This window comes from Pseudomonas sp. CFBP 8771, assembly GCF_014841695.1.
GTDB classification, from domain to species: domain Bacteria; phylum Pseudomonadota; class Gammaproteobacteria; order Pseudomonadales; family Pseudomonadaceae; genus Aquipseudomonas; species Aquipseudomonas baltica.
Map to the genome: position 1 here is coordinate 338,632 of NZ_JACYUJ010000006.1, position 57,671 is coordinate 396,302.

General features: G+C 64.0%; 49 protein-coding genes (2 of these 49 only partly in view). 22 read left to right on the forward strand and 27 right to left on the reverse strand.

Annotated elements, in window-relative coordinates; all coding sequences use genetic code 11:
- On the forward strand, window positions 1-1,206 hold the 3' portion of the coding sequence (gene argA / locus IFT80_RS16090; protein ID WP_192137864.1) for an amino-acid N-acetyltransferase. 93 nt of this gene lie to the left of the window's left edge; 1,206 of the gene's 1,299 nt are visible here — the last part of the coding sequence; its start codon lies off the left edge, out of view; it ends in the stop codon at window positions 1,204-1,206.
- 237 nt (window positions 1,207-1,443) lie between these two features.
- Here the strand turns inward: argA and gshA are convergent, their stop codons facing one another.
- From gshA to IFT80_RS16105, 3 genes are all read right to left on the reverse strand, one after another.
- Complete coding sequence (gshA, locus tag IFT80_RS16095) at window positions 1,444-3,027, reverse strand: glutamate--cysteine ligase (RefSeq protein ID WP_192137865.1); 1,584 nt, start codon at window positions 3,025-3,027, stop codon at window positions 1,444-1,446.
- A 177-nt stretch (window positions 3,028-3,204) separates the two neighbouring features.
- A complete protein-coding gene (locus IFT80_RS16100; protein ID WP_192137866.1) occupies window positions 3,205-3,588 on the reverse strand; it encodes a PaaI family thioesterase in 384 nt (127 codons plus the stop codon).
- Entirely contained in the window at window positions 3,588-5,909 is a 2,322-nt protein-coding gene (locus IFT80_RS16105; protein WP_192055033.1) for a Tex family protein, read from the reverse strand. Before IFT80_RS16105 ends, IFT80_RS16100 begins: the two co-directional genes overlap by 1 nt.
- A gap of 217 nt (window positions 5,910-6,126) precedes the next feature.
- Between IFT80_RS16105 and ompR the strand changes: the two genes are divergently transcribed.
- Window positions 6,127-6,867: an osmolarity response regulator transcription factor OmpR gene (gene ompR / locus IFT80_RS16110; protein ID WP_122479845.1), complete on the forward strand. Its 741-nt coding sequence runs from the start codon at window positions 6,127-6,129 to the stop codon at window positions 6,865-6,867.
- 114 nt (window positions 6,868-6,981) lie between these two features.
- Entirely contained in the window at window positions 6,982-8,295 is a 1,314-nt protein-coding gene (locus tag IFT80_RS16115; protein WP_122480125.1) for an ATP-binding protein, read from the forward strand.
- 57 nt (window positions 8,296-8,352) lie between these two features.
- Here IFT80_RS16115 and rimK read toward each other — a convergent pair whose 3' ends face one another.
- Both rimK and rimB read right to left on the reverse strand, forming a co-directional pair.
- Window positions 8,353-9,258 carry a 30S ribosomal protein S6--L-glutamate ligase gene (rimK, locus tag IFT80_RS16120; RefSeq protein WP_122479844.1) on the reverse strand — a complete coding sequence of 302 codons (906 nt, stop codon included), beginning with the start codon at window positions 9,256-9,258 and terminating at the stop codon, window positions 8,353-8,355.
- Window positions 9,255-9,737 (reverse strand): retropepsin-like aspartic endopeptidase RimB, encoded by a 483-nt coding sequence (gene rimB / locus IFT80_RS16125; RefSeq protein WP_043192313.1) that lies wholly within the window; start codon window positions 9,735-9,737, stop codon window positions 9,255-9,257. The genes rimK and rimB overlap by 4 nt, the downstream gene beginning before the upstream one ends.
- Before the next feature lie 187 nt (window positions 9,738-9,924).
- Between rimB and IFT80_RS16130 the strand changes: the two genes are divergently transcribed.
- Entirely contained in the window at window positions 9,925-10,329 is a 405-nt protein-coding gene (locus IFT80_RS16130; RefSeq protein WP_192055032.1) for a S4 domain-containing protein, read from the forward strand.
- Window positions 10,330-10,407: 78 nt separating this feature from the next.
- Here IFT80_RS16130 and IFT80_RS16135 read toward each other — a convergent pair whose 3' ends face one another.
- Window positions 10,408-11,205 carry a phosphatase PAP2 family protein gene (locus IFT80_RS16135; RefSeq protein ID WP_185794731.1) on the reverse strand — a complete coding sequence of 266 codons (798 nt, stop codon included), beginning with the start codon at window positions 11,203-11,205 and terminating at the stop codon, window positions 10,408-10,410.
- A gap of 106 nt (window positions 11,206-11,311) precedes the next feature.
- On the opposite strand from IFT80_RS16135, the gene hslO reads away from it, so the two are divergent.
- Entirely contained in the window at window positions 11,312-12,214 is a 903-nt protein-coding gene (gene hslO, locus IFT80_RS16140; protein WP_122479841.1) for an Hsp33 family molecular chaperone HslO, read from the forward strand.
- A gap of 179 nt (window positions 12,215-12,393) precedes the next feature.
- Window positions 12,394-13,935 carry a phosphoenolpyruvate carboxykinase gene (locus tag IFT80_RS16145; protein WP_192137867.1) on the forward strand — a complete coding sequence of 514 codons (1,542 nt, stop codon included), beginning with the start codon at window positions 12,394-12,396 and terminating at the stop codon, window positions 13,933-13,935.
- A gap of 122 nt (window positions 13,936-14,057) precedes the next feature.
- Here IFT80_RS16145 and IFT80_RS16150 read toward each other — a convergent pair whose 3' ends face one another.
- The 5 genes from IFT80_RS16150 to yrfG form a co-directional block, all read right to left on the reverse strand.
- On the reverse strand, window positions 14,058-14,549 hold the full coding sequence (locus IFT80_RS16150) for a glycine zipper 2TM domain-containing protein (protein ID WP_192137868.1): 492 nt from the start codon (window positions 14,547-14,549) through the stop codon (window positions 14,058-14,060).
- A 305-nt stretch (window positions 14,550-14,854) separates the two neighbouring features.
- Window positions 14,855-17,191 (reverse strand): FdhF/YdeP family oxidoreductase, encoded by a 2,337-nt coding sequence (locus IFT80_RS16155; protein WP_192137869.1) that lies wholly within the window; start codon window positions 17,189-17,191, stop codon window positions 14,855-14,857.
- Window positions 17,188-18,039, reverse strand: coding sequence for a formate dehydrogenase accessory sulfurtransferase FdhD (fdhD, locus tag IFT80_RS16160; protein WP_122479837.1), 852 nt, complete (start codon window positions 18,037-18,039; stop codon window positions 17,188-17,190). Before fdhD ends, IFT80_RS16155 begins: the two co-directional genes overlap by 4 nt.
- Window positions 18,040-18,133: 94 nt before the next feature.
- Window positions 18,134-19,009, reverse strand: coding sequence for a LysR family transcriptional regulator (locus tag IFT80_RS16165; protein WP_122479836.1), 876 nt, complete (start codon window positions 19,007-19,009; stop codon window positions 18,134-18,136).
- A 72-nt stretch (window positions 19,010-19,081) separates the two neighbouring features.
- The gene (yrfG, locus tag IFT80_RS16170; protein ID WP_122479835.1) at window positions 19,082-19,744 is read right to left on the reverse strand and encodes a GMP/IMP nucleotidase; all 663 of its coding nucleotides are present in this window, start codon (window positions 19,742-19,744) and stop codon (window positions 19,082-19,084) included.
- Window positions 19,745-19,835: 91 nt separating this feature from the next.
- Here yrfG and nudE point away from each other — a divergent pair, with 91 nt between their 5' ends.
- Entirely contained in the window at window positions 19,836-20,402 is a 567-nt protein-coding gene (gene nudE, locus IFT80_RS16175) for an ADP compounds hydrolase NudE (protein ID WP_192137870.1), read from the forward strand.
- Complete coding sequence (cysQ, locus tag IFT80_RS16180; RefSeq protein ID WP_192137871.1) at window positions 20,399-21,238, forward strand: 3'(2'),5'-bisphosphate nucleotidase CysQ; 840 nt, start codon at window positions 20,399-20,401, stop codon at window positions 21,236-21,238. The genes nudE and cysQ overlap by 4 nt, the downstream gene beginning before the upstream one ends.
- A 23-nt stretch (window positions 21,239-21,261) precedes the next feature.
- On the opposite strand, the gene IFT80_RS16185 is transcribed toward cysQ, so the two are convergent.
- The 5 genes from IFT80_RS16185 to rfbB form a co-directional block, all read right to left on the reverse strand.
- Window positions 21,262-22,644, reverse strand: coding sequence for a sigma-54-dependent transcriptional regulator (locus IFT80_RS16185; protein WP_185794737.1), 1,383 nt, complete (start codon window positions 22,642-22,644; stop codon window positions 21,262-21,264).
- A complete protein-coding gene (locus tag IFT80_RS16190) occupies window positions 22,641-24,455 on the reverse strand; it encodes a sensor histidine kinase (protein ID WP_122479831.1) in 1,815 nt (604 codons plus the stop codon). Before IFT80_RS16190 ends, IFT80_RS16185 begins: the two co-directional genes overlap by 4 nt.
- A 92-nt stretch (window positions 24,456-24,547) precedes the next feature.
- Complete coding sequence (gene rfbC / locus IFT80_RS16195) at window positions 24,548-25,093, reverse strand: dTDP-4-dehydrorhamnose 3,5-epimerase (protein ID WP_122479830.1); 546 nt, start codon at window positions 25,091-25,093, stop codon at window positions 24,548-24,550.
- A complete protein-coding gene (gene rfbA, locus IFT80_RS16200; protein ID WP_122479829.1) occupies window positions 25,090-25,965 on the reverse strand; it encodes a glucose-1-phosphate thymidylyltransferase RfbA in 876 nt (291 codons plus the stop codon). Before rfbA ends, rfbC begins: the two co-directional genes overlap by 4 nt.
- The gene (gene rfbB / locus IFT80_RS16205; protein WP_192055018.1) at window positions 25,962-27,044 is read right to left on the reverse strand and encodes a dTDP-glucose 4,6-dehydratase; all 1,083 of its coding nucleotides are present in this window, start codon (window positions 27,042-27,044) and stop codon (window positions 25,962-25,964) included. Before rfbB ends, rfbA begins: the two co-directional genes overlap by 4 nt.
- A 267-nt stretch (window positions 27,045-27,311) precedes the next feature.
- On the opposite strand from rfbB, the gene IFT80_RS16210 reads away from it, so the two are divergent.
- From IFT80_RS16210 to IFT80_RS16220, 3 genes are all read left to right on the forward strand, one after another.
- Window positions 27,312-30,221: an aminotransferase gene (locus IFT80_RS16210; protein ID WP_192137872.1), complete on the forward strand. Its 2,910-nt coding sequence runs from the start codon at window positions 27,312-27,314 to the stop codon at window positions 30,219-30,221.
- A gap of 88 nt (window positions 30,222-30,309) precedes the next feature.
- The gene (gene aguA / locus IFT80_RS16215; RefSeq protein WP_192137873.1) at window positions 30,310-31,416 is read left to right on the forward strand and encodes an agmatine deiminase; all 1,107 of its coding nucleotides are present in this window, start codon (window positions 30,310-30,312) and stop codon (window positions 31,414-31,416) included.
- 270 nt (window positions 31,417-31,686) lie between these two features.
- Entirely contained in the window at window positions 31,687-32,976 is a 1,290-nt protein-coding gene (locus IFT80_RS16220; RefSeq protein WP_192137874.1) for an OprD family porin, read from the forward strand.
- A 73-nt stretch (window positions 32,977-33,049) separates the two neighbouring features.
- On the opposite strand, the gene IFT80_RS16225 is transcribed toward IFT80_RS16220, so the two are convergent.
- The gene (locus IFT80_RS16225) at window positions 33,050-34,309 is read right to left on the reverse strand and encodes a cation:proton antiporter (protein ID WP_122479824.1); all 1,260 of its coding nucleotides are present in this window, start codon (window positions 34,307-34,309) and stop codon (window positions 33,050-33,052) included.
- 102 nt (window positions 34,310-34,411) lie between these two features.
- Entirely contained in the window at window positions 34,412-35,581 is a 1,170-nt protein-coding gene (locus IFT80_RS16230; RefSeq protein WP_192137875.1) for an MFS transporter, read from the reverse strand.
- Window positions 35,582-35,851: 270 nt separating this feature from the next.
- Here IFT80_RS16230 and IFT80_RS16235 point away from each other — a divergent pair, with 270 nt between their 5' ends.
- Window positions 35,852-36,238 (forward strand): MAPEG family protein, encoded by a 387-nt coding sequence (locus IFT80_RS16235; protein ID WP_192137876.1) that lies wholly within the window; start codon window positions 35,852-35,854, stop codon window positions 36,236-36,238.
- A gap of 55 nt (window positions 36,239-36,293) precedes the next feature.
- On the opposite strand, the gene IFT80_RS16240 is transcribed toward IFT80_RS16235, so the two are convergent.
- From IFT80_RS16240 to IFT80_RS16250, 3 genes are all read right to left on the reverse strand, one after another.
- A complete protein-coding gene (locus IFT80_RS16240) occupies window positions 36,294-36,701 on the reverse strand; it encodes a DUF1090 domain-containing protein (RefSeq protein ID WP_122479821.1) in 408 nt (135 codons plus the stop codon).
- Between the two features lie 256 nt (window positions 36,702-36,957).
- Window positions 36,958-38,151, reverse strand: a complete 1,194-nt coding sequence (gene metK, locus IFT80_RS16245) for a methionine adenosyltransferase (RefSeq protein ID WP_122479820.1) — start codon at window positions 38,149-38,151, stop codon at window positions 36,958-36,960.
- Between the two features lie 12 nt (window positions 38,152-38,163).
- Window positions 38,164-39,165 (reverse strand): metalloregulator ArsR/SmtB family transcription factor, encoded by a 1,002-nt coding sequence (locus tag IFT80_RS16250; protein WP_185794744.1) that lies wholly within the window; start codon window positions 39,163-39,165, stop codon window positions 38,164-38,166.
- Between the two features lie 192 nt (window positions 39,166-39,357).
- Here IFT80_RS16250 and tkt point away from each other — a divergent pair, with 192 nt between their 5' ends.
- The 10 genes from tkt (at window position 39,358) to IFT80_RS16300 (ending at window position 49,142) form a co-directional block, all read left to right on the forward strand.
- Window positions 39,358-41,355 (forward strand): transketolase, encoded by a 1,998-nt coding sequence (tkt, locus tag IFT80_RS16255; RefSeq protein WP_192137877.1) that lies wholly within the window; start codon window positions 39,358-39,360, stop codon window positions 41,353-41,355.
- A gap of 247 nt (window positions 41,356-41,602) precedes the next feature.
- Window positions 41,603-42,658, forward strand: a complete 1,056-nt coding sequence (epd, locus tag IFT80_RS16260; protein WP_122479817.1) for an erythrose-4-phosphate dehydrogenase — start codon at window positions 41,603-41,605, stop codon at window positions 42,656-42,658.
- 14 nt (window positions 42,659-42,672) lie between these two features.
- Window positions 42,673-43,836: a phosphoglycerate kinase gene (locus IFT80_RS16265; protein ID WP_192055008.1), complete on the forward strand. Its 1,164-nt coding sequence runs from the start codon at window positions 42,673-42,675 to the stop codon at window positions 43,834-43,836.
- A 27-nt stretch (window positions 43,837-43,863) separates the two neighbouring features.
- Window positions 43,864-44,085, forward strand: coding sequence for a hypothetical protein (locus tag IFT80_RS16270; protein ID WP_122479815.1), 222 nt, complete (start codon window positions 43,864-43,866; stop codon window positions 44,083-44,085).
- 103 nt (window positions 44,086-44,188) lie between these two features.
- Window positions 44,189-44,401, forward strand: a complete 213-nt coding sequence (locus IFT80_RS16275) for a hypothetical protein (protein WP_122479814.1) — start codon at window positions 44,189-44,191, stop codon at window positions 44,399-44,401.
- A gap of 22 nt (window positions 44,402-44,423) precedes the next feature.
- Window positions 44,424-44,750 (forward strand): MliC family protein, encoded by a 327-nt coding sequence (locus IFT80_RS16280; RefSeq protein WP_122479813.1) that lies wholly within the window; start codon window positions 44,424-44,426, stop codon window positions 44,748-44,750.
- A gap of 106 nt (window positions 44,751-44,856) precedes the next feature.
- A complete protein-coding gene (gene fba / locus IFT80_RS16285; protein ID WP_043192347.1) occupies window positions 44,857-45,921 on the forward strand; it encodes a class II fructose-bisphosphate aldolase in 1,065 nt (354 codons plus the stop codon).
- A 226-nt stretch (window positions 45,922-46,147) separates the two neighbouring features.
- A complete protein-coding gene (locus IFT80_RS16290) occupies window positions 46,148-48,277 on the forward strand; it encodes a putative bifunctional diguanylate cyclase/phosphodiesterase (protein ID WP_192137878.1) in 2,130 nt (709 codons plus the stop codon).
- 56 nt (window positions 48,278-48,333) lie between these two features.
- Window positions 48,334-48,834 carry a M48 metallopeptidase family protein gene (locus IFT80_RS16295; RefSeq protein WP_185794749.1) on the forward strand — a complete coding sequence of 167 codons (501 nt, stop codon included), beginning with the start codon at window positions 48,334-48,336 and terminating at the stop codon, window positions 48,832-48,834.
- 11 nt (window positions 48,835-48,845) lie between these two features.
- Window positions 48,846-49,142 (forward strand): winged helix-turn-helix domain-containing protein, encoded by a 297-nt coding sequence (locus tag IFT80_RS16300; protein WP_049861413.1) that lies wholly within the window; start codon window positions 48,846-48,848, stop codon window positions 49,140-49,142.
- On the opposite strand, the gene IFT80_RS16305 is transcribed toward IFT80_RS16300, so the two are convergent.
- From IFT80_RS16305 to IFT80_RS16330, 6 genes are all read right to left on the reverse strand, one after another.
- The gene (locus IFT80_RS16305; RefSeq protein WP_192055005.1) at window positions 49,133-49,600 is read right to left on the reverse strand and encodes a GNAT family N-acetyltransferase; all 468 of its coding nucleotides are present in this window, start codon (window positions 49,598-49,600) and stop codon (window positions 49,133-49,135) included. The genes IFT80_RS16300 and IFT80_RS16305 overlap by 10 nt on opposite strands.
- Before the next feature lie 31 nt (window positions 49,601-49,631).
- Entirely contained in the window at window positions 49,632-51,824 is a 2,193-nt protein-coding gene (gene yccS / locus IFT80_RS16310) for a YccS family putative transporter (RefSeq protein WP_185794750.1), read from the reverse strand.
- A gap of 198 nt (window positions 51,825-52,022) precedes the next feature.
- On the reverse strand, window positions 52,023-53,201 hold the full coding sequence (locus tag IFT80_RS16315; RefSeq protein ID WP_192055003.1) for an aminoacetone oxidase family FAD-binding enzyme: 1,179 nt from the start codon (window positions 53,199-53,201) through the stop codon (window positions 52,023-52,025).
- A 145-nt stretch (window positions 53,202-53,346) separates the two neighbouring features.
- On the reverse strand, window positions 53,347-54,684 hold the full coding sequence (gene dbpA, locus IFT80_RS16320) for an ATP-dependent RNA helicase DbpA (protein WP_244652461.1): 1,338 nt from the start codon (window positions 54,682-54,684) through the stop codon (window positions 53,347-53,349).
- 115 nt (window positions 54,685-54,799) lie between these two features.
- Window positions 54,800-56,227 (reverse strand): multidrug transporter subunit MdtD, encoded by a 1,428-nt coding sequence (gene mdtD / locus IFT80_RS16325; RefSeq protein ID WP_192055000.1) that lies wholly within the window; start codon window positions 56,225-56,227, stop codon window positions 54,800-54,802.
- 355 nt (window positions 56,228-56,582) lie between these two features.
- Window positions 56,583-57,671, reverse strand: the 3' portion of a protein-coding gene (locus IFT80_RS16330; RefSeq protein WP_192137879.1) for a TldD/PmbA family protein. It continues 240 nt past the right edge of the window; only the last 1,089 of its 1,329 coding nucleotides appear in the window; the start codon falls outside the window, past its right edge; its stop codon occupies window positions 56,583-56,585.

Here is a 57,671-nt window from a genome sequence, read left to right on the forward strand (position 1 = left end):
GTTGCCCACCCCAACTTCGGCAATATCGTCCACGACCTGGTGCTGCTGCACAGCATGGGCGTGCGCCTGGTGCTGGTCCACGGGTCGCGCCCGCAGATCGAGAGCCGCCTGGCCGCGCGCGGTCTGAGCCCGCATTACCATCGCAACCTGCGGGTCACCGATGCGGCCACGCTCGAATGCGTGATCGATGCCGTGGGTCACCTGCGGATCGCCATCGAGGCACGCCTGTCCATGGACATGGCGTCCTCACCGATGCAGGGCTCGCGGTTGCGCGTGGCGGGCGGCAACCTGGTCACGGCGCGGCCGATCGGCGTGGTCGAGGGTGTCGATTACCACCATACCGGCGAAGTGCGCCGGGTCGATCGCAAGGGCATCAATCGCCTGCTCGACGAACGCTCGATCGTGCTGCTGTCGCCACTGGGCTATTCGCCCACCGGCGAGATCTTCAACATTGCCTGCGAAGACGTGGCCACGCGGGCAGCCATCGACCTGGAAGCCGACAAGTTGCTGCTGTTCGGCGCCGAGCCGGGCTTGCTCGACGAAACCGGTCATCTGGTGCGCGAGCTGCGTCCGCAGCAGGTACCGGCGCACTTGCTGCGTCTGGGCAACGACTACCAGGGCGAGTTGCTCGATGCCGCCGCTCAGGCGTGCAAGGGTGGCGTCAGCCGCGCGCATATCGTCAGCTACGCCGAAGACGGTGCACTGCTGACCGAGCTGTTCACTCGCAATGGCGGCGGCACCCTGGTGGCGCAAGAGCAGTTCGAACAGGTGCGCGAAGCCAACATCGAAGACGTCGGTGGGTTGCTGGACTTGATCAGCCCGCTGGAAGAGCAGGGCATTCTGGTGCGCCGCTCGCGGGAAGTATTGGAGCGTGAGATCACCCAGTTCAGCGTGGTCGAGCGCGAAGGCATGATCATCGCCTGCGCGGCGTTGTACCCGATCGCCGATTCGCAGACCGGCGAGCTGGCCTGCCTGGCGGTGAATCCGGAATACCGCCACGGCGGGCGTGGCGACGAGCTGCTCGAGCGCATCGAGGAACGGGCGCGCGCGCTCGGACTCAGCACCCTGTTCGTGCTGACCACCCGTACGGCGCACTGGTTTCGCGAGCGTGGCTTCGTGCCCAGCGGTGTCGAACGCCTGCCCTCGGCACGTGCCTCGCTGTACAACTACCAGCGTAATTCGAAGATCTTCGAAAAAGCGCTGTAGCGGGGCATCCGCTGGATCGGCAGTGCCCTTTTCGCGGCCAATGACCGCTCCTACGTAAGGTCGAGGCCATCCGTAGGAGCGGTTTGTGGCCGCGAAGGGCGCGCTGCGGTTTGTCTGATGCTACGCGGCGCCCCTTTCGCGGCCGATGACCGCTCCTACGTGAGGTCGAGGCCATCCGTAGGAGCGGTCCGTGGCCGCGAAGCAGGCGCCGCGGTCTTTCGAGGATCGACCGCTTGGTCAGTTGCTGATGGCGAGGATGCTTGCCTGATAGGAGCCGACGAACAGATCGAAATCGCCAACTTCTTCGGCTTCCAGCGTCGCCTGGGCTACCAGCGAATCGCGGGCTTGCTGTTCGAAGCGCGCCTGGTCCTGGGGGCTCAATGGCTGCTCGCGGAAGTAGTCGGCGTGAGCCTGGCTCTGGCTGAAGGAAAACTCGGCAAAACTCTGCTTCTGCTCGGCCATCTTCGCCAGTACCTGCGCCGACGGCGTCAGCGACGCATCGCCAACCTTGGCACGCTGCGCCGCCATCGCCTGCACATGCTCATCGGTACCAGTGCTGCGATCGAGCAGGGCGGCGACGGGGTCGATACGCTCCAGCAGATCATTGGCCCAGTCCTTGAGCTCGACCGCTTCCCCATTGCGCTGCAGCTGCAGGCCAGGGCGGCGACCCTCCTTGACCACATTGAGGAAATTGTCGGTGCACGCCGAGCACTCGGCACTGTCGATCTGCGGGCTGCTTTCCAGCGCGCAGAACAACAGGAACGCATCGAGAAAACGCGACTCGGGCAGGTCAACGCCGGTGGGCAGGAACGGGTTGATGTCCAGGCAACGCACTTCGATGTACTGCACGCCGCGCGCCATCAAGGCCTGGATCGGCCGTTCGCCGCTGTAGGTCACTCGTTTCGGACGAATGTTGGAGTAGTACTCGTTTTCGATCTGCAGAATGTTGGTGTTCAACTGCACCCATTCGCCATCCTTGTGCGTACCGACCTGGACGTAAGGTGCGTAGGGCGTGGCAACCGCCTTGCGCAGGCTGTCGGTGTAGCTGGCCAGATCGTTGTAGCACGGCGTCAGGCCCGCCTGGGCATTGCTCTGGTAGCCCAGGTCGCTCATGCGCAGGCTGGTGGCATAGGGCAGGTACAGGGTCTGCGCATCCAGTTGCTCGAGTTGATGGGCACGTCCGCGCAGGAAGCCTGCATCCAGCGCCGGCGAGGCGCCGAACAGGTACATCAGCAACCAGCTGTAGCGGCGGAAATTGCGGATCAGTGCGATGTAGGCCGCCGACTGATAATCGCGATCGGTGCCGACATAACCCTCGGCCTGCTTGAGCACCGGCCACAGCTGCTCGGGCAGGGAGAAATTATAGTGAATGCCGGCGATGCACTGCATGGTGCGGCCATAGCGCAGGGACAGACCCTGGCGATAGACATACTTGAGGCGCCCGATGTTCGAGGTGCCGTAGTAGGCCAGCGGGATGTCTTCCTCGGCTGGCAGCGGGCAGGGCATGGAGGGGCTCCACAGATACTCGCTGCCCAGCTTGCTGTACACGAAGCGGTGGATCTGCTCGAGGCTGTGCAGGGTCTGTGCAGGATCCTGGAGCGCGGGCGTGATGAATTCCAGCAGCGATTCGGAATAGTCCGTAGTGACCTGTTCGTTGGTCAGCGCCGCGCCCAACGCCTCGGGGTGTGGCGTCTGTGCCAGGCGACCCTCGTGGTTGACGCGCAGGCACTCGCGCTCTATGCCATGCAGGCACTGCGCGAGCAGGGAAAGGGTGGCAGGCTCGCCGAGCAAAGTCAGGCGGCGGTTGAGAAATTCGCTCAAGTTGGATTCCTTCACGCGTCAGTCGCCCCGATATGGGGGTGGAGCGGACGGTCTGCAAGGGTGAAGACAAAAAGGAACCGGCGTTGTCGCCTGGTTTCGATCGGGCAGGGTGCAGGCCGTGCGGCGTTCGGCACCGCCTGCGCCGTGCCGAAATTACCGCATAACGGCCCCTTCGGGCTAGAGAACCATGAAGGTACCTTGTGCTTTTGCCATCAGTTTTTCGCCCTGGAGCACTTCGGCCTCGACCACCATCGTGCGCCGACCGGCGTGCAATACCTGGGCCTTGCAGATCACCTCACCTTCTGACACCGCGCGAAGGTAATTGATCTTGCATTCGAGCGTGACACTTCGATTATCGAAACCGTGCGCGGTGGAACATGCCAGGCCCATGGCAATGTCGACCAGGCTGAAGATGGCGCCACCGTGCATCACCTGCCCACGATTGCGCAAGTGCGCGGCCAGCGGCAGTGCCACCTCGGCCACGCCGGCGTCCAGGCGCCGCACCTCGCAGCCAAGGTTGCGAAAGTAGGCGCTCTGGGTCAACTCGTCGTCGACCTGCATCAGCGCTTCTTCAGCTGTTTGGCATTGGCGAACAACGACGCCATGGCACCACTGGCCGGTGCGGCGGCAGGTTCCTTGACGCGCGCCGGAGCGGCCTGCTGGCGCCCGGCGGCACCAGGGCGGCTGCCACGTGCGCCGTCGATCTTCTCGCCGGGCGTGTCGCCCATACGCATCGACAACCCTACGCGTTTGCGCGGAATGTCCACTTCCATCACCTTGACCTTGACCACGTCGCCAGCCTTCACCGCTTCACGCGGGTCCTTGATGAATTTTTCCGACAGTGCCGAGATATGCACCAGGCCGTCCTGGTGGACGCCGATATCGACGAACGCGCCGAAGTTGGTCACGTTGGTGACCACGCCTTCGAGCACCATGCCCAGTTGCAGGTCCTTGAGGTCTTCGACACCGTCCTGGAATTCTGCAGTCTTGAATCCGGGACGAGGGTCGCGGCCCGGTTTGTCCAACTCCTGCAGGATGTCGGTGACGGTGGGCAGGCCAAAGGTTTCGTCAGTGAATTTTTTCGGATCGAGGCGCTTGAGGAAGCCGCTGTCACCGATCAGCGAGCGAATGTCGCGATCGGTGCCCGCGGCAATGCGCTGCACCAGCAGGTATGCTTCGGGGTGCACGGCCGAGGCGTCCAGCGGGTTGTCGCCGTTCATGACGCGCAGAAAGCCCGCCGCCTGTTCGAAGGTTTTTTCGCCCAGGCGCGAGACTTTCTTCAGCGCCGCACGGGTTCTGAATGCACCATGCTCGTCGCGGTGGGCAACGATGTTCTGCGCCAGTGTGGCGTTGAGCCCGGAGATGCGCGCCAGCAGCGCCACGGAAGCGGTGTTGACGTCCACGCCCACGGCGTTCACGCAGTCCTCGACCACGGCATCCAGGCCCCGCGCCAGCTTGAGCTGCGAGACATCGTGCTGGTACTGGCCCACGCCGATGGATTTCGGATCGATCTTGACCAGTTCGGCCAGCGGATCCTGCAGGCGGCGGGCGATGGAGACCGCACCGCGGATAGACACGTCCAGATCGGGAAACTCGCGAGCAGCCAGCTCCGAGGCCGAATACACCGACGCACCGGCTTCGGACACCATGACCTTGGTCATTTTCAGGCCTGGGTATTTCTTGATCAGCTCGGCCGCCAGCTTGTCGGTCTCGCGACTGGCAGTGCCATTGCCGATGGCAATCAGGTCCACGGCATGCTTGGCACACAGCGCGGCCAGCGTGGCGAGGGTCTGGTCCCACTTGTTGTGCGGAACGTGCGGATACACCGTGGCGTGATCGAGCAGCTTGCCGGTGGCATCCACCACCGCCACCTTGCAGCCGGTGCGCAGGCCCGGGTCCAGGCCCAGGGTGGCGCGTGGGCCGGCCGGGGCGGCCAGCAGCAGGTCATGCAGGTTGTGTGCGAAGACGTTGATGGCCTCGCTTTCGGCGTTCTCGCGCAGCTCGCTCAGCAGGTCGGTTTCCAGGTGCGTGTAGAGCTTGACCTTCCAGGTCCAGCGCACCACTTCGCCGAGCCACTTGTCGGCGGCCCGCTGCTGGTTTTTCACGCCGAAACGCTCGGCGATCATCATCTCGCACGGGTGCAGGGTACCCGGCAGTTCCTCGCCGACCTTCAGCGAAGAACCGAGGATGCCCTCGTTGCGTCCGCGGAAGATCGCCAGGGCGCGGTGCGAAGGCATGCTCTTGAGCGGTTCGTCATGCTCGAAGTAGTCGCGGAACTTGGCGCCTTCCTCTTCCTTGCCGGCCAGCACCCGGGCGCTGAGCACGGCTTCCTGCTTGAGGAAACCGCGCAGCTTGGCCAGCAGCGTGGCGTCTTCGGCGAAACGTTCCATCAGGATGTACTTGGCGCCTTCAAGCGCGGCCTTGGTATCGAGGACGCCCTTGTCGCTGTCGACGAACCGTGCCGCCTCCGCTTCCGGGGGCAGCGCAGGGTCGCCGAACAGGCGGTCGGCCAGCTCGCCGAGGCCGGCTTCCAGGGCGATCTGGCCCTTGGTGCGGCGCTTCTGCTTGTACGGCAGGTAAAGGTCTTCCAGGCGGGTCTTGGTGTCGGCCTGGTTGATCTCGCGGGCCAGCTCGGGGGTCAGCTTGCCCTGCTCCTCGATGCTGGCGAGGATGCTTGCCCGGCGCTCGTCGAGTTCGCGCAGATAGCGCAGGCGCTCTTCGAGGTGACGCAGCTGGGTGTCGTCCAGGCTGCCGGTCACTTCCTTGCGGTAACGAGCGATGAAAGGCACGGTCGAACCTTCATCCAGCAGTGCGACGGCCGCTTCGACCTGTTGAGGGCGGACGCCGAGTTCCTCGGCGATGCGGCTGTTTATGCTGATCATGATAACCACCTGAAAAATGTTGGGTACAAGGTGCAATCCCCGCCGAGCCCGGCTGACGAGCCGTGCAGTATACCCAGCCACATCGTCGCGGCGCGAACCCGACGCCCAGGCGATCGAGGATTGTGACTAGCGGGCCAGGAAAAATCTGCTAACAATGCACACGGCACGAGCGTTGGCAGCTACGCCATAATGCGCGCCGAGATCAGAGGAGCAACCCATGAGCAGTACCGCACAAGCAGCCGAAGGTGAAAAGATCCTCATCGTTGACGACGATCCGGGACTGAGCAGCCTGCTGGAGCGATTCTTCACCAGCAAAGGCTACCGTGCGCGCGCCGTGCCCAATGTAGAGCAAATGGATCGCCTGCTCGCCCGTGAAGTGTTCCATCTGGTTGTCCTGGACTTGATGCTGCCCGGTGAAGACGGCCTGTCTGCCTGCCGCCGCCTGCGTGCCAGCAACAACCAGGTCCCGATCATCATGTTGACCGCCAAGGGTGACGAACTCAGCCGGATCAAGGGTCTGGAACTGGGCGCGGACGACTACCTGGCCAAGCCCTTCAACCCGGATGAACTGATGGCGCGCGTCAAGGCCGTGCTGCGTCGCCAGTCGGCGCCGGTTCCCGGCGCTCCGGGCAGCGAGGACGAATCGGTTTCCTTCGGCGACTACGAGCTTTCCCTGGCCACCCGCGAACTCAAGCGCGGCGACGAAGTGCACATGCTGACCACCGGTGAGTTCGCCGTGCTCAAGGCCCTGGTGATGAACGCGCGCCAGCCACTGACCCGCGACAAGCTGATGAACCTGGCTCGCGGACGTGAATGGGATGCCCTGGAGCGGTCCATCGACGTGCAGATCTCGCGGCTGCGCCGCATGATCGAGCCCGATCCCTCCAAGCCTCGCTACATTCAAACGGTCTGGGGTGTGGGTTACGTGTTCGTACCCGATGGCAACGCTGCCCGATAGACTGCCGGGGTTTTTGTAGGAGCGATATCCTGAATCACTCGTTGATTCGGGATGTTCGTCATCCACAATGTCTGCGAGCCTGCTCGCTCCTGCAACGTATGTGATCGCCACGCAATGAAAACCCCTGTCTGGTTTCCCCAAAGTTTTTTCGCCCGAACCCTCTGGCTGGTGTTGGTCGTCGTCCTGTTCTCGAAGGCCTTGACCCTGGTCTACCTGTTGATGAACGAAGACGTGCTGGTCGACCGCCAGTACAGTCACGGCGTGGCGCTGACGCTGCGTGCCTACTGGGCGGCGGACGAGAACAACCGTGACCAGATCGCCGATGCGGCGGGCCTGATCCGGGTGGTCGGCGGCGGCGTGCCGGAAGGCGAGCAGCACTGGCCGTACAGTGAAATCTACCAACGCCAGATGCAGGCCGAGCTGGGCGAAGACACCGAAGTGCGCCTGCGCGTCCACGCCCCGCCCGCGCTGTGGGTGCGTGCGCCGAGCCTGGGCGCGGGCTGGTTGAAAGTGCCTCTGTACCCGCACCCGTTGCGTGGGCAGAAGATCTGGAGCGTGCTGGGCTGGTTCCTTGCGATCGGCTTGCTGTCGACCGCTTCGGCCTGGATATTCGTGCGTCAGCTCAACCAGCCGCTCAAGCGTCTGGTGTTCGCCGCCCGGCAATTGGGGCAGGGCCGCAGCGTGCGCCTGCCGGTGAGCGACACGCCCAGCGAAATGACCGAGGTGTACCGAGCGTTCAACCAGATGGCCGAGGACGTCGAACAGGCCGGCCGCGAGCGCGAGCTGATGCTGGCCGGGGTGTCCCACGATCTGCGCACGCCATTGACCCGCTTGCGGCTGTCACTGGAACTGATGACCTCGGACAACGAGTTCACCCCCGACATGGTCCGCGACATCGAGGACATGGACGCGATCCTCGATCAGTTCCTGGCCTTCATTCGCGACGGCCGTGACGAAAGCGTCGAGGTCGTCGATCTGGGCCATCTGGTGCAGGAAGTGGTCGCGCCCTATAACCAGGCAGAAGAACAGGTACTGCTTCGCCTGGAACCGATCCCGCCGTTCCCACTGCGCCGGGTGTCGATGAAGCGCCTGCTGAACAACCTGATCGGCAACGCCCTCTACCATGCCGGCAGCGGCGTGGAGGTGGCGGTCCATGTTTCGGGCGACGACAACGCGCCCTATGTGGTGCTCAGTGTGGTGGACCGGGGGGCAGGCATCGATCCGGGTGAACTGGCCGGCATCTTCGACCCGTTCATTCGCGGGGACCGCGCCCGCAGTGGCAAGGGCACCGGGTTGGGCCTGGCGATCGTCAAGCGCATCGCTGCCATGCATGGCGGCAACGTGGAGCTGCGCAATCGTTCGACGGGTGGGCTGGAGGCGCGTGTCAGGCTGCCGCTGGGCCTGATGCTGCCCAGGGACGCCGTGTAGACCTGCCGCCACGAGGATGCCGTTCGCCAACGCTGGCCGAACGGCATGTTGCGGTGTTTAGCCCTTGCCCTTGGTGCGGGTCATGTTCGGGCCGCTGTTCTTTTCGATGTGTTCGATGATCATCCCGGCCACGTCTTTGCCGGTGGTCACCTCGATCCCTTCCAGGCCGGGTGATGAATTCACCTCCATCACCAGCGGGCCGTGGTTGGAGCGCAGGATATCCACGCCGGCGACGCTGAGCCCCATCACCTTGGCGGCGCGGATCGCGGTCATGCGCTCTTCGGGTGTGATCTTGATCAGGCTGGCACAGCCGCCGCGGTGCAGGTTGGAGCGAAACTCACCGGGCCTGGCCTGGCGCTTCATCGCCGCGATCACCTTGTCACCCACCACGAAACAGCGGATGTCGGCACCGCCGGCCTCCTTGATGTACTCCTGAACCATGATGTTCTGCTTGAGGCCCATGAACGCTTCGATCACCGATTCGGCCGCGTTGGTGGTTTCACACAGGACCACACCGATGCCTTGGGTACCCTCGAGCACCTTGATCACCAGGGGGGCGCCGTTGACCATGCTGATCAGGTCGGGAATGTCGTCCGGCGAGTGGGCGAAGCCGGTGACCGGCAGGCCGATACCGCGTCGCGACAGCAGCTGCAGGGAGCGCAGCTTGTCCCGCGAGCGGGCGATGGCCACCGATTCGTTCAGCGGAAAGACGTCCATCATTTCGAACTGGCGCAGCACCGCGCAGCCATAGAACGTCACCGACGCGCCGATGCGCGGAATGACCGCATCGAAGCCCTGCAGCGGTTTGCCGCGGTAGTGGATCTGCGGTTTGTGACTGGCGATGTTCATATACGCGCGCAGCGTGTCGATCACCACCATTTCATGGCCACGGGCAGTACCGGCTTCGACCAGACGACGAGTGGAATACAGACGCGGATTGCGCGACAGCACAGCGATCTTCATGCAACACCTGTGGCAGAGGTAGTAGAGGCCGGGAACACCGGCTTGTCTTGAACGTAGGTGACGCCCGGATTCACGACCAGTTGGCCATGGACCAGCGCCTTGGAGCCGAGCAACAGGCGGTAACGCATGGACTTGCGGCAGGCCAGGGTGAATTCCACTGTCCAGACCCGGTCGCCCAGGGCCAGGGTGGTCTTGATCACGTAGCGCGTCTGCGCATGGCCATTGGAGCTCTTGATGGTTTTCATCGCCACCAGCGGCGCTTCGCAACGCCGGTGGCGCAGCTGCACCACGGTGCCCAGATGAGCGGTGAAACGCACCCATTTTTCGCCGGCACGGGTGAACGGCTCGATGTCCGTGGCGTGCAGGCTGGAGGTGCTGGCGCCGGTATCGATCTTGGCGCGCAGGCCGGCGACACCCAGATCGGGCAGCGCCACCCACTCGCGCAGACCGATAACGGTCAGATGGTCAAATGTCTTCAAATCGGCAAACCGCAAGAGGTAGGGATGGACCCGTATACGCAAGCTTCAGACCGGCGCGGACCGGATCAATTCAACCCAGCCCGACGCCGCTTGGCAAGCATGCGTGCACTGTAATCGCAAAGACCGCCGCTTGCATCCGACAGGCACGGTAGTACAGTTTGATGACGGCATTTCGCGAGGTGAGCCTGTGGCACAGAAGCACAAGCAGGAAGAAGAGGAAAAGGTCCGTCTGGACAAATGGCTGTGGGCGGCGCGCTTCTACAAGACGCGCGCGCTGGCCAAGGAAGCCATCGAGAGCGGCAAGGTGCATTACCGCGGCGAGCGCTGCAAGCCTGGCAAGGAGCCACACGTGGGCGACGAGTTGCAGATACGCACCGGTTTCGATGAGCGCAGCGTGATCATCGAGGCGCTGTCAATCGTGCGGCGTGGGGCGCCGGAAGCGCAGACGCTCTACCGCGAGACCGAACAGAGCCAGGCCAGGCGCGAGGCCGCGGCGGCCATGCGCAAGGCAGGTGTCCTGGGTGTTACCACCGATGGCAAGCCTTCGAAGAAGCAGCGCCGGCAGCTGTTCAGTTTTCGCTCAGTGGATTGATGCAGCGCAGTGCTGGCCTGTGGGAGCGGGGCGGGCGGCGAGCTCTCTGCCCGCGAAGAGGCCAGCACAGACACCGCATCACCTTGCGGCGATACTCAACCGGCCCAGCACCGGCAGCTTCGCCAGCAGCCTGAACAGTGGCTCGGTGGCACGTACGAGCCACTGTGAAGTGTGGGCCGCGAAAGGTGTGTAATACCCCCACCCCAGCGCCCAGACGGCCATCAACACGCCACCAATGTAGTCGTCCTGCCCCCAGTGGGCGCCAGCCACCAGGCGCGGCAGCATGAACACCACGGCCAGGGCCCAGATGCACAGCCACTGCCCGAGCCTGCGGGTACAGACACTCATGAACAGCGCCCAGATCAACAGCACCGAAGCGTGATCGCCGGGAAAACTCTGGCTGGATCGGTCCTTGAGCTCCCAGTGACGTTCCAGGTTCGGGTACCAGTCGCTGAGCAATACCGGGTCGGCCAATACCATGCTCGGGCTGTCATGGTCCCAGCCCATTGCGTGTATCCACTTGGAAAACAGCGCGCGCACCACCACTAAGAGCAACAGCACGGCCATGAAGCCGAAGAAAGCCTGGCGAACCTGATGGGCCTTGAACACCCAATTGCCGCGGATCAGCAGCGCCAGCATGATCACGCCGACCACGATATCGAAAGGGCGCAGACTGCCCAGGGTCCAGGCGTAACGCCAGGCGGCGTTGCTGGCCAAGGGCGCGTTGAGCAGGCGAAACAGCCATTCGTCGAATGCTGTACACAAATGATGGCCAATAGGCCATAACCAGAAGCACAACAGCACGATCGGGATTGTATTGCACAGCAGCAAGCCGCTAACGTTCCACCTGGCTTGGAACAGCGGGGCTTTGTTCATAAGATACCTCTACATCTACAGGGCAGTGAGCGATCAAGCGAACGCTCTGAAGCGGGCTTTATAAAAGCCGCTACACATTTTGTCACCATTCTCAGATACTGGAATTATGCACGATCTTCCTGAAGCCGATTTCACCCAACGCTTTATTTTCGATGACGCCGATGTACGCGGTGAGGCGGTAGCATTGGAGCGCAGCTATGCCGAGGTTCTGGCCAAGCACGACTATCCGTTGCCGGTGCAGTTGCTGCTGGGCGAGTTCATGGCTGCCGCGGCCCTGCTGGTAGGTACGCTCAAGTTCGACGGTTTGCTGATCCTGCAGGCCCGTTCCGAAGGCCCCGTGCCACTGTTGATGATCGAGTGCTCCAGCGAACGCGAGATCCGCGGCCTGGCGCGTTTCCACGCCGAGCAGATCAACGACACCGATGGCCTGCCCGAATTAATGCCTGCCGGAACCCTGGCGATGACCATCGACCCTACCGAAGGCCAGCGCTACCAAGGCATCGTGGAGTTGGAAGGTGCCGACCTGTCGGCAAGTTTCTCGAATTATTTCGCCCTCTCCGAACAGCTCGGCACGCGCTTCTGGCTCAAGGCCGACGGCACCCGTGCCCGTGGCTTGCTGCTGCAGCAATTGCCTGCCGCCGTGATCAAGGACGAGGACGAGCGCGCCGAGAGCTGGACGGCCGCCACCACCCTGGCGGACACCCTCAAGGCCGAAGAACTGTTGGGCCTGGATAACGAAACCGTGCTGTACCGCCTGTATCACGAGCAGGCACTGCGGCTTTTCGATACCCAGCCGATACGGTTTCGCTGCAGCTGTTCCAGGGAGCGTTCGGCACGAGCGCTCGTCAGCCTGGGGCACGACGATGCACGCGAGTTGCTCAAGGAGCATGGCGGTACGGTGGAAATCGACTGCCAGTTCTGCAACCAGCGCTACTTGTTTGACGCCACCGACGTCGATCAGCTCTTCAGTGGTGCTGGTGTCGACGCTCCGTCAGATACCCGTCACTGAAGCGATTTAGTCTCGCTAAATGAAGAAAAACACGCCGGAATAACGCCGTTACCGACCGGAGGACGCTATTCTTTTCGAGCGTTTCTGGCATAATCCGGCCCACTTTTTAGCTGTAGTGGTTGTTGTAAACTTACTACAAAATGTTTGGAACACTCGGCCCAGAGCCGACGGGGAACCTCATGACGCAAGCCAAGAACGCCGTGTACGCCGATCTGACTGTAGACGATCTGGTTAAAGAAGCCCTGAGCCGTGGTGAAGGCGAGCTTGCCGATACCGGTGCTCTGGTAGTGCGTACCGGTCATCGCACCGGTCGTTCGCCAGTCGACCGCTTCATTGTCGAAGAGCCCACCACCCAGGACGCCATCGCCTGGGGCCCGATCAACCGCAAATTCCCGGCCGACAAGTTCGATGCCTTGTGGAATCGTGTCGAAGCCTACCTGGGCGAGCGCGAGCGGTTCGTTTCCCATGTTCATGTAGGGTCCGATCCGGCGCACTACCTGCCGGTCAAGATGACCACCCAGACCGCCTGGCACAACCTGTTCGGACGTTGCCTGTTCATCAACCCCGAGCAGTACAACGGCGGTGGCAAGGACGAATGGCAGGTGCTCAATGCGCCTGAGTTCGAGTGCGTCCCAGAGCGCGACGGCACCAATTCCGACGGTACCGTGATCATCAATTTCGCGGCTCGTAAGGTGCTGATCGCGGGCATGCGCTATGCCGGCGAAATGAAGAAGGCCATGTTCTCGGTGCAGAACTTCCTGCTGCCGGCTGCCGACGTGCTGCCGATGCACTGTGCCGCCAACATGGGCGAAGACGGCGACGTCACTCTTTTCTTTGGCCTGTCGGGCACTGGCAAGACCACGCTTTCGGCCGACGAAAGCCGTTACCTGATCGGTGACGACGAACATGGCTGGGGCGTGGGCGTGGTGTTCAACATCGAAGGTGGTTGCTATGCCAAGTGCATCGACCTGTCCGAGAAGAACGAGCCGGTCATCTGGAAAGCCATTCAACACGGCGCCGTGCTGGAAAACGTCGTGCTCGATGCCGACAAGAAGGCCGACTACGCCGATGACAGCCTGACCCAGAACAGCCGTGCCGCGTACCCTCGCGAGCTGATCGAGAAGCGCGCGCCGAAGAACCTGGGCGGTGAGCCCAATGCCGTGATCTTCCTGACCTGCGACCTGACCGGCGTGCTGCCGCCTGTGTCCATCCTCAGCGAAGAGCAGGCTGCCTATCACTTCCTGTCGGGCTACACCGCACTGGTAGGTTCGACCGAAATGGGCTCGGGCAGCGGCATCAAGTCGACCTTCTCGACCTGCTTCGGCGCACCGTTCTTCCCGCGTCCGGCGGGCGAGTACGCCGAGCTGCTGATCAAGCGTATCCGTGGCTTCGGTTCCAAGGTCTACCTGGTCAATACCGGCTGGACCGGTGGTGGCTACGGCGTTGGCAAGCGCTTCAACATCCCCACCACCCGTGGCGTGATTGCAGCGATCCAGAGCGGCGCCCTGATCGGCACCGAGACCGAGCACCTGGACATCGTCAACCTGGACGTGCCAAAGGTCGTACCGGGCGTCGATACCAACCTGCTCAACCCGCGCAACACCTGGGCAGACCCAGCTGCCTACGACGAAGCGGCCAAAGGCCTGGCTTCGCTGTTCATCGAGAACTTCAAGAAGTTCGAAGTGAGCGATTCGATCAAGGCTGCCGGTCCGCAGTTGTAAGCGTCTGCTGAAATAAAAAACCGCCCCTTGAGGGCGGTTTTTTTATGGCTCCGGGACAGGCGGTAGGTTAAAGGCTTGCAGCTGGAAGCCTTGCCGCCCGCCGCGTTTGCAGGGAGCCTGGCTCAGCGATCGCGCCAGTGCTTGTTGTGGCCGACGTGACGACCGCGGTCGCGATGTTTCGATTTGCCGCGATTGTCGTGGCCGCGATAGCGACGATCGTCACGGTCGTCACGGTCGTCACGGTCGTCGCGGTCGGCCGAGGTACCCATGTAGTTGCCCAATGCGCCGCCTGCGCCGCCACCCGTCGCCGCGCCCACCAGCCCGCCGGTGCTGCCGCCCACGGTGCGGCCCACCACGTTGCCACCTGCAGCGCCCAGCGCGCCACCAATGGCGGCCTGGCCGCGATTGCGCTTGTCTGCGCCCACTGCACTGCCGGCGGCACCACCCAGGCCTGCGCCAATGGTCGAGCCGGTGCTGCCGCCCAGTTGCTGGCCTACCACCGCGCCCAGTACCCCACCCAATGCGCCCCCTACACCGGCTTCGGTGTTGCTGCCTGCAGAAGCAGCGCCTGTCACCAGGCCAAGGGTCAACAAAAGTATCGAGGGAAATTTCATCGATCAGATCTCAGAGGGATGACGGCGCGACTTTGCAATGCGATAGGTCAGCCGGCAAGCACGAGGTGATGGAAAGCACGATGGGTACGCAGTTTCGAGATTCGGAAGTTTCATGGGGAAACTTTGAGCAGAGAGGGTGGTCGCACGTACTTCCGGAGTGGCGTCTTTTTGTCGAGATCGAGATCGAGATCACGATCAAAAGCGACGTGGCTTGCGCCGCTGCTACAGGGCGTCCGATCTACCTGTAGCAGCGGCGCAAGCCGCGTTGGCGGCCCACGCGGTGCGACACGGAGCTGCGCTCGACATCAGGCGATGCGGACGCTTGGGGCAGGCTGCTCCAGGCGGATGGCAACGAACTTCGAGGTAGGCGTGCTGCTGCCTTCGCCCACGCTTTCCAGCGGCACCAGCGGATTGACCTCCGGGTAGTACGCTGCGGCCTGACCGGCTGGAATGTCGAACGCCAGCAGTGTGAAGCCCTTCACGCGCCGTTCGCGGCCGTCCTCCCAGATCGACACCAGATCGGCTTTCTGCCCTGGACGGAAGCCCAGGCGAATGATGTCGGCTTCATTGGCGAACAGGACGTCACGCTGGCCACGCACGCCGCGATAGCGGTCGTCCAGGCCGTAGATGGTGGTGTTGTACTGGTCGTGGGAACGCATCGACTGCATGATCAGGTCCGGTATCTGGCCGGTGGCGCGTACGCGTTCGTCGATCAGGTCCAGCGGCAGGCGGTTGGGCTTGAAATTGGCCCGTCCGCTGGGGGTGTTCCAGCGGCGCGCACCGGCGCTGTTGCCCAGGTAGAAACCGCCCGGATGCTTGAGCCGTTCGTTGAAGTCCTTGAAGCCGGGCAGGGTGTCGGCGATCAGATCGCGAATGCGATCGTAATCGCCGATCAGCCAGTTCCAGTCCACCGGCTGCGTACCGAGCGTGGCGGCGGCGATGCCGGCAACGATGGCTGGCTCCGAGCGCATGTGCTTCGACAGCGGCTGCAGTTGGCCATTGGAGGCGTGCACCATGCTGAATGAATCTTCCACGGTGACCGCTTGTGGGCCCTCGCTCTGTTGATCGATGTCGGTGCGACCCAGGCAGGGCAGAATCAGTGCCTGCTTGCCGTGCATCAGGTGGCTGCGGTTGAGCTTGGTGCTGATCTGCACCGTGAGCTCGCAGTTGCGCAGCGCCTGCGCCGTGCGCGGGCTGTCCGGCGTGGCCTGGGCGAAGTTGCCGCCCAGGGCGATGAAGACCTTGGCCCTGCCTTCGGCCATCGCATGAATGGCTTCCACCACGTTATGGCCGTTGGTGCGCGGCACATTGAAGCCGAAGCGTTTTTCCAGGGCGTCGAGAAGGAACGCCGGTGGGCGCTCGTTGATGCCCATGGTGCGGTCGCCCTGCACGTTGCTGTGACCCCGCACCGGACACAGGCCGGCACCGGGACGACCGATGTTGCCGCGCAGCAGCATCAGGTTGGAGATTTCCTGAATGGTCGGTACCGAGTGGCGATGCTGGGTGATGCCCATGGCCCAGCACATGATCACGTTCTTGCCCTTGAGGTACATGCGCGCGGCAAGTTCGATGTCCTCCAGCGGCAGGCCGGATTGCTCGACGATGTGCGCCCATGGCGTGTCATCGATCGCGGCCAGGTATTCCAGCACGGTGGCGGTGTGTTCGTTGAGGAAGTCGTGGTCGAACACCGACGGCGCATTGTTGGCCTGGGCCTCGCGTTCCCATTGCAGCAGGAACTTGGCCATGCCGCGCATCATCGCCATGTCGCCGCCCAGTGCCGGACGGAAGTAGGCGGTGTTGGTCGGACGGTCACCGTTGGTGAGCATCTCGATCGGATGCTGGGGGTGCTGGAAGCGCTCCAGGCCGCGCTCCTTGAGCGGGTTGATGCAGACCACCTGGGCGCCGCGCTGGACCGCTTCGCGCAGGGGTTCGAGCATGCGCGGATGGTTGGTGCCAGGGTTCTGCCCCCAGACGAAGATGGCGTCGGCGTGTTCGAAATCGTCGAACGTCACTGTGCCCTTGCCCACCCCGATGCTCTGCGACAATGCAACGCCGCTGGCTTCGTGGCACATGTTCGAACAATCGGGGAAGTTGTTGGTGCCGAACGCCCGCACGAACAGCTGATACAGGTAGGCCGCTTCGTTGCTGGCCCGGCCCGAGGTGTAGAACTCGGCCTGGTCGGGGCTTTCGAGGTTGAGCAAATGCTTGGCGACCAGCGCGTACGCATCGTCCCAGGCAATCGGCACGTAGCGGTCGCTGGCAGGGTCGTAGACCATCGGCTCGGTGAGACGGCCCTGATACTCGAGCCAGTAGTCACTCTGCTCGAGCAGGGAAGTGACGCTGTGCTTGGCGAAGAAGGCCGGGTCGACACGCCGCTTGGTCGCCTCCCAGTTCACCGCCTTGGCGCCGTTTTCGCAGAACTTCACCATGCCGCTTTCCGGCGAATCGCCCCAGGCACAACCGGGGCAGTCGAAGCCGCCATTCTGGTTGGTCTTGAGCAGGGTGCGGATGTTCTTCAGCGCGTTGTCGCTGCTCAGCCAGAACTGCGTCACGCTGATCAGTGCGCCCCAGCCACCCGCTGCACCTTTGTAGGGCTTGTAGCGAGGAACAGGGGTCTTGTCGGCTTGATTGTGAATGCTCACGCTTGATTCTCCAACGCAGGGCTATAGACCCGCGGCGCGCTGTGCTGCGGCAGGTGAATGAGGTTCAGGTTATGCCGGCGTGCCCATTGCAGGGCCAGGCCGGTGGGCGACGACAGGCTGACCAGGGTCTGGATGCCGGCGCGCAGTACTTTCTGGATGAGTTCGAGGCTGCAACGGCTGGTGACGATGGCCAGGCCGCCGGTGCTGTCGATGTTCTGCCGCACCAGGGCGCCGATCACCTTGTCGAGCGCGTTGTGCCGGCCTATGTCTTCACGGCCCAGCAGCAGGGTGCCTTGGGCGTCCATGAACAGCGCCGCATGCACCGCGCCGCTGCGTTGCCCCAGGGGCTGGAAGGCGCCGATGCGCTGGCGCAGGCCCTCGAGCCACTGCACCGGCGGCAAGTCGGCGCCGGCCAGCACGGCCAGTTCAGGCAGTGCCTGCTCCACGGCTTCGACCCCGCACAGCCCGCAACCGCTGCTGCCGGCCAATTGCCGACGCTGGGTCTTGAGGTTCCAGAAGGCGCGGTTGGCGATCTGTACCTCGGCGTGGCGTGCCGACCCAGTGCCGCTGAGCTTGATGTCGTAGATTTCATTGGCATCGGCCACGATGCCGCTGCCGATGCTGAAGCCGGTGACGAAGTCTTCGAGATCGGTGGGCGTGACCAGCATCACCGCCTGGCTGATGCCGTTGTAGGCGATCGCCAGCGCCACTTCTTCGGCCAGCGGCGTACTGCCGGGCTCGTCCAGGCTCAAGCTGCAATAACTGTAGGTCTGGCTGGCGATGGGGTTGGCGAGGGGTGCAACCGAGGAAGAAACGGGCACCGCGCTGGCCGGGTGCTTGGCGTTCATGGGAATGGACCGGCAGTGAATTCAGCCTTTAGCCTAGGCGCAGGACGAGCCAGCGTCTAATTGCTATTGCCGATGCGACGATAGACCGCATTGATCATGGCGCGTCATACAGCTTAAAGCAGGCTTCGGCCAGTGCCGAACGCGGCGCCGCGCGGCGCATGATCAACCCCAGCGGCGCCAGCGTGTGGGCGTCGGCGATGGGTTGCAGGCGCAAGTGCTCGGTCAGCCCTTCCAGCCCGCCGGCCAGGGGCATGATGGCGCAGCACAGGCCACCGTGTACGGCCTGGATCAACTGGTGAACCGCGTCGGTCTGCAGCAAGGGCTGCGGCGCCAGCCCGCGGGAGTGGAAATTGTGGTCGATGGACTGACGAAAATGCATGCCGGTGGTGAGCATGCCCAGCGGCAACTCGATGAGCGCCTCCCAACTCAGGGCCTGCTCGCCGAAATCATAGTGGCGTTGATCGAACAACAGGCCCATGCGGGTTTCTCCCAGCGCCCTCGATTCGAAGCGCTCCTGATCGAGCCGCTCCAGAAACGATACCCCCAGGTCGATGCGGTTACTTGCCAGTTGCTCGAGGATCTGTTCGGAACTCAGCGAGCTGAGCTCGAAGCGAAGGTTGGGATGCTCACCGTGCAGGGTGTGCAGCAGTGGCACTGGGTCGAAGCTGGACAGCGGCACCACCCCCAAGCGCAAAGTGCCTACCAGATGCCCGCGACAGGCCGCGGCTTCCGCCTGCAGGCCGTCGTAGGCGGCCAGCACGGTACGCGCCCAGGCCAGCACGCGCTCGCCTGGGGCAGTGAAGCCCTCAAAGCGCTGGCCGCGCTTCACCAGGGGCAACTCGAGCTCTTCTTCGAGGTTGCGCAGGCGCATCGACAGGGTCGGCTGGGTGATGTGGCAACGCGCTGCGGCCTGGCCGAAATGACGGGTTTCATCCAACGCGATAAGGAATTTGAGTTGCTTGATGTCCATGCTCGCTCCTGGGTAGGCGATGCGCAGTATAGCGGCACGCGCTGGCGGTGGGGCGGTGGGCAGCAGGGTGGGTCACAGACCTGCGATGAGCTCGCGGTAATCACCCACCGCCTCGAATTCTTCGGTGTCCTTGGCGCCCTTGCGGCTGTCCGGCTCGCACACCGCGAGCAGATGCTTGACCCCGTAGGCCTGGGCGCTGCGCAGCACCGGCAGGGTATCGTCGATGAACAGGCTGCGCGCCGGGTCGAAGCCGATGTCGGCCTGCAGGGCGTCCCAGAACTGCGCGTTTTCCTTGGGGTAGCCGTAGTCGTGGGAACTGATCAGCCGTTCGAAATACGGCGCCAGCTCGATGCGCTCCAGCTTCAGCGACAGCGAGTCGCGGTGGGCGTTGGTGATCATGATCACCCGCTTGCCGGCGCGCTGAATCGCTGCCAGAAACGTGTCGGCGTCGGGGCGCAGGGCGATCAGGTCGGCCGTCTCCAGTTTCAGCTCGCGTACCGGGATGTTCAGTTCGCGGGTCCAGAAATCCAGGCAGTACCAGTTCAGCTTTCCGGCGTTGTCGGTGAACAGCGGTTGCAGCTCCAGCTGTGCCATGGCCAGGCTCACCCCGTGCAGTTGGGCATAGCGCTGCGGCAGATGTTCGAGCCAGAAATGGTTGTCGTAATGCAGGTCGAGCAAGGTGCCATCCATGTCCAGCAGGACGGTATCGATGGTGCTCCAGGCGAGGCGTGGCATAGCGAAGATTCTCGGGCAGTGGTGGATCAAGGGTGGCCTGCCGCAGGCCAAGCCACGGTATAGTAACCCGTTCACGTCCAGGAGCTGCCCGATGCGCCAGAAACCCGATGTCCTTGCCCGCGAAATCGTCGCCAGTAGTCGCCTGTTCCGTGTCGAAGAAGTGCAATTGCGCTTCTCCAATGGTGTCGAGCGTACCTACGAGCGTCTGGTGGGGCGCGGCAATGGCTATGGCGCGGTGATGATCGTGGCGATGGCCGATGCCGAGCATGCGCTGCTGGTCGAAGAGTATTGCGGGGGCACCGACGCCTATGAGCTGTCGCTGCCCAAGGGTTTGATCGAGCCGGGCGAAGACGTGCTGGCTGCAGCCGATCGCGAGCTCAAGGAAGAAGCCGGATTCGGCGCCCGGCAGCTCGAGCACCTGACCGAGCTGTCGTTGTCGCCCGGCTACATGAGCCAGAAAATCCAGGTGGTTCTGGCGCAAGGGCTGTACGAGGAGCAGCTCGAGGGCGACGAGCCGGAGCCGATGCGGGTCGAGCGGGTGAACCTGCGCGAGCTGGCCAGCCTGGCCCAGCACCCGCAGTTCTCCGAAGGCCGCGCACTGGCCGCCTTGTACCTGGCGCGCGACCTGCTGATCCAGCGTGGAGTGTTCAGCCTGTGAGCGATCTCGAACGTCTGTTGCCAGAAGTGGTGGCGCTGGCCCATCGGGCTGGCGCGGCGATCCTGCCGTTCTGGCGGGCCGATGTGCAGGTCATGGCCAAGGCCGACCAGTCGCCGGTCACTGCAGCCGACCTCGCCGCGCATCATGTCATCGTCGATGGATTGAAGGCGTTGGCACCGGATATCCCGATCCTGTCCGAAGAAGATGCGGACATCGCGCTGCACGTGCGCGAACGATGGACCCGCTGGTGGCTGGTCGATCCACTGGACGGCACCAAGGAGTTCATCAACGGCAGCGAGGAATTCACCGTCAACATCGCCTTGATCGAGCAGGGTCAGGTGCTGTTCGGTGTGGTCACCGTGCCAACCACGGGCAGCGCCTACTATGGCGGGGCGGGGCTCGGCGCCTGGCACGCCGTGGGCGAGCAGCCGGCGCAATCGATCAGCGTGCGCCGCACGCCTGCGCCAGGCAGCGCGTTCAAGGTGGTTGCCAGCCGCCGCCATTCCAGCCCCGGGCAGGAGCACCTGCTCGCCGGGTTGAGCGCCGTGGTGGGCGCCCTGGATCTGGTCAGTGTCGGCAGCTCGCTGAAGTTCTGCCTGTTGGCCGAAGGCGCCGCCGATTGCTATCCGCGCCTGGCGCCAACCTCGCAATGGGACACCGCTGCCGCCCAGGGTGTGCTCGAAGGTGCTGGCGGCGAAGTGCTGCAGATCGACGGGCAGCCGTTCGTCTATCCTGCCCGCCAGTCGTTGCTCAACCCGTCGTTCCTGGCGCTGCCCAGGGAGGTGCCATGGCGTCAGGCGCTGGTGACGCTGGCGCAGGCCGCGTGCGAGCACTAGGCAGTCGCTGCAGAGCCTTGGATTCACTCGTGTTCGTCGCCCCCGCCAAAGCTCAGGCCATGCTTGCGCAGCTTGTCGTGCAAGGTCTTGCGTGGAATGCCCAGGGCCTCGGCCAGGCTGCGCACGGAGGTGTGCGAGCGGCTCATCTCGGCCGCGATCAAGGCGCGTTCGAAATGCTCGACCTGTTCGCTGAGCCCGCCGGCGACCGTCCGCGCCATGTCCACGGGGCCGGGCTCGCCGTTGTCCAGGGCCAGTTCGAGGCCCAGGGCGAAGCGCTCGGCAGCGTTCTGCAGCTCGCGCACATTGCCCGGCCAGCTGTGCCGCAACAACAATGCACGCTGGGCCGCCGACAGCTCGTTGGCCAGTACCCCGTGGCGCTCGGCGGCAGCGTCGGCGTAGTACTGGAACAACGACAGCACGTCTTCGCCACGCTCGCGCAACGGCGGAATGCGTAGCGAGGCGACATTGAGGCGGTAATACAGGTCGGCGCGGAAGCGTCCCTGGTCGGCGGCCTGACGCAGGTCTTCCTTGGTGGCGGCAATCACCCGGATGTCCAGGCGGATCTGCTGGTTGCCACCCAGGCGCTCGACCACGCGCTCCTGCAGCAGGCGCAGCAGCTTGACCTGTACGTCCAGGCTCATGCTTTCGATTTCGTCGAGAAACAAGGTGCCGCCGTTGGCGAACTCGAACTTGCCGATGCGGCGTTTCTGCGCGCCGGTGAAGGCACCGGGTTCATGGCCGAACAGCTCGCTTTCCACCACCGATTCGGCGAGGGCACCGGCGTTGATCGCCACGAAGGGACCGCCGCGACGGCTGGACAGGTCGTGCAGAGCGCGCGCCACCACTTCCTTGCCGGCGCCGGTTTCGCCCAGAATCAGCACGTCGGCCTTGGTTCCGGCCAGGGCGCCGATCTGTTCGCGCAAACGCGCCATCGGCGCCGACTGGCCCACCAGGCGTGTGCTCAGCTGCTGGCGATCGCTCAGGGCCATGCGCAGGCTGCGGTTGTCCAGCACCAGCCGGCGCACGGCCAGGCCGCGACGCACGCTGTCGAGCAGCGCATCGCTGGCGAATGGTTTTTCGAGGAAATCGTAGGCGCCGGCGCGCATGGCCTGCACGGCCAATGGGACGTCGCCGTGCCCGGTGATCAGCAGAACCGGCAGTTCGGTGTCCCGCGCATGCAATTGTTCGAGCAACTGCAGGCCGTCGATGCCCGGCATGCGGATGTCGCTGACCACGACACCCGGCCAGTCGCGCTCGATGCGCGCGGACAGGCCCTGGGCGTCGGCCAGGGCCAGCACTTTCAGCCCGGCCAGGTCCAGGGTCTGGCTCAAGGCCTGGCGCAGGTGGGGATCGTCGTCGATCAGCACGACCTGGATCTTGCTGTCGATGGCGCTGTCGCTGGTCATGCCGATGGGTCCTCTGGAGCTTGCAGGCTGACCCCGGGCTCTCCGGCGCGCAAGCGCAGGATCAGCAGGGCACCGCCTTGGGGATGATTGGACAGCAGCAGTTCGCCGCCCAGCGCGCGCATCAGCGTATCGCAGATCGCCAGGCCCAGGCCAAGTCCCTGCGTGCGTGTCTTGGTGGTGAAAAAGGGTTCGCGGGCGCGGGCCATGGCCTCGCTGGTGAAGCCTGGGCCGTTGTCGCGGATGCGCAGCTCGACGCCGTCGGCCGTTTGTTCGGCGCTCAGCCACAGGCACCGCGGGTTGGCCTTTTCGGTCAAGGCATCCAGGGCATTGGCCAGCAGGTTGCCCAGCACCTGGCGCAGTCGGGTTTCACCGGCCTGCACCCAGAGCGGCGCATCGGGCAGGTCGCGGATGAGCTCGACGGCCATGGCCCGGCGGCGCTTGGCGAGCAGGGCCAGGGCATCGTCGAGGGCTGGCTGCAGGGCAACACTTTCCAGGGCGTGACGGTCGCGTCGGGCGAAGGCGCGCAGGTGGGCGATGATCGAGGCCATGCGCCCGGTCAGTTCGCTGATCAGCTTGAGATTGCCTCGTGCATCCTCGATGCGCTCGTGGTCGAGCAGCACTTCGGTGTTCTCGGCGTAGCTGCGAATGGCCGCCAGGGGCTGATTGAGCTCGTGGCTGATGCTGGCCGACATGGTGCCCAGCGCCGACAGCTTGCCCGCCTGCACCAGTTCGTCCTGGGCACGCACCAGTTCCTGCTGGGCCTGCTCGCGTTCGAGCACTTCCTGGCGCAGCTTGCTGTTGAGCCCTTCGAGCGCACTGGTGCGTTCCACCACCCGGGTTTCCAGTTCGTGCCGGGTACGCCCTTCGAACTCGATGCGCTCGAGGTAGTGGCGGCGGCGCTGCATCATCAGGCCGAGCAGCAGCATCAATGCCAGGAGCAAGGCTCCGCCCACGGCGACGACGGTGCGCACCGGTCGATCGAGCAAGGTTTTGGGGGCGAGGATGCTGACGTTCCAGCCGGTTTCGGCGATGGTGCGCGTTTGCGTGAGCCAGGCGTCGGGGTCCAGGTTCAGCGGCTGTGGATCGCGGGTGGGGTAGGGCAGGATCGAGACGATGGCCTGGCGCTCGCTGTCGCTGAGCGGGCGCGTGGCACGGAAGCGCCATTCAGGGCGCGAGGTCAGGATGACCACGCCGTTGTGGTCAGTGAGCAGCAGCTGTTCAGGCGTCTTGCCCCACAGGGTTTCGGTGTGGTCGAGGTCGACCTTCACCACCAGAACGCCAATGACCTTGTCCTGGTCATGCACGGCGGCGGCAAAGAAGTAGCCGCGCTTGGCCGAGGTCGTGCCGAGCCCGAAGAAGCGCCCCAGGCGCCCGGCCACGGCATCGCTGTAATAGGGGCGGAAGGCGAAATTGCGGCCGACGAAACTGTCGCGCTGTTCCCAGTTGGAGGCGGCCAGGGTATTGCCGTCGGCGTCCAGCAGGTACATGACTTCGGCGCCGGTCTGTTCGCGGATGTCCTTGAGCAGGTGGTTGGCGTCGAGGATCGCCTGGGCATCGCGGGGAGCGGCCAGCAAGGCGCGCAGCGCCGGCAGGTCACCGAGGATCTGCGGCAGGGTTTCGTAGCGGTGCAGGGTGCCCAGAAGGTTGGCGACGTAGAGGTCCAGCGTCTGCCGATTCTGGCTGACCAGCTCGCTTTTGTAATAGCGCTCGGCCAAATGCTCCAGTGGCCACAACAGTGGCGCCAGGCACAGGGCCAGGATTGCCAGGCTGCGCCAGCGGGGTCTGCGAGTGATGAAAGGTCTGGAGGTCATAGGACAACACGCCGGAATTGACCGGCGTATTATGCGCCACGTAAACGCCGCGAAGCACGGTCGACATGCATCGCGACGTTACCGCAGGCCGATCACGGGAACACGTCGGCCTCTTCCAGGCGCTTGCCGGCCAGGTCCTTGGCCGACAGCGACGGGGCTGCGTCCAGCTGCCAGTCGATTGCCAACTGCTCGTCATCCCAGGCAATGCTGCGCTCGGACGACGGGTCGTAGTAATCGGTGGTCTTGTAGAGGAACTCGGCGTACTCGCTCTGCACCACGAAACCGTGGGCGAAGCCTGGCGGAATCCACAGCTGACGGCTGTTCTGCGCGGACAGCTCGACCGCCACCCACTTGCCGAAGTTCGGCGAGCTGCGGCGGATGTCCACCGCCACGTCGAGCACTTGCCCGGTGACCACGCGAACCAGCTTGCCCTGGGCATGCTGCACCTGATAGTGCAGCCCGCGCAGCACGCCGCGGGCGGAGCGTGAATGGTTGTCCTGGACGAACGGCAGCGTCACGCCGGTGGCCTCCTGGAAGGCCTTGGCATTGAAGCTTTCGTAGAAGAAGCCGCGCTCGTCACCGAAAACCTTCGGCTCGATGATCAACACATCGGGCAGGTCGGTAGCGATCACTTTCATCGGGTTTCTCCGGCCAGCGAGTACAGGTACTGACCATAGCCGGTCTTGCCGAAGTACTTGGCGCGTACCAGCAGCTGTTCGCGGTCGATCCAGTGGTTCTGGTAGGCGATCTCTTCCAGGCAAGCCACTTTCAGGCCCTGACGGTGTTCGATGGTCTGCACGTATTGCGAGGCATCGAGCAGGCTGTCGTGGGTACCGGTGTCGAGCCAGGCAAAGCCGCGGCCGAAGCGTTCCACGCGCAGGTCGCCGCGTTCCAGGTAGGCATTGTTGACGTCGGTGATTTCCAGCTCGCCACGGGGCGAAGGCTGGACATCCTTGGCGATGCGCACCACGTCGTTGTCGTAGAAATACAGGCCGGTGACCGCATAGCTGGACTTGGGCTCGGTCGGCTTCTCTTCGATGGACAGTGCACGCCCGTCCTGGTCGAACTCGACCACGCCGAAACGCTCCGGATCCTTGACCCAGTAACCGAACACGGTGGCGCCGGTCGGGTGCGCCGAGGCACGCTTGAGCTGGTCGCTGAAGTGCTGGCCGTGGAAGATGTTGTCGCCCAGGATCAGGCACACCGGGTCTTCGCCGATGAATTCCTCACCGATCAGGAACGCCTGGGCCAGGCCGTCCGGCGCTGGCTGTTCGGCGAACTGGATGTTGATCCCGAACTGGCTGCCGTCGCCGAGCAACTGGCGGTATTGCGGCAGGTCCTGAGGGGTGGAGATCAGCAGGATCTCGCGGATGCCGGCCAGCATCAGTACCGAGATCGGGTAGTAGATCATCGGCTTGTCGTAGATGGGCAGCAGTTGCTTGGAAACACCCAGGGTAATGGGGTGCAGGCGGGTGCCGGAGCCCCCGGCCAGAACGATACCTTTCATCATGCGATCAAATCCTTAGGTTCGGTGAAGCCCAGGCGTTCACCTTGATAACTGCCGTCCTGTACGCGACGGCACCATTGAAGATTGTCCAGATACCACTGCACGGTCTTGCGCAGGCCGGTCTGGAAGGTTTCCTGCGGCACCCAGCCCAGTTCGCGCTCGATCTTGCTGGCGTCGATGGCATAGCGCACATCGTGGCCCGGGCGGTCCTTGACGAAGGTGATCAGGTCGGCATAGTGCGCCACGCCGTCCGGACGCTGTGGCGCCAGTTCGTCGAGCAGGCCGCAGATGCTGCGCACCACGTCGATGTTCTTCTGCTCGTTGTGGCCGCCGATGTTGTAGGTCTCGCCGACCACGCCTTCGGTGACGACCTTGAACAGGGCGCGGGCATGGTCTTCGACGTACAGCCAGTCACGCACTTGCATGCCATTGCCGTACACGGGCAGTGGCTTGCCGGCCAGGGCATTGAGAATCACCAGCGGAATGAGTTTTTCCGGGAAGTGATACGGGCCGTAGTTGTTCGAGCAGTTGGTGATCAGCACCGGCAGCCCGTAGGTACGCTGCCAGGCACGCACCAGGTGGTCGGAGGCTGCCTTGCTGGCCGAGTACGGCGAGCTTGGCGCGTACGGTGTGGTTTCGGTGAACAGGTCGTCCACGCCGTGCAGGTCGCCGTAGACCTCGTCGGTGGAAATATGGTGGAAGCGGAAGGCTTCGCGTTCGGCCGTCGGCAGGTGCTGCCAGTAGCCACGGGTGGCTTCGAGCAAGGCGTAGGTACCGACCACGTTGGTCTGGATGAACTCGCCCGGCCCGTCGATGGAGCGGTCGACGTGGGATTCGGCCGCCAGGTGCATGATCGCGTGGGGCTGGAAGCGCGCCAGCACGGCGCTGACCGCGGCCTGGTCGGCAATGTCGGCCTGGACGAATTCGTAACGGCTGTCGCTGGCGATTTCAGCCAGTGATTCGAGGTTGCCGGCGTAGGTCAGCTTGTCGAGGTTGAGTACTTCGTGCTCGGTGTTGGCGATCAGGTGACGCACCAGTGCCGAGCCAATGAAACCGGCGCCGCCGGTGATGAGAATGCGCATGTCGAAAGCCTTCTTCCTGAGCTGACAATGATTCGTTGCAGCCTAGCTTGTGTGGATGGGCGCGGCGGTGCAAGCCCGGTTTGTCAAACGAATGTGCAACGGTGTTCCGCGCCAGGCCTGTTCATGGACGATACAGGCCTGGCGCGACGTGGTTCAACGGCAGCCTGGCTGCGCGATCGTGTCGCGAGCGGTAGCGTTGCCGACGGTGGAAATCCTGCGCGGCGAACCGCTACAGTACTTGCAAATCAGCCCATCGAGGTTTCATTCATGCCGCTCGACACGCTCGTGCATCGCGCCAGTCGTCCCAACCCCGTGGTGAGTATCGAACAGGCGCAGGCATTGTTGTTCGAGCATTACGGCCTGCAAGGTCAACTGCACAGCCTGGGCAGCCAGCAAGACCTCAACTTTCGCGTGGAAAGCGCCCAGCATCGCTGGGTGCTGAAGTTCTGTCACGATGACGCCCCCCAGGCACTCGCGGCCCAGCATGCCGCGATGCGCCATCTGGCTGGCCACGGCCTTGCAGTACCACAGGCACTGGCTGCCCTCGACGGTCGCGACACCCTCGGCGTACACCTGGGCCAGCAGCGCCTGCAGATGCGCGTTTTGAGCTATCTGGACGGTCAGCCGTTGACACGCCTCAAGCATCTGGGGCCGGTTGCCATCGCGCGCATTGGTCAGTTGTGCGGCGAGGTAGACCGCGCCTTGCTCGACTTTCAACACCCTGGCCTTGCGCGCACGCTGCAATGGGACCCGCGACATGCGCATAAGTTGCTTGATCATCTGTTGCCGGCGCTCGACGACCCCGGGCAGCGCGGCCGTGTGGTCGAAATGGCGTTCCAGGCGCAGCGTCGACTGGGTGCGGTCAGTGCCGATCTGCCGCTGCAGGCGGTGCATCTGGACATCACCGATGACAACAGTGTCTGGCAGCGCGATGCCGACCTGCGCTGGCAGCTCACGGGCCTGATCGACTTCGGTGATCTGGTGCACACCTGGCGGGTGGCGGACCTGGCGGCGACCTGCGCTGCGCTGCTGCATCATGGCCATGGCGATCCGTTCGCGGTGTTGCCGGCAGTGGCAGCCTATCATCGGGTCAATCCGCTCGATGCAGCGGAGTTGCGTGCGTTGTGGCCATTGGTGGTGCTGCGGGCCGCGGTGCTGGTGTCGAGCAGCGCCCGGCAGTTGAGCGTGGCACCGGACAACGACTACATCCGGGCGAATGTCGAACATGAGTGGGAAATCTTCGACATAGCTACCGCAGAACCATTCGAATTGATGGAAGCGGCAATTTTCAGCAGTGTGGGCCAGAGCATACCTGAATCAGGCGGAGATGGCATATTGCCTTTGTTTGCCCACGTGACGCATTCGACAGTTTGTCGAGTGGACTTGAGCGTACTCAGCGAGCATTTCGCGGACGGCAATTGGGAGCAAGCGAATATCGACGAACGGCTGCTGAGCGATGCCGCAGCGGGCAGCGGCTGGGCCTGTACGGGGTATGGTGAGTATCGCCTCTCGCGTACCCGCATCGATACCTGCGCGGCGTCGGCGACCTGCGCGCTGCACGTGCAGGTTCAGGCGCCGCCGGGCACCAAGCTGCAGGCGCCCTGGGCTGGCACGCTGAAGCGGTTGGCAGATGCCAGCGTGGTGCTCGAAGGTCCTTCCGTGAGCCTGCACCTGTGGGGGCTCGACTGCCCAAGCCCGGCGGGGACCGTGCTGGCTGCGGGCGCACCGTTGGGCAAGGTCGACGGTTCGCTGCTGGTGCAGTTGTGCCGCAGCCCTGATGTGAGCCCGCCACTGTTCTGCACGCCGGCGCGGGCGGCGGCCTGGCAGTCCCTGTGCCCGTCGCCGGCAAGGGTGCTCGGCATGGATTGCGACGCGCCGCTACCGCCCGACGCAGGTCTGCTGCTGCAGCGGCGCGACGCCAGTTTCGCTCGCTCGCAGAAGCATTATTACCAGGCGCCGCCGCAGATCGAGCGCGGCTGGCGCAACCATCTGATCGACATGCACGGCCAGTCGTACCTGGACATGCTCAACAACGTCGCGGTGCTCGGCCATGGACACCCGCGCATGGCCCAGGTGGCGGCGCGGCAATGGTCACTGCTCAATACCAACTCACGCTTTCACTATGCAGCAATCGCCGAGTTTTCCGAGCGCCTGCTGGCGCTCGCGCCGCCAGGTTTCGATCGGGTGTTTCTGGTCAACAGCGGCACCGAGGCCAACGATCTGGCGATCCGCCTGGCCTGGGCAGCCAGCGGCGGGCGCGACATGCTCAGCATGCTCGAGGCCTACCATGGCTGGTCGGTGGCCACCGATGCCATTTCCACCTCCATCGCCGACAACCCGCAGGCGTTGAGCACGCGACCGGACTGGGTCCATCCGGTCATGGCGGCCAACAGCTACCGTGGCACTTTCCGTGGTCCCGACTGCACCGCAGGCTACGTCCGCAGTGTCGACGACACCTTGCGTCAGCTGGATGAGCAGGGCCGCCAGCTGGCCGGTTTCATCTGCGAGCCGGTGTACGGCAACGCCGGCGGCATAGCCTTGCCCGAGGGCTATCTGCAGCAGGTCTATGACCGCGTTCGCGCGCGGGGCGGGCTGTGCATCGCCGACGAAGTGCAAGTTGGCTATGGGCGCCTGGGCGAGTATTTCTGGGGGTTCGAACAGCAAGGCGTGGTGCCGGACATCATCACCATGGCCAAGGGCATGGGCAATGGTCACCCGCTGGGCGCGGTGATTACCCGCCGCGAGGTAGCCGAGGCACTGGAAGCCGAGGGGTATTTCTTCTCATCGTCCGGTGGCAGCCCGGTCAGTTGCCGCATTGGCCTGGCGGTGCTCGATGTGATGGCCGAAGAGGGGCTGTGGGAGAACGCGAAGGTGGTTGGCGGGCATTTCAAGGCACGCTTGCAAGGGTTGCTCGACCAGCATCCGCTGGTGGGCGCCGTGCACGGGTCCGGGTTCTATCTGGGCCTGGAGCTGGTGCGCGATCGCCATAGCCTGGCGCCGGCGACGCAGGAGACGGCGCTGCTGTGCGAGCGGCTGCGCGAGCTGGGCATCTTCATGCAGCCTACCGGTGACCACCTGAACATCCTCAAGATCAAGCCGCCGATGGTGACCACCCGACAGAGCGTGGATTTCTTCGTCGATTGCGTGGCGCAGGTGCTTGACGAAATCCAGGGCTGAAAGACAGGCCCGGGCGCGTTTCACGATCCGCTCGACAACCTGTAGAGTGCGCCCATACCTTTTTCATGGACCACCGGAGCCCTGACCCATGACCACGCTCGACAGTACCCCTCGCGCCGACGGTTTCCACATGCCGGCCGAATGGGCGCCCCATACCCAGACCTGGATGCTGTGGCCCGAGCGCCCGGACAACTGGCGCCTGGGCGGCAAGCCGGTGCAGGCGGCGCATGTCGCCCTGGCCAAGGCCATCGCGCGTTTCGAGCCGGTCACGGTCGGGGTGTCTGCAGGGCAGTACGACAACGCGCGCGCGCGCCTGGACGTGCCGAACATTCGCGTGGTCGAAATGAGCAGCGACGATGCCTGGATGCGTGATACCGGGCCGACCTTCGTGATCGACGAAAGCGGCCAGGTGCGCGGTGTGGACTGGGCGTTCAATGCGTGGGGCGGCTTTGACGGTGGCCTCTATGCGCCCTGGAACCGCGACGAGCAGGTGGCAAGCAAGGTGCTGGGCATGGAGCGCTGCCAGGGTTACCACACGCAAGGTTTCGTGCTCGAAGGCGGCTCGATTCACGTGGACGGCGAAGGCACGCTGATCACCACCGAGGAATGCCTGCTCAACCGCAATCGCAACCCGCACCTGAACCGCGAGCAGATCGAGCGAATCCTGTCCGATCATCTGGCAGTGGACACGATCATCTGGCTGCCCGACGGCCTGTTCAACGACGAGACCGACGGACACGTCGACAACTTCTGCTGCTACGTGCGTCCCGGTGAAGTGCTGCTGGCCTGGACCGACGACGCCAGTGACCCGAACTATGCCCGTTGCCAGGCTGCCCTGCAGGTGCTGGAAAGCAGTGTCGATGCCAAGGGCCGGGCGCTGGTGGTGCACAAGATGCCGATCCCGGGGCCCCTGTATGCCACCCAGCAGGAGTGCGATGGCGTCGATCTGGTTGCCGGCAGCCAGGAGCGTCACCCGTCCGTGCGCCTGGCCGGATCCTACGTTAACTTCCTGATCGTCAACGGCGGCATCATCGCGCCCAGCTTTGACGACCCCCTCGACAGCCAGGCGCAGGCCCTGTTGCAGCAGCTGTTTCCGGAGCACGAAGTGGTGATGGTGCCGGGCCGTGAATTGCTGCTCGGTGGCGGCAACATCCATTGCCTGACCCAGCAGCAGCCGGCGCCCGTGCGCGGCTGAGGCGGGCTGACCAGCCTTTGAAGCCCGACCTGATGTCGGGCTTTTTTGTGGGCGTTATGCCGCAAAGCGACCTGCTTATAGCGATAAAGTTTCACGAAATTTTGACTTTCGCATCCTCCCATCGCTAGGATCCGACCCCGCGCACTGGCCCGCATAGACCCTGCCCCGCCCCTCCGAATGCCTGTTGCAGAGCGTTGCGCTGGCAATGCGGACGGCGGGAAACGAGCGGGTGGCCGTGTCGCGTCCTCACTGGTGATTAGGGAAAACAAGATGTTGAACAAGAAACTGGCTGTCCTCGCGCTGGGCGTGATGGCGGCGACCCAGGCCATGGCCAGCGAACAGGCCGATAGCAAGGGCTTCGTCGAAGACAGCCACCTCGACGTACTGCTGCGCAATGCCTACATCAGTCGTGACTACAAGCATGGCGGGCAGGACAAGGCCGAGTGGGGCCAGGGTGTGATCGCCAAGTTCAATTCCGGTTTCACCCAGGGCACGGTCGGCGTCGGCGTCGATGCATTCGGCCTGTATGCGCTGCGCCTGGACGGCGGCACCGGTCGCGCCGGTGCCGGCGGTATCGACTTTTTCAAGCGTGGCGGTACTTCGGACGATCCGAGCAGTGCGCCCCACGATCTGGCCCGCGCCGGCGCAGCGGTGAAAGTGCGCATCTCCAATACCGTGATCAAGTACGGCGACCAGATGCCGGCACTGCCGGTGCTCAATTTCGACGATTCGCGCCTGTTGCCGGAAAGCTTCACCGGCACCCTGATCACCTCCAAGGAAATCAATGGCCTGGTGCTCAACGCCGGCCGCTTCACCCAGGAAGCGCGCAAGAGCGCCGAAGCCCGCGACAGCGGTGGCCTGAAGAAGATCGACGTGTACGGCGGCAGCTATCAGTTCAGCGACAGCCTGACCGGCGCCTTGTATGCCTCGGATGTCGAAGACCGGCTGAAGAAGCAGTACGTCAACCTCAACTACGTGCTGGCCCTGCCGAGCGAACAGTCGCTGACGTTTGATTTCAACGGCTACCGCTCGCACCTGGACAAGGACTACGCCAGCACGCTGGGCACTGGCCAGGACAACAAGATCTGGAGCCTGGCCGCGACCTGGGCCTTCGGTCCGCACTCGCTGACCCTGGCACACCAGCGCAGCACGGGCGATACCGGCTACAACTACGGTTTCTATCAGAACGCCGGTGGCGTGGGCGACGGTGGCTCGACCATTTTCCTGGCCAACTCGTACTGGTCGGACTTCAACGCCGAAGACGAAGTCTCCTGGCAGTTGGGCTACGGCATCGACTTCCGCACGTTCGGCGTGCCCGGCCTGACCTACAAGGTGGCCTACGTGCGTGGCGACAACATCCGCACCCCGACGGGCGATGGCCAGGAACGCGAGATCTTCAACCAGGTCCAGTACGTGGTGCAGAACGGCCCGGCCAAGGACCTGACCCTGCGTCTGCGCGGCTCGTGGTTGCGCACCTCGGACAACGTCCGTGCTTCGGGCTATAACGACGACGGCAACGAAGTACGCGCTTTCGTCGAGTACCCGATCAACATCTTCTGATGGCGACCCGGTTGTGATGGTGTAAATGAAAAACCCCGCGAGAGCGGGGTTTTTCGTATGCGAACGGTGCCGATCAATGCTCGCGCACGGCCTGCGTATCCGGCTCGCGGGTCACGGCCTTGACCAGTTTGCCGATGCTCAGGCCCTGCAACAGGATCGAGGACAGCACGACGATGTAGGTGATGCTCAACAGCAGGTCGCGTTCCGGTCCGATCGGCAGGGCCAGGGCCAGGGCGACCGAGACGCCGCCGCGCAGGCCACCCCAGGTAAGCACGCGAATGGTGCCACGCGGGACGCTGCGAAAGCGTCGCAGCAGCAGAATCGCCGGGGCCACCGTGAGCAACCGCGAGAGCAGGATCGCCACGGCCAGCAGGGAGGCTGCGAACAGGTGCAGCCAGGAGAACGGCAGCAGCAACAGCTCCAGGCCGATCAAGGCGAACAGCAGCGCATTGAGGATGTCGTCGAGCAACTCCCAGAAGCCGTCCATATAGCGCCGGGTCATGTCGTTCATTGCCAGGTTGCGCCCCAGATTGCCGATGATCAGCCCGGCCACCACCATTGCGATCGGCGCCGACACATGCAGCTCGTAGGCCATGGCCGAGCCACCGATCACCAGCGCCAGGGTCAGCATGACCTCGACCTGGTACTGCTCGATGCTCTTGATCATGCGGTAGACGATGTAGCCGATCAGGCCGCCGAACAGTGCGCCCCCCACGGCTTCATGCAGGAACAGCATGGCCGTTGCGCCCGCCGTCGGTGTTTCGCCCAGTTGAGCGATACCCAGCAGCACGGTGAACACCACCACCGCCGTGCCATCGTTGAACAGCGATTCGCCGACAATGGTGGTTTTCAACGGCTTGGAGGCGTTGGCCGTGCGCAGCACGCCCAGCACCGCGATCGGGTCGGTAGGTGAAATCAGGGCGCCGAACAGCAAGCAGTACAGGAAGCTGACGTGCCAGCCGAACAGGCCGAAGATCCAGAAGGCCAGGGCGCCGATGACGAAGGTGGCGATCAGCACGCCGAAAGTGGCCAGCAGACCGATCGGCCAGCGGTAGTTGCGCAGGTCGGCGAGGTTCACGTGCAGGGCGCCGGCGAACAGCAGGAAGGACAGCATCCAGTTCATCAGCAGATCGCCGAAGTCGATCTGGTTCATCAATGCTTCGACGCGTTCTTCCAGGCCCGGGTAGCCGATGAAACTCAAGCCTTGCAGGATCAGCGAGAACAGCAGAGCGGTCACCATCACACCGATGGTAGGGGGCAGGCCGATGAAGCGGAAATTCACATAGGTCAGCAGTGTGGTGAGGCAGATGAATGTGGCAACTAGCTCGAGCATCCGGGCTCCTTTTGTCAAATGATGAAGATTTATCGATAGATGAGGTCTATCAAACGCTGCAGTGTTGTTGGATGTTGCCGTGCGCCCGAACGGCACACCCGTTCATCCCGCCGCGTTGAGTGCCGCCGTCGGCCTGCGCTGCCAATAGATGAACACCACGGCGAGCATCAGGGTGCCGATGCCGGTTATGGCGCCGGTCCATGGCAAATCCACCAGTGGTGCACCACTGGCGACAACCAGGCCGCCGACCCAGGCGCCGGCGGCGTTGCCCAGGTTGAAGGCGCTCTGGTTGAGGGTCGAGCCCAGGTTCGGCGCCTCGTGTGCCTGGTCGATGATCAGCAATTGAAGGATCGGGCACAGCGCGAAGGCGAACACGCCCCACGCCAGCAATGTCAGCGCGGCCGGGATCAATGAGCCGCTGGTCTGGGTGAACAGGGCCAGGATCAACACCACCGCAATGGCCATGCCCACCAGCGAGGGCAGCAGGCGCGAGTCGGCCAGACGGCCACCGAGCATGCTGCCGATGGTCAGGCCGACGCCGAACAGCAGCAGCATCACGGTGATGCCGTGGGCGCTGACGCCGGTAACGTCCTGCAGGATCGGTGCAATGTAGGTGAACACACTGAACAGGCTGCAGGAGGCCATCGCGCTCATGGCCAGGGGCAGCAACACGTTGGGCTTGCGCAGCACGCGGAACTCGCGGGCCAGGTTGCCGCGTTCCATGGGAATGGCCTTGGGCAGCCAGACGATCTGCGCCAGCAGGGCAATGATGCCGATCACCGAGACGGCCCAGAACGTGGAGCGCCAGCCGGCGAACTGGCCCAACGCCGTGCCCAGCGGTACCCCCAGCACGTTGGCCAGGGTCAGTCCGGTGAACATCAGGGCGATGGCCTGGGCGCGCTTGTTCGGCGCCACCAGGCCTGCGGCCACTACCGAGCCGATTCCGAAGAACGCTCCATGGCACAGGGCCGTGATGATTCGGGCGCCCATCAGCGTGGCGTAATTGGGCGCCAGCGCGCACAGCACGTTGCCAAGGATGAACATCAAGGTCATGCCCAGCAAGGTAGCCTTGCGCGGCAGGTTGGCGGTGAGCACCGCCAGCACCGGCGCGCCGAAGACCACGCCCAGGGCGTAGCCGGTGATCAGCAAGCCCGCATCCGGGATGCTGACGAACAGGTCCTGCGCCACATCGGTGAGCAGGCCCATGATGACGAATTCGGTGGTGCCGATGCCGAATGCGGCGACGGCCAATGCAAACAATGCAAGTGGCATGCGGATGTTCTCGAGTAGGAGGGTGAGTTGCCCGACAAAGGCATGCGCCAGCCTCCGCATGAACTGCAGAGAACACGATTTATTGGAATAGGAGCGCAAAAGGATGCAGCAATACAGCGGCGCGTATTATAGGGAGTGCCGCAAAGGCGGCCAAATTGATAATTGCAATGGAACTCTGCGCGGGCGAACCTTTCGCGGCGTGTGTCCTCTTAGTGTGTATCGAGCGTGCATGGGCACATCGGTATGGAAGACTCGAACAAGGAACTCTGTATGACCGTCGCCTTCTGGTGTGTCTTGATCGCTTTGGTATTGCCCTACGCATGCGCCTATATCGCCAAGTTCACTGGCGGCAACTTCGGCTTGCGCCACAACCATGATCCGCGTGCCTACCTCGACGCGCTGGAGGGCTTGCCCAAGCGGGCCCACGCCGCGCAGTTGAACAGTTTCGAAATTCTTCCCGGCTTCATCGCCGCAGTGGTCATTTCCGATATCGTCGGCAATGCGCAACAGGTGACGCTCGACGTGCTGGCAGTGGTGTTCATCACTACACGCCTGCTGTACATCATCTGTTACCTGGCCGACTGGGCTGCCTTGCGGTCGTTGGTATGGTTCACCGGGTTCGCGATCATCGTCAGTTACTTCTTCGTCTCGATATAGCGGCACTTTGCGTACAGGCGGCGGATCATCGAGATGACTCGCCGCGCAATGCTCGTTACTTGTCCAGCTCATCCATTGCTTCTTGCAATTCCTTGCGCGACTCGGCGAGTTTGTCCTTGCGCTTGTTGATCTTCTCCGAATCGCCTTTCTTCATGGCTTTGTCTAGGTCGCTTTGACGCTTGCTGACTTCGCGCTTGGCATCGAGCACTTTGCCTTCCCGTTCCTTGCGCAGCGAATTGTCGGTGCAGTTGGTCTGGATCTCGCGCAGTGCGGTGTTCAGGCCATCGACCTGATTCTGGTTGCCGTTGGCCTTGGCAACGGCGATCTGTGCCTGCACGTTCTGCTGCTTGGCGGTGCAACCGGTGGCCACTGCCGCCACGGCGGGGGCAGGAGGGGCAGCCATCGCCGGGGCGACGAGCACACCGGTGACCAGCAAAGCGCACAGGGAGGAAAGCTTGTTCATGGTGACTCCGTGAATATGATTCTGAATAGTTGACGATGAATTGAAGTAAATTTCTGTAGGACGCGTCCTATTCGTGGCACCACGTATCGAGTTGCTGCAGTGGCCCACGACATGATCCTTCCATTGAAGGACCTTTTGCCGGCCAGGTCAAAGCCGTCTCGCCTCGAAGCAGGCCTGCGCCGTTTGCGACGACACAAAAAAGCCCCGGCCAGTCACCCGGCCGGGGCTTTTCGTGTACTGCTGTCAGGCGCCTGGCTTACTTGAGGCCGGCGGCGTCGCGCAGGGCCGCGGCACGGTCGGTGCGCTCCCAGGTGAACGCGGTGAAGGTGTCGTCGCCTACGGTCATTTCCACCGGCGCCCGGCCGAAGTGGCCGTAGGCCGCGGTGGCCTGGTACATCGGGTGCAGCAGGTCGAGCATGGTGGTGATGGCATACGGACGCAGGTCGAAGTGCGCACGCACCAGCTTGACGATCTGGTCGTCGCTGATCTTGCCGGTGCCGAAGGTGTTGATCGAGATCGACGTGGGCTGGGCCACGCCGATGGCGTAGGACACCTGGATCTCGCAGCGCTCGGCCAGGCCGGCGGCGACGATATTCTTGGCCACGTAGCGACCGGCGTAGGCCGCAGAGCGGTCGACCTTGGACGGATCCTTGCCGGAGAACGCACCGCCACCGTGGCGGGCCATGCCGCCGTAGCTGTCGACGATGATCTTGCGTCCGGTCAGGCCACAGTCACCCACCGGGCCACCGATGATGAAGTTGCCGGTCGGGTTGATGTGAAACTGGGTGTCCTTGTGCAGCAGTTCGGCCGGCAACACGTGCTTGACGATCAACTCCATCACGCCTTCGCGCAGGTCCTTGTAGGACACGTCCGGGTTGTGCTGGGTCGACAGCACCACTGCATCGATGCCCACGACCTTGCCGCCTTCGTACTGGCAGGTGACCTGCGACTTGGCATCGGGGCGCAGCCACGGCAGCAGGCCGGACTTGCGCGCTTCGGCCTGGCGCTCGACCAGGCGATGCGAGAAGCAGATCGGCGCGGGCATTAACACGTCGGTTTCGTTGCTGGCATAGCCGAACATCAGGCCCTGGTCGCCTGCGCCCTGATCTTCCGGCCTGCTGCGGTCCACGCCCTGGGCGATGTCCACCGACTGCTTGCCGATGATGTTCATGACCGCACAGGTGGCGCCGTCGAAGCCGACATCGGAGCTGTTGTAGCCGATGTCGACGATGACCTTGCGCACGATGTCTTCCAAGTCGACCCAGGCCGACGTGCTGACTTCGCCGGCGATGATCGCCACGCCGGTCTTGACCAGGGTTTCGCAAGCCACGCGGGCGAACTTGTCCTGGGTGATGATGGCGTCCAGCACCGCGTCGGAAATCTGGTCGGCGATCTTGTCCGGGTGTCCTTCAGAGACGGACTCGGAGGTGAAAAGGGAGTATTCGCTCATCTCGACGGTTTCCTAAATTGACCGATGGTGAGTGTCGCCAGCCGGCCGCGAGAAATGTCGGACCTGAATCTGGAAACCATTACGTAAGCCCACGTAGAGGCTCTCTCCGGGTACAAGCCCCGCAGCGGTGGCCCAACGGGCCAGATCTTCCTGTTCGAAACCCAACCAGAGATCACCGCAGGCCTCCTTGGCCCAACTCTGGTTGTGGCTGCACAATTCTGTGACCAAAAGACTGCCACCCGGTTGCACGCGCTGGGCCAGATGACCGAGGGCCTGCTGCGGGTCGCTGAAGTGGTGCAGGACCATGTTCAGCACCACGCAGTCGGCGCGCAGGCTGGTGGGTGCCAAGGCATCGACCAGCTCCAGGCGCACGTTGCCCAACCGCTCGCGCAGGCAGACCTGACGCGCCAGTTCGAGCATGGCCGGGCTGTTGTCCTGCGCCGTGACCTGAGCAAAGCGCCGCGCCAGCTCGGGCAAGAAGCCGCCGTCGCCAGGGCCCACTTCCAAGGCGCTGGCCTGGCTGGCGAAGCTGAGTTTGTCGAGCAGGGCCAGCAGGCTTTCGCGGTACTGCGGCAAGCCGGCGATGAGGTCCTGCTGGGCGCGGAATTTTTCTTCCATGCGCGAGAAGAAATCTTCGCTGGCCGCCGCGCGCTGGCGCTGCACCACGGCCATGCGCACCTGGGCCTCGGCCGGCAGGCTCAACGCGTCGACCTCTTCGAGCAAGGCGCTGTGCAGGCGCCCGCCCAGCGCGCGAGCGTTGGGCAGGGCGCGGCGGTAGAAAATCGCGTTGCCCTCGCGGCGGGTAGCCACCAGGTCGGCCTGGGCGAGCACCTTGAGGTGATGGCTCATGCCCGACTGGCCCACTGCGAAGATCTGCGCCAGCTCCAGCACGCCGAACGAATCGCTGGCCAGCGCGCGCAGCACGTTGAGGCGCAGTGGATCGCCGCCGGCCTTGCACAGGGCCGCCAGATCGTCACTTGCCTGATGGTCGAAAGCAGGGGCGCGCAGGTTCATAGGTTCGGCAGTCTAGTGAGCGATGCGCAGCCTCGCAAGACCAATATCAAAAAGTTTTGATATTGGTTCGCAGCTGGTGCGGCCGTGCATTTGCCCGCTGGGGCAAATGTCCGATTGCCCAACCCCCTGCCGGTGGGGGAAAATGTCGTTCTTTGTTGTATCCCTGCCTACACAGACCCCAGGAGACATGCGATGCCCAGCCGTCGTGAGCGCGCCAATGCCATTCGTGCACTGAGCATGGATGCCGTGCAAAAAGCCAACAGCGGCCACCCAGGTGCCCCCATGGGCATGGCGGATATCGCCGAAGTGCTGTGGCGTGACTTCCTCAAGCACAACCCGGCCAACCCGGCGTTCGCCAACCGCGACCGTTTCGTCATGTCCAACGGCCACGGCTCGATGCTGGTCTATTCGCTGCTGCACCTCACCGGCTACGACCTGGGCATCGAGGACCTGAAGAATTTCCGCCAGCTGCACAGCCGCACCCCGGGCCACCCCGAGTACGGCTACACCCCAGGCGTGGAAACCACCACCGGCCCACTGGGTCAGGGCCTGGCCAACGCCGTCGGTTTCGCCATTGCAGAAAAAGTGCTGGCGGCGCAGTTCAACCGCGACAGCCACAAGATCGTCGATCACAACACCTATGTGTTCCTCGGCGACGGCTGCATGATGGAAGGCATCTCCCACGAAGTGAGCGCGCTGGCCGGCACCCTGGGCCTGGGCAAGCTGATCGCTTTCTACGATGACAACGGCATCTCCATCGACGGCGAAGTCGAGGGCTGGTTCACCGACGACACGCCGAAACGCTTCGAAGCCTACGGCTGGCAAGTGATTCGCAACGTCGACGGCCACGATGCGGACGAAATCAAGACCGCCATCGAGACCGCACGCAAGAGCGAGCAGCCCACCCTGATCTGCTGCAAGACCACCATCGGCTTTGGCTCGCCGAACAAGCAGGGCAAGGAAGACTGCCACGGCGCGCCACTGGGTGCCGAAGAGATCGCTTTGACCCGCGCCGCGCTGAAGTGGAACCACGGCCCGTTCGAAATCCCGGCCGACATCTACAAGGAATGGGACGCCAAGGAAGCCGGCGTTGCCGTGGAAGCCGAGTGGAACCAGCGCTTCGCTGCCTATTCCGCCGCCTACCCCGAACTGGCCAATGAATTCGTGCGGCGCATGAGCGGTGAGCTGCCAGCCGATTTCTCCGAAAAGGCCAGCGCCTACATCGCCGAAGTGGCCGCCAAGGGCGAGACCATCGCCAGCCGCAAGGCCAGCCAGAACGCCTTGAACGCCTTTGGCCCATTGCTGCCGGAAATTCTCGGTGGCTCGGCCGACCTGGCCGGTTCCAACCTGACCCTGTGGAAAGGCTGCAAGGGTGTCGAAGCAGATGACGCCGCCGGCAACTACATCTATTATGGCGTACGCGAATTCGGCATGAGCGCGATCATGAACGGCATCGCCCTGCATGGCGGCTTCGTGCCGTACGGCGCGACCTTCCTGATCTTCATGGAATACGCACGCAACGCGGTACGCATGTCGGCGCTGATGAAGAAGCGCGTGATCTACGTATTCACCCACGACTCCATCGGTCTGGGCGAAGATGGCCCGACCCACCAGCCGATCGAACAGCTGGCCAGCCTGCGCTGCACCCCGAACCTCGACACCTGGCGTCCTGCCGATGCGGTCGAGTCGGCGGTAGCATGGAAATTCGCCCTCGAGCGCGACGACGGTCCATCGGCGCTGATCTTCTCGCGTCAAAACCTCGATCACCAGACCCGCGACCAGGCCCAACTGGCCGATATCACCCGTGGCGGCTATGTGCTCAAGGATTGTGCTGGCGAGCCTGAGTTGATCCTGATTGCCACCGGTTCCGAGGTTGGTCTGGCGGTGAAGGCATTCGACAAACTCACCGAGCAGGGCCGCAACGTGCGCGTCGTGTCGATGCCGTGCACCAGCGTGTTCGACGCGCAGGACGCGGGTTACAAGCAGTCGGTGTTGCCGCTGCAGGTCAGCGCGCGCATCGCCATCGAGGCGGCGCATGCCGACTACTGGTACAAGTACGTGGGCCTGGAAGGCCGCGTGATCGGCATGACCAGCTTTGGCGAGTCGGCACCGGCGCCGGCCTTGTTCGAAGAGTTCGGTTTCACCCTGGAGAATATCCTGGCCACCGCCGAAGAATTGCTCGAAGACTGATCCACACCCGCGTAGGAGCGGTCATCGGCCGCGAAGGGCGTGCTGCGGTGTGTCAGGTGTACCGCGGCGAGGCTTTCGCGGCCACGGACCGCTCCTACGGGGATTGCGGACCTCCTGTAGGAGCGGTCATCGGCCGCGAAGGGCGTGCTGCGGTGTGTCAGGTGTACCGCGGCGAGGCTTTCGCGGCCACGGACCGCTCCTACGGGTGGTCCTCGGATGCTCATAATAATTCCAGGCGTACTTGCTCATGTCTTCTCCACGCCCCTACAGAGTCGCTCTCAACGGTTACGGCCGCATCGGTCGCTGCGTGCTGCGTGCGTTGTGCGAGCGCGGTGCGCAGGCCGAGTTCGAGGTGGTGGCGATCAACGACCTGGCCGACATGGCCAGCATCGAGTACCTCACGCGCTTCGATTCGACCCACGGCCGCTTTCCCGGTGAAGTCACGGTGGATGCCGACCACCTGTTGATCAACGGTCAACGCATACGCGTCACCCGCAGTGCCACGCCCGAAGCGATCGACTGGGCCGCGCTCGACATCGACCTGGTGCTCGAATGCTCCGGGGCCTACAACACCCGCGGCGACGGCCAGCGTTTCCTGGCCGCCGGCGCACCGGCCGTGCTGTTTTCCCAGCCCATGGCCAGCGAAGCCGACGTCGATGCCACCATCGTCTTCGGTATCAATCAGGACTGCCTCAGCGGACGCGAACGGCTGGTTTCCAACGCGTCCTGCACCACCAATTGCGGCGTGCCACTGTTGCGCCTGCTGGATCAGGCCATCGGCCTGGAATACGTGTCCATCACCACCATTCACTCGGCCATGAACGACCAGCCGGTGATCGACGCCTACCACCACGAAGACCTTCGCCGTACGCGCTCGGCATTCCAGTCGGTCATTCCGGTTTCCACCGGCCTGGCCCGTGGCATCGAACGGCTGCTGCCGGAACTTGCCGGTCGAATCCAGGCCAAAGCAGTGCGCGTGCCGACTGTCAACGTGTCATGCCTGGACATTACCCTGCAGATGGCGCGCGACACCTGTGCCGTGGAGGTCAACCGGATTCTCTACGAAGCAGCGTGCAGTGGCCCGTTGCAGGGGCTGCTGGCCTACACCGAGTTGCCGCACGCCAGTTGTGATTTCAACCACGACCCTCATTCGGCCATCGTCGATGCCAGCCAGACCCGCGTTTCCGGCCCGCGCCTGGTGAACCTGCTGGCCTGGTTCGACAACGAATGGGGTTTTGCCAATCGAATGCTCGACGTTGCGGGGCATTACCTGCGCGTCATGAACAATTCCAAACGAGCTTGAAAGGACTGAACGCAATGACCGTGTTGAAGATGACCGACCTCGACCTGCAAGGTAAGCGCGTACTGATTCGCGAAGACCTCAACGTACCCGTCAAGGATGGCAAGGTAACCAGCGACGCGCGCATCCTCGCCTCGTTGCCCACCATCAAGCTGGCCCTGGGGAAGGGCGCGGCGGTAATGGTCTGCTCGCACCTGGGCCGGCCCACCGAAGGCGAATTCTCTGCCGAGAACAGCCTCAAGCCGGTGGCCGAGTACCTGAGCAAGGCCTTGGGCCGCGACGTGCCGCTGGTCGCCGACTACCTGGACGGCGTCCAGGTCGAGGCGGGTGATGTGGTGCTGTTCGAGAACGTGCGCTTCAACAAGGGCGAGAAAAAGAACGCCGACGAGCTGGCTCAACGCTACGCGGCGCTGTGCGACGTGTTCGTGATGGACGCATTCGGCACTGCGCACCGCGCCGAAGGCTCTACCCACGGCGTGGCCAAGTTCGCCAAGGTGGCCGCAGCCGGCCCGCTGCTGTCCGCAGAGCTTGAAGCGCTGGGCAAGGCACTGGGCGCCCCGGCCAAGCCGATGGCCGCCATCGTTGCCGGCTCCAAGGTCTCGACCAAGCTGGACGTGCTCAATAGCCTCAGCGGCATCTGCGACCAGCTGATCGTGGGCGGTGGCATTGCCAACACCTTCCTGGCCGCAGCCGGGCACAAGGTTGGCAAGTCGCTGTACGAGCCTGACCTGCTCGACACGGCGCGCGCCATCGCGGCCAAAGTCAGCGTGCCGCTGCCGGTCGATGTGGTGGTGGCCAAGGAGTTCGCCGAAAGCGCCGAAGCCACGGTCAAGCTCATTGCCGACGTAGCCGATGACGACATGATCCTCGACATCGGTCCACAGACCGCCGAGCACTTTGCCGAGCTGCTCAAGTCGTCCAAGACCATTCTGTGGAACGGCCCGGTAGGGGTGTTCGAGTTCGATCAGTTCAGCAACGGCACCCAGGTATTGGCCAAGGCGATCGCGCAGAGCCCGGCCTTTTCCATTGCCGGTGGCGGCGATACCCTGGCGGCCATCGACAAGTACGGCGTCGCTGGCGACATCTCCTACATCTCGACTGGCGGCGGTGCGTTCCTCGAGTTCGTCGAGGGCAAGGTGCTGCCGGCCGTGGAAATGCTGGAACAGCGGGCCAAGGCCTGACGTCCTTTGAGGCTCGAGGAGAAACGGATGCTCAAGGCACCCACCCTGGCGTTGCTGATCGGCCTGCTGGCCGGCTGTTCCGGTGCGCCGGCAACATCGGTCGACGACGGTCCGGCGGCGATCCGTGGCGGCTGTTCGCAGTCGCAGTGGCAGGCCGAAAGCATCCCAGTGGTCGGCAAGCGCATGGGGCCTGAGGCTCTGGAGCGCTACGAGCCGGAACAGCAGGCGCAGGCACCGGGTTGTCCGTGAGGGCAACCAATGGCGCTTGCCAGGGGTCTTCTGTGGTGAGTTTCACGATTATCACTGCCTTTGGCACCAAGATTATCTGTGCCTGCGGCACAAGGAGTTCACCATGAAGATCGGTTCCGCGACATTCGGTTTGGCCACCCTGCTGGCAGCGGCGCTGTCCAGCGGTTGCATGAGTTCAGGCGCCGGCAGCGCCTGTGAAGTGTTCAGCCCGGTGTCTGTGGTGACGCCCACGACTCAGGACGATCAACGGGTGCAGACCAACGCCACTGGTGCGCCGGCCGGTGCCCGGAACACGGCACAGGATTGCGGCGCGTGAGCCAGTGCCCAGAGGTATATGAATGAAAGGCGGTTTGGCAATAATGGCAATGGCGCTGCTTTCTGGCTGCGCCTACCTGGATAAGCCGATGCCGGTGTCCCCCGACTGGACACGCTGGCAGTGCGACAGCCAGGTCGAGGTGCAATGGCGGTACAGTGTCGCCGACAAGAGCGCGATGCAGGTGCGCCTCGCCGGCAGCGACAAGCAGTACGCCTTGACGCCCCAGGCCGGCGCCGAGGGCGAGCTGTTCAGCGATGGTGTGCTGGCGTTCCACAAGAAAGGTGACGAAGGCCTGGTGTACTGGGTCGCCACCGACGATTTGATTGGCCGGGGCTGCAAGGCTCCGTGACGGCTGGGCCCACTGCGCCAGACCGATGATAGGCATTACTTCAAGAGCGGCCGCCGATGCGGCGAGCTGCAACGATCAACGACCCTGAACCGGGAGACACAAGACAATGGCACTTATCAGCATGCGTCAGATGCTGGATCACGCCGCCGAATTCGGCTACGGCGTACCAGCTTTCAACGTCAACAACCTCGAGCAGATGCGCGCCATCATGGAAGCGGCCGACAAGACCGATTCCCCGGTCATCGTCCAGGCTTCGGCCGGCGCCCGCAAATACGCCGGTGCGCCGTTCCTGCGCCACTTGATCCTGGCGGCGATCGAAGAATTCCCGCACATCCCGGTGTGCATGCACCAGGACCACGGCACCAGCCCCGACATCTGCCAGCGTTCGATCCAGCTGGGCTTCAGCTCGGTGATGATGGACGGCTCGCTGGGCGTCGACGGCAAGACCCCTACCGACTACGACTACAACGTGCGCGTGACTTCGCAGACCGTTTCCTTCGCCCACGCCTGCGGTGTGTCGGTAGAGGGCGAGCTGGGCTGCCTGGGTTCGCTGGAAACCGGTCAGGCCGGTGAAGAAGACGGCGTGGGCGCCGAAGGCATCCTGGATCACAGCCAGATGCTCACCGACCCGGAAGAGGCGGCCGATTTCGTCGCCAAGACCCAGGTCGACGCCCTGGCCATCGCCATCGGCACCAGCCACGGCGCCTACAAGTTCACCAAGCCGCCTACCGGCGACATCCTGGCGATCGACCGCATCAAGGCGATCCATGCGCGCATTCCCAACACTCACCTGGTGATGCACGGCTCCTCGTCGGTGCCGCAGGAATGGCTGGCGATCATCAACGAGTACGGCGGCGCCATCAAGGAAACCTACGGCGTGCCGGTCGAGGAAATCGTCGAAGGTATCAAGTACGGCGTGCGCAAGGTCAACATCGACACTGACCTGCGCCTGGCCTCCACCGGTGCGATCCGCCGTTTCATGGCGCAGAACCCGGCCGAGTTCGACCCGCGCAAATATTTCGCCGAAACCGTGAAAGCCATGCGTGACGTCTGCATCGCCCGCTACGAAGCATTCGGCACCGCCGGCAACGCCTCGAAGATCAAGCCGATCTCCCTGGAAGGCATGTTCCAGCGCTATGCCAGCGGCGAGTTGAACGCCAAGGTCAACTAAGCCTTACCGCTGTCGAAAAACCCGCCTGTTGGCGGGTTTTTTCGTTCTGGCGCGGTGTTCTGGGCAGGGTACTGCCTTTTGAGCAGGGCGCGCCGTCCATCGGCGAGTGCTCATTCGTGACGCAAACCGTGGGAAATTGTCCTACAGCTTTGTGCCGAGCCCGTCTAAAGTAACGCAAGAAGTTTCCGGGCGAATCCGGATTCAGCACGTCTGAACGAGTATTAGCATGGAATGCGCCCCTGATCCGTCCGTTGACGGTGGTTCCACGTTGTTGGTGGTCGACGATTATCCGGAAAACCTGCTGAGCATGAGAGCCCTGCTCGAGCGCCAGGACTGGCAGGTGGTGACCGCAGCTTCCGGTGTCGAAGCGCTGGGCAAACTGCTAGAGCATGAGGTCGATCTGGTGCTGCTCGACGTGCAGATGCCGGGTATGGACGGTTTCGAAGTGGCTCGTCTGATGCGCGGCAGCCAGCGCACGCGCCTGACCCCGATCATCTTCCTGACTGCCAACGAGCAGTCGCAGGCTTCCGTGCTCAAGGGCTACGCCACAGGGGCGGTGGACTATCTGTTCAAACCGTTCGACCCGCAGATCCTGCGGCCCAAGGTCCAGGCGTTGCTCGAACAGCAGCGCAACCGGCGTGACCTGCAGCGTTTGAGCCGTGACCTGGAAGCGGCCCGCGCCTTCAATGCCTCGGTGCTGGAAAATGCCGGTGAGGGCATTCTGGTGGTCAACGAGCACGGTCTGATCACCTTCGCCAATCCGGCCATCTCGCGCCTGCTGGGCGCCACGGTCGAGCAACTGCAGCGCGGCGTGCTGGCGGATTACCTGCACAAGCCGCAGATTCCCGAATGGTCCGAGTCCGACTTCTACCGCGCCTACAGCACGCGCAATACCTACCGGGTGCATGATGCGCTGCTGCGCACGGCCAACGGCCAGCAGTTGCCGGTGGCTCTGTCGTGCGCGCCGTTGCCCGGCGAGCAGCGCGCCATGGTGGTGACGATCCTCGACATGTCGGTGGTGCGCAGCCTGCACCAGCAGTTGGAATACCAGGCGGTGACCGACCCGCTGACCGGGCTGCTCAACCGCCGCGGTTTCTATCAGGCCGTGGAGAGCGCGCTGGTGCGCAACGAGCGTGCGGAAAAGGCTCAGGCGCTGCTGTATCTGGATCTGGACGGCTTCAAGCGTATCAACGACAGCCATGGTCACGACGCTGGGGACAGGGCCCTGCGCTGGGTGGCCGAACAGCTCAAAGCGGTGCTGCGGCCCTTCGACGTGGTGGCGCGCATGGGTGGCGACGAATTCACTGCGCTGCTGGACAACCTCGACTACCCCGAGCAGGCCGCCAAGGTGGCCGAAAAGCTCATGGAACGCATCGCCATCGAGCAGACCGTGGATGGCGTGGACATCAGCCTGGGCGTCAGCATCGGCATTGCCACCTACCCCGAATGTGGCACCAATCTGGACAGCCTGCTGCGCGCTGCCGATATCGCCATGTATGCCGCCAAGCAGGCCGGTCGCCAGCAATACCGCTATTACGATCAGGATTTGAACGGTCGCGCGCGCTCGCGTCTGCTGCTGGAAACCAGTGTCGGTGAAGCCATCGAGAACCGTGATTTCAGTTTGGTCTACCAGCCCCAGGTGTCCCTGCTCGATGGGCGTCTGCGCGGTTTCGAGACGCTGTTGCGCTGGTGTCATCCCAGCGTCGGCGACGTACAGCCGGGGCTGTTCATTCCCTTGCTCGAACAGGCGCGACTGATCAGTCGCCTGGCGAGCTGGATCTACACCGAAGGCGCCGCCCAGCGCCGCGCCTGGTCCAGCCGTTTTCCCGCCGAACTGGTGCTCAGCATCAGCCTGAGCAATGCCCAGTTCGCCATGCCCAACCTGGTGGCCGAACTGCAACGCGCGATTGCCTTGCATGGGTTGCGCCCGCGTCAGCTCGAGGTGGAGGTAGTGGAGTGCTCGCTGATGCACAACCTGCCCCAGGCAACAGCGCAGTTGCAGCAGCTGCGCAACCTCGGTGTGCGTATCGCCCTGGATGATTTCGGTACCGGCCCGTGCTCGCTGAAACTGCTGCGCGACTTGCCCATCGACACGCTCAAGCTGGACCGTCACCTGATCGCTCGACTGCCCGACTCCAAGCCCGATGGCGTGTTCGCGCGCAGTGTTATCCAGGCCTGCAACGCGTTCGACATCACGGTGATCGCCGAGGGGGTGGAAACCGCCGAGCAATGTCAGTGGCTGCGCGCCGCCGGTTGCGAGTGGATCCAGGGCTTCGTGATCGCCCGGCCATTGACGGCGCAGGCCGCCAGCGACTTTCCGCTGGTCAGCGCGGGCGTGCAGCCGGCAGCGGTGTGACGCCAGCGCCGCGCAGGCGTTACACTGGACACCTTTCTCAAGTCGAAACAGGCACCATGACCGCGCTGAAGTACCTGCAAGCCTACCCACCCGCACTGCAGGAGCAGGTCCGGCAACTGATCGCGCGCGGACAGCTGGCGGACTACCTGAGCCAGCGCTATCCGGATCGCCACGCCGTGCAGAGCGACAAGGCGCTGTACAACTATGCCATGGCCCTGAAGCAGGAGTACCTGCGCAACGCGCCGGCCATCGACAAGGTGCTGTTCGACAACCGCCTGGACCTGACGCATCGCGCACTGGGCCTGCACACCGCGGTTTCGCGGGTTCAGGGCGGCAAGCTCAAGGCCAAGAAGGAAATCCGCATCGCTTCGCTGTTCAAGGACGCGGCGCCGCAGTTTCTGCAGATGATCGTGGTGCATGAGCTGGCGCATTTCCGCGAGAGCGACCACAACAAGGCGTTCTACCAGCTGTGCGAACACATGCTGCCCGGTTATCAACAGTTGGAATTCGACCTGCGTGTCTACCTGACCTACCGTGATCTGCCCCCGCCGCCGTGAAGGATATTCCCATGCAAGTCAGCAAGACCCGCAGCAGTTTCTATCGCCGGCTCTACGTGGCCTGGCTGATCGACAGTGGCCAGGCGGCCACTGTGCCGGCCCTCATCGAGGCTACCGGGATGCCCCGGCGCACGGCCCAGGACACCATTGCGGCGCTGGCCGACCTGGACATCGCCTGCGAATTCGAGCAGCAGGATGGCGAGCGCAACCACATCGGTCGCTACGTGATCAGGCAGTGGGGGGCGATCGACCGTGAATGGATCGGCCAGAACCTGGGGCAGATCCGTCAGGTACTCGGTTACCCCTGAGCCTCGACGCGCCGGTACATGGCGATGTGCGCAATGTTGTCCTCCAGGTATTCCTGGCCGTGGGCAATGAAGCCGTAGCGGCCGTAATAGCCTTGCAGATGAGCCTGGGCCGATAGCTTTATCGGCATTTGCGGCCAGCGCCGCGCGGCGTGCTCCAGAGCGTTGGCCAGCAGCGCGTGGCCCAGGCCGGTACCGCGCGCAGATGGGGCAGTGATCACTCGGCCGATCACCACGTCACCGCTCTGTGTGGAAGGGTCGAGCAGGCGCAGGTAGGCCACCAGGCGGCCCTCGCTCCAAGCCAGCAGGTGACAGGTGTCGGCGTACAGGTCCTGCCCATCGACATCCTGATAGGGGCATTGCTGCTCGACCACGAAGACTTCGCTGCGCAGGCGCAGGATTTCGTACAGCTGGTGCACATCCAGCTCGCTGTGGTGCATGCACATCCATTCGATGGCCATGGTTACCTCGTTCAAGGTTTCGGTTGCGCCGCTAGCTGGCGGCAGCTGCGGTCGGGCCTTTGATCAAGTGCGCGGCCAGGGTGCGCAGTGGCCCCAGCTGCCGACAGATCAGCGCCAGTTGGGTCTGCATCAGACGCTGGCCTTCGTCGATCTCCTCGGGCATCTGTTCCAGTTCGTCGGCCAGCGCTTCCTCGCTGTCGCTCTGCACCTGCACCGGCACACGCGTGGCGAGGCCCGTGGCAATTTCGTCGATGCTGCGCGCCAGGCTTTCGCCGGCCCCCCCGATCAATTGTTCGCGCGCTTCGGCCGGCAACTCGGTGCCACGGTGGGCACCCAGCCCGGACAGGTAGCTGAGCAGGGTGTGCGACAGCACCAGGAAGCGGAAGCCGACGTCGGCTTCCTTGCGGAAGTGGCCGGGCTCCATGAGCATGTTGGCCAAGGTGGTGGAAAGCGCAGCGTCGGCATTGTGGGCGTTGCGCCGTGCCAGGCGATAGGCGAGGTCGTCGCTCTTGCCGTTGGCGTATTGCTGCATGATCTGGCGCAGGTAGATGCTGTTGCAGGTCAAGGTGTTGGCCAGCACTTTGTTCAGCTTGCGACCCTGCCAGTCGGGCAGGAACAGGAACACCGCCAGGCCGGCGATCAGGCTGCCGAGCAGGGTGTCGAACAGCCGTGGCAGGAACAGCCCGTAGCCGTCGCCCGTCTGGTTGAAGCAGAACAGCACCATCAAGGTGATGGCGGCGGTTGCCAGGGTGTAGCGCGTGGTGCGGTTGACGAAGAACACCAGGCCGGCGCCGATGGCGAACAGCGACTGCACGATGGGGCTGGGGAACAGGTCGAACAGCGCCCAGCCCACGGTCAGGCCGATGGCGGTGCCGATGATCCGCTGGCCCAGCTTGCGCCGGGTGGCGCCGTAGCTGGGCTGGCACACGAACAAGGTCGTCAGCATGATCCAGTAGCCCTGGCTGGGGTGGATCAGGTGGACCATGGCGTAGCAGATCACCAGTGCCAGGGGCAGGCGCAGGGCATGGCGGAAAAGCAGCGAGGTGGGCGTGAGGTTCTGCCGGATGCGGCCCCAGAAGTCTTTCAGAGTGTGCGGCGAGCGGTCCAGCAGGCTGCTGTCGCGGGCATCGGCCAGGCGGTCGGGATTGCCGGCGTCGCTGAGCAGGCGGTCGAGGGTGCCGAGGTTGGCCGCCAGCGCGCGCAGCGACCGCAACAGGCCGCGCCAGGCCGGGTTGCTCTGGATCCGCAGGTGTTCGAGCGAAGCGTGCAGGTCGCTCAAGGCCTCGGCGAAGCTGTCGTCGTAGATGAACGGCTGGCGCAACTGGATCGACTCGCCCAGCCGCTGGCAGGCCACGCCCTGCTGGCGCAGCAGGCGCTGACAGCGAAACAGCACATCACTGTGGAAGAAGGCGTCGGCCAATGCGTTGTAGGGGTAGTGCGAGGAACTGGCGCGCTCGTGGATGTCCTGGGCCAGGAAGTACAGCTTCAGGTAGCGGCTGACCTTGGAGCCGGGACGGCCGTTGCCGACTCGGTGCAGGATGATTTCCTTGGCCGCGTTGAGCGCGGCCACGACCCGACCGTTCTGCTTGGCGAGCTCCAGGCGGCGGGCTTCCACGTCCAGCTGGCGGATCGGTTCGAACAGGCTCGACTTGAGCTTGAGGTACTGCCCCAGCTCGCTGAACAGCCGCGCCAGGGCCTGTTGCACCGGCTGGTTGGAAAACAGCACCTGCCACAGCACCGACAGCAGGCCATACCAGGCGGCGCCGGCCACCAGCAGCACCGGCTCGCGCCACAGGTTGCTGACTTCGCCGCCACGCTGGTCGACGCCGATCATGGTGTAGACCGAGAGGATCAGGGTGGCGTAGGCGATGGCACCGTAGCGCTCGCCGAGCGCGCCGAGCATGGTCAGGGCGAAGCTGGCCACGGCCAGGGCCGTGACGAAGATGTAGGGGTAGGGGAACAACAGTTCAACGGCGAAAGCGGCGACGGTGAAGCACGACAGGGTGGCTGCCAGGGCGCGGATGCGGCCTTGCCAGTTGTCGTCGGTTTCAGCCAGGGCGCAGGCGATGATGCCCAGGAACAGTGGCACCAGCAGGCGCATCTCGTTTTCGTACCAGCACAGCGCCATGCTGCCGGACAGCGCGATGAACACCCGTACGCTGTAGCTGAATTTGTCCAGCGCCCACAAGCGGCGCATCGATTGACGGAACGACCTGGATGCCATGAAGAAGGAGTCGACCTGTAGGCGAGGGAACTGATGAACGGCGTCAATCTACCATTGTCGGCGCACGCCCGATACTGCGCGACGGCCCCTGACGCGGCTTGCGCCGCTGCTACAGGGGCGGTGGCGGATCGAGAGAGTGTGGGGACTCTGTAGCAGCGGCGCGAGCCGCGTCCGGCAGCGTCGCAGATCCCCGGCGTGCTACACGTACTGCGCGGCTGCGTATCCGGAGGCCCACGCCCACTGGAAATTGAAGCCGCCCAGATGCCCGCTGACATCGAGCACCTCGCCGATGAAATACAACCCTGGGCTCTTCAGCGATTCCAGGGTCTTGGACGACACCTCGCGGGTATCGACGCCGCCCAGGGTCACCTCGGCGGTGCGATAGCCTTCGGTGCCGGCCGGCACCAACTGCCAGGCGCCCAGTGCGTTCGCTACCGTCTGCAGCTCGGCCGGGGTGTACTGCTTCATCGGCTTGGACACGAACCAGTGCTCGGCCAACAGGTTGGCCATTTTCTTGGTGAAGACTTCACCCAGCAGGGTCTTGAGCTCCGAATTGGGCCGCTCGGCCTGCTGTTGCTGCAGCCACGCCAACGCATCGTGATCGGGCAGCAGGTTGATCTCGACGGTGTCGCCGGGCTGCCAGAACGAGGAAATCTGCAGGATCGCCGGCCCGCTCAGGCCGCGATGGGTGAACAGCAGGTTCTCGCGAAACGCCTGGTCGTTGCAGCTGGCCACACAATCCACCGAGGTGCCGGACAACTCGGTGCAGATGTCCTTGAGCTGGTCGGTGATGGTGAACGGCACCAGCCCTGCGCGGGTGGGCAGCACACTGTGACCGAACTGGCGGGCGATCTGGTAGCCGAAGCCGGTCGCGCCCAGGGTCGGAATCGACAGCCCGCCAGTGGCCACCACCAACGACTGGCACGCCAGCAGGCCCAATGAAGTCTGCAAACGATAGCCTTCGGCGGTTTTCTCGATGGACTGCACCGAGGTGTCCATACGCAACTCGACGCCGGCGCTTTCGCACTCGGCCAGCAGCAGGCCGAGGATGTCACTGGACTTGTTGTCGCAGAACAGTTGGCCGAGTTTCTTCTCGTGGTAGAGCACGCCGTGCTTGGCCACCATGGCGATGAAATCCCACTGGGTATAGCGCGCCAGGGCAGACTTGCAGAAGTGCGGGTTCTGCGAGAGGAAGTTGGCCGGTTCGGTGTACATGTTGGTGAAGTTGCAGCGACCGCCGCCGGACATGAGGATCTTCTTGCCCGGCTTGTTGGCGTGGTCGATCAGCAGTACCTCGCGGCCTCGCTGTGCAGCGCTTAAGGCGCACATGAGGCCGGCGGCACCGGCGCCGATGATGATGACGGGGGTAGAGCGCACTGCTGGGTCCTCTCGAATCGGGGGTATCAGGGGAGGCCTCTTCGCGGGCAGAGCCTCGCTCCCACAAGGTTAAGCGTTCGGACATCACCCTGTGGGAGCGGGGCGGGCGGCGAGCCCTCTGCCCGCGAAGAGGCCTGGCCTGCGGTCAGAGAATCCGCACGCGCAGCGAACGGCCCTTGATCTTGCCGCTGTTCAGACGCTGCAGCGCCTGCTTGGCGATCCCGCGTTCCACGGCCACGTAGGCCTGGAAATCGAAAATGGCGATCTTGCCGACCTGGGTACCGGGAATGCCCGCATCGCCAGTCAGCGCGCCGAGGATGTCGCCCGGCCGTACCTTGTCCTTGCGCCCGGCGCCGATGCACAGGGTGCTCATTGGCGGCAGCAGCGGCTCGCCGCCCTTGGAAGTCAGGCTGTCGAGTTCGGCCCAGGCCAGCGGCGACTTCTGCAGTTGCTCGATGGCCTGGGCGCGGTGCGCCTCGGCGGGAGCGACGAAGCTGATGGCCAGGCCTTTCTCGCCGGCGCGACCGGTACGGCCCACGCGGTGGATATGAATTTCCGAGTCACGCGCCAGCTCGACGTTGATCACCATGTCCAGGGCATCGATGTCCAGGCCACGGGCGGCCACGTCGGTGGCCACCAGCACGGACGTACTGCGGTTGGCGAACATTGCCAGAACCTGGTCGCGGTCGCGCTGTTCCAGGTCGCCATGCAGCGCCACGGCGCTGATCCCCTTGCTGGTCAGGTGATCGACCACTTCCTGGCATTGCTGCTTGGTGTAGCAGAAGGCAACGCACGACTGTGGGCGGAAGTGGCCCAGGGCGCGCACCACGGCGGCCATGCGGTCATCCGGCGAGATTTCGTAGAAACGCTGCTCGATCTGGCTGTCGGCATGCAGTGCCTCGGCCTTGACCTGCTGGGGGTCGCGCATGAACTTGGACGACAGCTGCTTGATGCCGACCGGGTAGGTGGCCGAGAACAGCAAGGTCTGCCGGCGTTCCGGGGTCTGCTCGATGATGTCGGCGATAGAGTCGTAGAAGCCCATGTCGAGCATGCGGTCGGCTTCGTCGAGCACCAGCGTGTTGAGCCCGTCGAGCACCAGCGAACCTTTGCGCAGGTGTTGCTGGATGCGTCCCGGCGTGCCGACGATGATGTGCGCGCCGTGTTCCAGCGAGGCGATCTGCGGGCCGAACGACACGCCGCCGCACAGGGTCAGCACCTTGATGTTGTCTTCGGCGCGGGCCAGGCGACGGATTTCCTTGGCCACCTGGTCGGCCAGCTCGCGCGTGGGGCACATGATCAGCGCCTGGCAGCCGAAATAGCGCGGGTTGATCGGGTTCAGCAGGCCGATGCCGAACGCGGCCGTCTTGCCGCTGCCGGTCTTGGCCTGGGCGATCAGGTCCATGCCCTTGAGAATCACCGGCAGGCTCTGCGCCTGGATCGGCGTCATCTGGGCATACCCGAGGGATTCCAGGTTGGCCAGCATGGCGGCGGACAGGGGCAGCGTGTTGAAAGCAGTGGCAATGGTGGTCACGGGACGGGCCTGCAAAACAAAATGTCGCGCAGTGTATCAGCCCCGTGGCCTTTCGCCCTAAGCCTGCTTAGTGCTCCACCGGAGGTTCCTGACGAGGTGCGCGCCGTCCATCGCTGTCGGACAGTTGCACGAAGATCCCGGCAGCCAGCATCGCCATCAACCCGATGGTCAGGAACGTGGCCTGGAACGCACCCAGCACCGTGTCCACACCCTCGTTGCCCAGGGACGCGGTGAATCCGCCCAGCAGTGCACCGGCGCAGGCCACGCCCAGGCCGAGGGAGAGCTGCGCCACCACCGAGAGCAGACCGTTGCCACTGCTGGCGCTTTCGTCGTCCAGATCGATCAGGGTCACGGTGTTCATCGCCGCGAACTGCAGCGAGTTGACTGCGCCGAGCAAGCCCAGCTGGGTCAACAGCAACCAGTAGGGGGTGGTTTCCGAGACCAGGCCGAGGCTGGCCAGCAACACGCCCAGCAGCAAGGTGTTGCCGGTGAGCACGATGCGATAGCCGAAGCGTTCGATGATCGGCCGGGAAAACGACTTGGAAACCATGGCGGCTGCCGCCAGTGGAATCATGCTCATGCCGGCTTCCGAAGGCGAATGCCCCAGGGCCACTTGCAGCAGCAACGGCACCATGAACGGCAGGGCGCCGCTGCCCAGGCGGGCGAACAGATTGCCGAGAATGCCGATGGCAAAGGTGCGCGTGCGAAACAGGTTCGGCGAGAACAGCGGGTTGTCGATCTGCCCCGCCCGCAGCCAGTAGGCGGCCAGGCAGGCCATGCCGACGAACAGCAGCAGCATCACTCGCAGGTGCGGCAAGTGCAGCTCGCCCAGGCCCTCCATGGCGATGGTGATGAGTACCATCGCCGCCCCGAACAGCACGAAGCCGATGCCATCGAAGCGCGTGCGTGCGGCGCCGCGCAGGTCGGGCACGAAGTGCCACACCGCCCAGCAGCCCAGTGCGCCCACCGGCAGGTTGATGAGAAAGATCCAGTGCCAGCTCAGCCATTCGACCATCCAGCCACCCAGGGTCGGCCCCAGCAGCGGGCCGAGCAAGGCAGGCACGGTGATGAAGCTGAGGATGCGCACCAGTTCCGAGCGCGGGTAGGCGCGCAGCACCACCAGCCGGCCCACCGGCAGCATCAGGGCACCGCCCAGGCCTTGAATGACCCGAGCCGCGACCAGCATCGCCAGGCTCTGGGACAGTGCACACAGCAGCGAGCCGATGCTGAACAGCATGATGGCGCTGAAGAACACCTTGCGCGTGCCGAAGCGGTCGGAAATCCAGCCTGAGGCGGGGATCAGCAGCGCGACCGTCAGCATGTAGGCGATGATTACCGATTGCATGCGCAACGGGTTTTCCGCCAGGTCGCTGGCCATGGCCGGCAGCGCGGTGTTGAGGATGGTGCCGTCCAGGGCCTGCATGAAGAAGGCAATGGCGATGACCCAGGGCAGCCAGCGAGCGGTAGCGGGATCCAGTGTTGGGCGCGTGGACATGGGGCCTCTTGTTGTTTGAGGTGGATGACGAATGTTCATGGCAAACCCCGTAGCAGCGGTCACCGGCCGCGACAAGTGCGCCGCGGTGTACCTGACACTCTACGGTGTACCTTTCGCGGCCACGGACCGCTCCTACGGTTACCGCGTCGCCGCGACCTGTCGTAGGAGCGGTCACCGGCCGCGAAGGGTTGCCGCGGTGTACCTGACGCTCTGCGGCGCCCTTTTCGCGGCCACGGGCCGCTCCTACAGTGACCGCAATGCCGCAACCTACTGTAGGAGCGGTCATCGGCCGCGAAGGGGTCGCCGAGGTGTGTCAGGCCGATGGCGGTGCCCTTTTCGCGGCCACGGACCGCTCCTACAGCGTCAACAGCAACCGTTTGAACAGCGCGCCCGGCAACAGGCTGGAGCTGGTCTGACGCTCGCCGTAGGTGCTGGTCGACAGAATCAGCTCGCGCTCCACTGTCAACGTTTCCAACTGGTCACCCAGGACACTGTAGACGCTGTCGTCGAAACGCATGGTCTGGACCGGTGCAACGATCTGACCATCTTCCACCCAGAAAGTGGCGAACCGAGTCAGCCCGGTCATGCGCGCCGCTGGCATGTCGGAGTAGTTCAGGTACCACAGGTTACTGATGTACAGCCCGGTGCCGAGGCGTTGCAGCACCTGGGCCAAAGGCAGGTCGCCGGCGGCCATCTGCAGCGCGCCGGGCATTTCCGAGTTGTCCGCGCCGTTGCCTTGCAGGCCGTATTCGGCCGCGCTGCGCGAGTCCACCAGGCGTTCGACGGCCAAACCGTGGCTGACCAGCGAGAGGTCCTTGCGCGGATAGCCTTCCTGGGAAAACGCCGGGGTCAACGAACCGCTGATGCGCTCCTCGAAGCTCACCTGCGCACTCAAGCGTGCCTCGCCGGCGTACAGCCGTTGCAGGGGGCTGTTCTTGCTGGCGATGGCTTGTGCAGAGAAACCGCCCCAGCCGAGCATGCCGATGATTTCATCCAGGGCCGCCGGCGCCAGGTAGGCGCGATACGCGCCCGGCAACAGCACCTTGGGCGGTCGGCTCAGGTGCTCCAGCTGCTCGCGGGCCTGGGCCAGGCGATCGGCGAAGGCGCGTGCCTGCCACTGCTGGCCGGCATAGTTCGCCTTGACTGCCTCGCCGTTGGCATGGAAGAGGCTGAAATCGAAATTGAAACTGTTGGCCTGATGCCAACCGCAGGCCCCGTCGCTGTTGGCGAAACCGCGGCAGATCGTGCCCGCGGCATAGATGCCGACCAGGTCCAGGCCGCTGGCCGCCGAACCTATCTGTTCGACCACCTGACCCGCATCGGGCAAGGGCGTGTCGTCGACATGACGGGTCTGCCACGGCGAGGTGTCGAGTTGCAGGTAGGGGTCCGGTTGCAGCAGCGGCAGCGTCTGGCTCAACTGGTGCAGGGCCTGGGTCAGACGCTG

Excerpts from the sequence above, each read along its gene's own strand:
- IFT80_RS16100 (WP_192137866.1), bottom strand. The coding sequence starts at position 3,588 with ATGCAGGTCGACGACGAGTTGACCCAGAGCGCCTACTTTCGCAACCTT.
- IFT80_RS16105 (WP_192055033.1), bottom strand. The coding sequence starts at position 5,909 with ATGATCAGCATAAACAGCCGCATCGCCGAGGAACTCGGCGTCCGCCCT.
- ompR (WP_122479845.1), top strand. The coding sequence starts at position 6,127 with ATGAGCAGTACCGCACAAGCAGCCGAAGGTGAAAAGATCCTCATCGTT.
- IFT80_RS16115 (WP_122480125.1), top strand. The coding sequence starts at position 6,982 with ATGAAAACCCCTGTCTGGTTTCCCCAAAGTTTTTTCGCCCGAACCCTC.
- rimK (WP_122479844.1), bottom strand. The coding sequence starts at position 9,258 with ATGAAGATCGCTGTGCTGTCGCGCAATCCGCGTCTGTATTCCACTCGT.
- IFT80_RS16135 (WP_185794731.1), bottom strand. The coding sequence starts at position 11,205 with ATGAACAAAGCCCCGCTGTTCCAAGCCAGGTGGAACGTTAGCGGCTTG.
- hslO (WP_122479841.1), top strand. The coding sequence starts at position 11,312 with ATGCACGATCTTCCTGAAGCCGATTTCACCCAACGCTTTATTTTCGAT.
- IFT80_RS16145 (WP_192137867.1), top strand. The coding sequence starts at position 12,394 with ATGACGCAAGCCAAGAACGCCGTGTACGCCGATCTGACTGTAGACGAT.
- IFT80_RS16150 (WP_192137868.1), bottom strand. The coding sequence starts at position 14,549 with ATGAAATTTCCCTCGATACTTTTGTTGACCCTTGGCCTGGTGACAGGC.
- fdhD (WP_122479837.1), bottom strand. The coding sequence starts at position 18,039 with ATGAACGCCAAGCACCCGGCCAGCGCGGTGCCCGTTTCTTCCTCGGTT.
- IFT80_RS16165 (WP_122479836.1), bottom strand. The coding sequence starts at position 19,009 with ATGGACATCAAGCAACTCAAATTCCTTATCGCGTTGGATGAAACCCGT.
- yrfG (WP_122479835.1), bottom strand. The coding sequence starts at position 19,744 with ATGCCACGCCTCGCCTGGAGCACCATCGATACCGTCCTGCTGGACATG.
- nudE (WP_192137870.1), top strand. The coding sequence starts at position 19,836 with ATGCGCCAGAAACCCGATGTCCTTGCCCGCGAAATCGTCGCCAGTAGT.
- IFT80_RS16185 (WP_185794737.1), bottom strand. The coding sequence starts at position 22,644 with ATGACCAGCGACAGCGCCATCGACAGCAAGATCCAGGTCGTGCTGATC.
- IFT80_RS16190 (WP_122479831.1), bottom strand. The coding sequence starts at position 24,455 with ATGACCTCCAGACCTTTCATCACTCGCAGACCCCGCTGGCGCAGCCTG.
- rfbC (WP_122479830.1), bottom strand. The coding sequence starts at position 25,093 with ATGAAAGTGATCGCTACCGACCTGCCCGATGTGTTGATCATCGAGCCG.
- rfbA (WP_122479829.1), bottom strand. The coding sequence starts at position 25,965 with ATGATGAAAGGTATCGTTCTGGCCGGGGGCTCCGGCACCCGCCTGCAC.
- rfbB (WP_192055018.1), bottom strand. The coding sequence starts at position 27,044 with ATGCGCATTCTCATCACCGGCGGCGCCGGTTTCATTGGCTCGGCACTG.
- IFT80_RS16210 (WP_192137872.1), top strand. The coding sequence starts at position 27,312 with ATGCCGCTCGACACGCTCGTGCATCGCGCCAGTCGTCCCAACCCCGTG.
- aguA (WP_192137873.1), top strand. The coding sequence starts at position 30,310 with ATGACCACGCTCGACAGTACCCCTCGCGCCGACGGTTTCCACATGCCG.
- IFT80_RS16220 (WP_192137874.1), top strand. The coding sequence starts at position 31,687 with ATGTTGAACAAGAAACTGGCTGTCCTCGCGCTGGGCGTGATGGCGGCG.
- IFT80_RS16225 (WP_122479824.1), bottom strand. The coding sequence starts at position 34,309 with ATGCTCGAGCTAGTTGCCACATTCATCTGCCTCACCACACTGCTGACC.
- IFT80_RS16230 (WP_192137875.1), bottom strand. The coding sequence starts at position 35,581 with ATGCCACTTGCATTGTTTGCATTGGCCGTCGCCGCATTCGGCATCGGC.
- IFT80_RS16235 (WP_192137876.1), top strand. The coding sequence starts at position 35,852 with ATGACCGTCGCCTTCTGGTGTGTCTTGATCGCTTTGGTATTGCCCTAC.
- IFT80_RS16240 (WP_122479821.1), bottom strand. The coding sequence starts at position 36,701 with ATGAACAAGCTTTCCTCCCTGTGCGCTTTGCTGGTCACCGGTGTGCTC.
- metK (WP_122479820.1), bottom strand. The coding sequence starts at position 38,151 with ATGAGCGAATACTCCCTTTTCACCTCCGAGTCCGTCTCTGAAGGACAC.
- IFT80_RS16250 (WP_185794744.1), bottom strand. The coding sequence starts at position 39,165 with ATGAACCTGCGCGCCCCTGCTTTCGACCATCAGGCAAGTGACGATCTG.
- tkt (WP_192137877.1), top strand. The coding sequence starts at position 39,358 with ATGCCCAGCCGTCGTGAGCGCGCCAATGCCATTCGTGCACTGAGCATG.
- epd (WP_122479817.1), top strand. The coding sequence starts at position 41,603 with ATGTCTTCTCCACGCCCCTACAGAGTCGCTCTCAACGGTTACGGCCGC.
- IFT80_RS16265 (WP_192055008.1), top strand. The coding sequence starts at position 42,673 with ATGACCGTGTTGAAGATGACCGACCTCGACCTGCAAGGTAAGCGCGTA.
- IFT80_RS16270 (WP_122479815.1), top strand. The coding sequence starts at position 43,864 with ATGCTCAAGGCACCCACCCTGGCGTTGCTGATCGGCCTGCTGGCCGGC.
- IFT80_RS16275 (WP_122479814.1), top strand. The coding sequence starts at position 44,189 with ATGAAGATCGGTTCCGCGACATTCGGTTTGGCCACCCTGCTGGCAGCG.
- IFT80_RS16280 (WP_122479813.1), top strand. The coding sequence starts at position 44,424 with ATGAAAGGCGGTTTGGCAATAATGGCAATGGCGCTGCTTTCTGGCTGC.
- fba (WP_043192347.1), top strand. The coding sequence starts at position 44,857 with ATGGCACTTATCAGCATGCGTCAGATGCTGGATCACGCCGCCGAATTC.
- IFT80_RS16290 (WP_192137878.1), top strand. The coding sequence starts at position 46,148 with ATGGAATGCGCCCCTGATCCGTCCGTTGACGGTGGTTCCACGTTGTTG.
- IFT80_RS16295 (WP_185794749.1), top strand. The coding sequence starts at position 48,334 with ATGACCGCGCTGAAGTACCTGCAAGCCTACCCACCCGCACTGCAGGAG.
- IFT80_RS16300 (WP_049861413.1), top strand. The coding sequence starts at position 48,846 with ATGCAAGTCAGCAAGACCCGCAGCAGTTTCTATCGCCGGCTCTACGTG.
- IFT80_RS16305 (WP_192055005.1), bottom strand. The coding sequence starts at position 49,600 with ATGGCCATCGAATGGATGTGCATGCACCACAGCGAGCTGGATGTGCAC.
- yccS (WP_185794750.1), bottom strand. The coding sequence starts at position 51,824 with ATGGCATCCAGGTCGTTCCGTCAATCGATGCGCCGCTTGTGGGCGCTG.
- dbpA (WP_244652461.1), bottom strand. The coding sequence starts at position 54,684 with ATGCTGGCCAACCTGGAATCCCTCGGGTATGCCCAGATGACGCCGATC.
- mdtD (WP_192055000.1), bottom strand. The coding sequence starts at position 56,227 with ATGTCCACGCGCCCAACACTGGATCCCGCTACCGCTCGCTGGCTGCCC.